The sequence below is a fragment of the Sulfuriferula nivalis genome (assembly GCF_009937995.1).
GTDB lineage: Bacteria > Pseudomonadota > Gammaproteobacteria > Burkholderiales > Sulfuriferulaceae > Sulfuriferula > Sulfuriferula nivalis.
On the sequence record NZ_AP021881.1, the window covers coordinates 2,700,434 to 2,758,104 of the forward strand.

The window sequence follows — 57,671 nt, forward strand, 5'->3', positions numbered from 1 at the left end:
TTTGTTCAATCTCAACCGAAATTAATGGGTGTTGTCCTTGCATCAACAACTTTGCACTGGGCGCATCTATCTGTATTGCTGGAATATAATTAACCAGGCCATCGGCAGCTGCCAAGCGTGCATCACGTGAGGGCGCGTCATCCAACTCTAATTGTGCAAGGGTCACAGCCTGTGCCAACTGGAAGCCACCACTAGCCAATCTTGTTAACTTTGTTAAATGCGCACCACAGCCAAGTTGGTTACCTATATCTTCAGCTAATGTACGTATATAGGTGCCTGCACTTACGGTGACAGTAATATCAACGGTAGCCTCATCCAAATCCAAACTGTTAATCTCGATTGCTTTTATACTGACTGGACGCGCAGGACGTTCTATCGTAATACCTGCTCGCGCATATTCATACAAAGGCTTGCCTTGATGTTTCAAGGCTGAATACATAGGTGGCGTTTGCATCCTGTCGCCGATAAAGCTGGCAACGGTAGCTTGTATCTGCTCAGCACTAACGTTAACAGGCAGGCTTTGCAGCACTTCACCTTCAGGATCGCCAGTTGTGGTAGTAACGCCTAATTGCAGTAGTGCACGATAACATTTATCGGCTTCGAGTTGATATTGGGAAAACTTAGTAGCTTCGCCAAAACACAATGGCAACAAACCATCCGCAAACGGATCAAGCGTGCCTGTATGCCCTGCCTTTTCAGCAGTATATAAACGTTTGGCTATTTGTAATGCGGTATTAGAGGTAATGCCGACAGGTTTGTTCAGGAGTAGTACGCCATCTATACGGCGTTTAATACGTTTAACTGGTGCGTTCAAGATTACTCATCATCAGCAGGACGTGATGAGTCTGCCGCAACCGCTTCGTCAATAATGCGTGATAATTCCGCACCACGTGCAACTGAAGTGTCATAAACAAATGTGAGTTGCGGCACGATGCGTAAACGCATACGCGGCCCCAGCTGTGAACGGATAAAACCAGCGGCGTGACCTAAAGCTTTGGCAGCTTCAAGTCCACGCGCTTCACTCTCAAACACAGTAAAGTAAATCTTGGCGTGTTCCAGATCATGTGTAACCACGACCTCAGTAATCGTAACCATCCCCACGCGCGGATCATGTATCTCTTTGCGCAGTATATCCGCCATTTCGCGCTGAATTTGCTCAGCGACACGACGTGAACGTGGGTAGTCTTTAGCCATAATTACAGTGTACGAGCTACTTGAACAATTTCGTATGCTTCAACTTTATCGCCGACTTGCATATCGTTAAAGTTTTTCACAGACAAACCACAGTCGTAGCCAAATTTAACTTCTTTAACGTCATCTTTAAAGCGTTTCAATGAATCCAGTTCGCCATCATGGATAACCTGCCCCATACGCATAACGCGTACGCGCTGACCGCGTTTGATAACACCATCCAGCACATGGCAACCCAATACCGTACCCACTTTAGAAATCACATAAACTTCACGGACTTCAACTGTACCCGTGATATTTTCTTTCAAATCTGGTGTCAACATGCCAGACAAGGCAGCTTTTACCAAATCGACAACTTCGTAAATAATTGTGTAATAACGGATATCAACGCCGAGTGTTTCCGCTAGCTTCCGTGCAGTTGCATCAGCGCGCACGTTAAAGCCGATAATCACAGCTTTAGAGGCAGCAGCCAAGTTAACGTCAGATTCAGAAATAGAACCCACAGCATTGTGCAAAATATCCACTTTCACTTCATCAGTCGAGATCTTTTGCAACGAAACGGATAAAGCTTCTGCCGAACCCTGTACGTCAGCTTTCAATATCAATGGCAGGCGTTTCGCTTCACCTTCACCCATTTGTTCCATGATACTTTCCAGTTTAGCCGCTTGACGTTTAGCCAAGTGCACGTCACGGAACTTGCCTTGACGGAATAACGCGATTTCACGCGCTTTACGCTCATCTTGCAACACCATGGCATCTTCGCCAGCTTTAGGCACATCAGATAACCCCTGGATTTCGACAGGAATAGACGGACCTGCTTCTAAAATAGTTTTACCATCTTCGTCCAACATCGCACGAACACGACCGTAAACCGCACCAGCCAGCACCACATCACCACGGCGCAACGTTCCTGATTGCACTAACAAGGTTGCTACCGGACCACGGCCTTTATCCAGACGCGCTTCAATAATTACACCACGTGCTGGCGCATCTTTAGCAGCTGTTAACTCCAGCACTTCGGCTTGTAGTAATATAGCTTCGATCAGGCCATTAATATTCGTGCCTTTCTTCGCTGACACTTCGACAAACTGGGTATCGCCACCCCAATCTTCAGGCACTACTTCTTGCGCAACCAGTTCCTGACGAATACGCTCGGAATTAGCTTCTGGCTTATCAATTTTATTAACAGCAACCACTATAGGCACACCGGCTGCTTTAGCGTGATGTATCGCCTCTATGGTTTGTGGCATAACACCATCGTCTGCTGCAACTACCAAGACGACCAAGTCCGTCACTTGCGCACCGCGGGCACGCATCGCGGTAAAGGCTTCGTGACCAGGAGTATCAAGGAATGTCACCATACCATGATCTGTTTCTACGTGATAAGCACCAATATGCTGGGTAATACCACCCGCTTCTCCGCTGGCAACACGTGCACGACGTATCGCATCCAGCAACGAAGTTTTACCGTGATCGACGTGACCCATCACCGTGACCACAGGTGCACGATGGGTCAACTCTACTTCATGCGCTTCATCATCTTCCAGGAATGATTCTGGTGTATCCAACGGTGCAGGTTTCGCCACGTGCCCCATTTCTTCAACCAATATCATGGCTGTTTCTTGGTCTAGCACCTGGTTAATCGTAACCATACTACCCATTTTCATTAACGCCTTAATTACTTCAGCGGCCTTGACAGACATCTTATGCGACAACTCAGCAACGGTAATCGTTTCTGGCACCAGCACTTCCTGAACAATAGGTTCAGTTGGCGCATTAAAGTTACTCGATGGATCCTGTTCTTTATGATGTTTACCACCACCCTTGCGATTGCGCCAAGCATCACCACCAGTATCACCACGCGATTTAATACCGCGTTTTTTCGCTTGCATATCATTCCAGGCAGTATCTGCTTTACCAGCTGGCGATTTAGCTTTTTTATCAGCTGGCTTAGGCTTATCACCTGTCTTAGGTGCTGTCTTATGTAACGTACCTTCTTTTACTACTGGCTTCGCAGCAACTTCAGGCTGAGCAACCGGAGGTGGATTTTTCGCTGCTTCAATCGCAACCTGCTGAGCTTCCATCGCCTGCTTACGCTTGGATTCACGCTCTTGTTTAATCCGTATTTCTTCTGCCTGACGCTCGTGCAAAGCAGATTTACGACGTTCTTCGTCCGCACGGCGCGCCAATTCCTGCTCGTCCAGCATAGGCTTGACGATACGTTTGCGTAATACGACAGGTTCAGCAACACTATCTGCTTCAGAAGTAGCGACTGTTTCCGCAACTTGCTCTGCTTCCGCAGGAGCAGTTTCTTCCTCAACTGCAACAATCACTTCTTCCACTACAGGCGCAACTTCTTCTACTACGGCTTCAACTACAGGTTCTGGAATCTCAACTACTGCGGGCTGAATTTCTACAACATGCTCATCAATTTCTTCGGATACCGATGCAGTATCTTCCACAGGCATATTTGCTGCAGGATTTACCACGCCAGGCTCACGTTTTACCAACACACGTTTTTTACGCACTTCTACCTGTATGGTACGCGCGCGGCCAGTACTGTCTGATTTTTTAATCTCGGTGGTTTCACGGCGTGTCAGTGTGATTTTGCTTTTAACATCGCTCGCGCCATGTTTTTTGCTTAGATAATCCAGCAATCCTGCTTTATCTTGTTCGGTAATCACATCCACAGCCGCTGATTTTTCTACGCCAGCTGCACGCAACTGCTCCAACAATTTATCTGTGGAGAGCTTTAGTTCTTGGGCAAATTGTTCTACATTCATAATCAGGGCTGTCGAAGCTTTCTCTACTAAAATTATTCAAACCATGGCGCACGTGCTGCCATGATCAGTGTAGAAGCACGTTCAGCATCCACACCTGTCATTTCCACCAATTCATCCACACCTAATTCGGCTAATGCTTCTGAATCAACGATATTATGTGTTGCCAACTTACGCAACACTTCATTATCCATACCATCCAGTGTCGCCAGATCCAGCGTCACACTTTCAACTTTTTCTTCACTGACTATGGCATCGGTTAATAATGCATCTCGAGCACGAGCGCGAAGCTCGTTTACCAGATCCTCATCAAAACCTTCAATTTCCAGCATTTCACCTATAGGCACATACGCAACTTCTTCTATGCTGTTAAAGCCTTCAGCTACCAGAATATCCGCAACCTCTTCATCCACATCCAACTTTTCAACGAATAAGGCGCGTACTGCCAATGCTTCAGTTTCATTCTTTTTGCTGGCTTCTTCAACTGTCATGATGTTCAGCTCCCAGCCTGTTAATTCCGAGGCTAGACGCACATTTTGACCGCTGCGACCAATTGCTTGCGCAAGCTGATCTTCTTCCAGCACGACATCCATACTATGTTTCTCTTCATCGACCACAATACTGCTAACTTCAGCAGGAGCCAATGCATTAATCACAAATTGCGCAGGCTCAGGCGACCACAAAATAATATCTACACGCTCACCTGCCAACTCGCCTGTCACTGCCTGTACACGTGAACCACGCATACCAACACAAGTGCCAATTGGGTCTAAACGCTGATCATTAGACTTGACTGCAATTTTAGCACGCGCACCAGGATCCCGTGCCGCACCCATAATCTCCAGCAAGCCTTCTTCAATTTCAGGCACTTCAAGTTCGAATAGTTTAGCAATGAATTCCGGTGCTGTGCGTGACAATATTAATTGCGGACCACGACCACCACGTTCTACACGTGCCAGATATGCGCGCACTCTATCGCCCACACGCAAATTCTCTTTCGGTATCATTTGATCGCGCGGCAACAAGCCCTCAACACGACCTGACTCGATAATGGCGCTACCGCGCTCCATACGTTTAACCGTACCGGTAACCAGAAACTCTTTACGATCCAGAAAATCCGTCAAAATCTGTTCGCGCTCTGCGTCACGTATTTTTTGCAAAATAACTTGCTTAGCCGCTTGAGCACCAATACGCCCAAACTCTACTGCCTGCAACGGTTCTTCTATCACCGCACCGACTTGCAAGTCCGGATGTGAAACCTGTGCATCAGTCCACGCTATTTGACGACTAGGATATTCGTGGTCGTTATCTTCAACCAGATCCCAGTGACGGTACGCATGGTACTCACCGTTATCACGATTAATCTCGACACGGATGTCAGCATCTTCGTGATAACCTTTTTTAGTAGCCGAAGCCAGTGCTTGCTCTAACGCACCAAACACGATTTCCTTGCTTACATTTTTCTCTCTGGCTAACGCGTCAACCAGCAACAAAATCTCGCGGCTCATACTCAACAACCTCCGGCCATACTTATCATTAAATATTAGGGACCAAACGCGCAATGTCTATATTGGAAACATCCAATTTAAGCATAGCACCATCCACTTCCAGTTCAATCTGTGTATCGCTTGCACCGCGCAGCACGCCGACGAAACGGCGTTGCCCTGCCAATGCAATACGCAACTTAACCTGCACCTGCTCACCCATAAAGCGCTGATAAGCCGCCAAAGTTTTCAATGGCCTATCCATACCCGGTGACGATACTTCCAACCGCTCATATTCTACGTTTTCAACCACTAGCCAATTGCTCAAATGGTTACTTACCAACGTACAATCTTCTATGCTAATGCCAGCCGGTTTATCAATAAAAACACGCAGCAAACCACTTTTAGACGACATAGACATATCGACCAATTCATAGCCTAAACCTGCCAACGTAGCTTCTATTAACGACTCTAACGACATGCGCCACCCAAAAACAAAAAAAGGGCCATAAGCCCATAAAACATCTCGCGGCTTTCGAAAACCCAAGACAAAATGTACTACAAATAAAACTGGTGCCCGGAGCCGGAATCGAACCGGCACGCCGATTTCTCAGCGAGGGATTTTAAGTCCCTTGTGTCTACCTATTCCACCACCCGGGCGGTTGGAGGCGGGGGTCGGAATCGAACCGGCGTCCACGGCTTTGCAGGCCGCTGCATAACCACTCTGCCACCCCGCCAAACAATCAGCGTACCACCTTCATTACCAAACAAATTAAAAAGGGAAAGCGCCATGCTTTCCCTTTATTAAGCGCAACTAATTAAAGATACACTTTTAATTTGGAGCGGGAAACGAGATTCGAACTCGCGACCTATACCTTGGCAAGGTATCGCTCTACCAGCTGAGCTATTCCCGCGTTAATGAGATGCGTATTATAAGGATATATTACACACTGTCAACACTTTCCTTACATCTGTTTACTTCTGGGAAATCGAAAAACGCTCAGTTAATGCGGTTAATCCGAACATAATCAACAACTCACGCAACCGTTCCGCAGCACGTTTACCTGGTAAATTTTTATAACTGGCAATAATCAATTCGTTCTTCATTGAATGCTCCCAACCTACCAATTCCGTCACTGTCACCTGATAGCCATGTGCTTCCAGTTGCAAACAGCGCAGCACATTGGTTAAATGGCTACCCAGTTCGCGAGTATGAATAGGATGCCGCCACAACTCAGCTAACGCACCTTGTGCCAGTGACTGCGCCTTGCCTTTACGCAACTCCGCAGCCACCTCTGCCTGACAACAAGGCACCAGCACCATATGTTTTGCCCGTTTCTCCAGACCAAAACGTATTGCATCATCGGTTGCCGTATCACAAGCGTGGAGCGCTGTTACTATATCCACCTGCGCTGGCAACAAAGGTGAGGTTATAGAATCAGCTACAGATAAATTCAGAAACGACATTCCCGCGAATCCCAACTGCTGCGCTAATTCACGTGAACGCAACACCAACTCTTCCCGCGTCTCTATGCCAAATACATGAGCAGCATCATCACGCTGCTTGAAAAACAAGTCATACAAAATAAATCCCAGATAAGATTTACCCGCACCGTGATCAACCAATTGTACGTTCTCCCCTACGGCTGCCAATAAGGGTTCTATGAATTGATACAGATGATAGACCTGCTTTAGTTTGCGTCGGCTGTCCTGATTCAGCTTGCCATCACGCGTCAGGATGTGTAACGCCTTGAGTAAGTCTATGGATTGATTGGGTTTGATCTCTGGAATAACTAACATGACAACTCTGCATTAGATGAATTAAAGGCTATTGTAACCGCAAAGCAAAACCGCTTTGAGTTAGAATAGGGTCTTTTACAATTAGGCATACATTCATGGATAAGCTGTTTTTACGTGATTTCAGACTGCAAATGATAATAGGCATTTACGAATGGGAACGTAAACTACCGCAAACGGTACAGCTAGACTTGGAAATAGGGCTGGCGAACAATCACGCCTATCTGACTGACAACGTTGCTGACTCCATCAATTACGCCGAAGTCGCACAACGAATCAAGGACACGGTTCTGCAAAAAGAATTTCAACTGGTTGAAACCTTGGCCGAGCATATTGCACAACTCATACTCACTGAATTCAAATCGCCCTGGACTAAAGTTTGTGTCACCAAAATTGCAGTAGTACCAGGCATACAGCAACTTGGTATTTGCATAGAACGCGGCAATCCAGCTTGAGTACTGAATATATTGCATACTCCTGCATCACCCTGCTTATCGCCTATTTTATCCGCGGCATTTCCGGGTTTGGTTCTGGCCTAATCGCCATTCCTATTTTAGCACTATGGCTGCCACTGACATTTGTGGTGCCTTTAATGCTGCTGCTGGATTTTTCTGCATCCATATTACTGAGTGGGGTCAATTTGCGCCAGGTAAACTGGCGTGAAGTACGCACCCTCATACCGCTCAGCATAATCGGCATCACGCTAGGAACACACCTGCTCACCAGCCTGCCTTTGCAACCCATGCTGATCACGCTGGCAATTTTTGTTGCCATCTTTGGCATACGCTCACTACTCAACCTGCACGGCGAAAAAATTATCTCACGGTGGTGGGCAATCCCTGCGGGACTCGGTGGCGGCACTATAGGCGCCTTATTCGGCACAGGTGGCCCACCCTACATCATTTATCTGGGACATCGTATCAGTGACAAAACGGCATTACGCGCAACTTTTTCAGGCCTGATTTTAGTAGAAGGCTCATTGCGTATCGGCAGCTTCGCTTATGCAGGCTTATTCTCGGATACGCGCTTATTCTGGTCATACTTCGCAGCCATGCCTATCGTCGCCATTGGCCTGACTCTCGGAAATCGCGCCCACATCGGGCTCACCCGTGAAAAAATGATGAAACTGATAGGCGTATTACTACTAGGCAGTAGCATAAGCCTGCTGATAAAAGCGTTTCATTAAAGCGCTACCCTCGAGGGTGGTGCTTGGCGTGCAACTGCTTCAGTCGTTCACGTGCCACATGCGTATAAATTTGCGTAGTCACAATATCCGCATGCCCTAACAGCAACTGCACCACACGCAAATCTGCACCATGATTCAGCAAATGCGTAGCAAAGGCATGACGCAACACGTGCGGTGACGGTGGCTTAGCCATACCTATCTGCCGTGCACGGCGCTTGATCAAATACCAGAACGCCTGTCTAGTCATCGCGCTGCCACGCTCAGTGACAAACAAATCATCAGTCACTCGCCCATGCAATAAAGCCTGACGTGCGGTTGTCAAATACAACGTCAGTGCATCTGCGGCCATTTCACCCAAAGGCACCAGACGCTCCTTACTACCCTTACCGACGACCTGCACCACACCCATATCCAGATTAACCTGACGCAGCGAAATACTCACCAATTCAGACACGCGTAGACCCGTGGCATAGAGCAACTCCAGCATCGCCCGGTCACGCACCGCCATCGCATCATCACCCGCAGGCGCAGCCAGCAAAGCCTCGACTTCCACCTCACTCATACTTTTAGGCAAACTATGCGGAAGTTTAGGCGTATCAATTTTTAAGGTAGGGTCTATCGCAATCCGCCCGTCACGCAACGCTAATCGATAAAAGCGCTTTAACGCTGATAACTGACGCGCTGTACTGCGTGGACTGGTACGCATCTGATAGCGCGCAGACATATAACTCTGCAAATCCGACTGCTCCACACCTAGCAAAGATTTCCCATCCAGCCAGGTCGCAAACTGTGTTAAATCACGCCGGTAACTTTGCAAGGTATTAGCCGACAAGCCGTCTTCCAGCCAGATCAAATCACAAAAATTATCAATCAGACTTTGATTATCCACGCTCATGATTCAACAACCATTGCTTGTAAGCCAGCACAAATTCATCACGACTATGCATAAAACCACCCGCGCCGGCCTTACCGACAACACGATGACATGGTATGAGTATGGGCAAAGGGTTCGCACCACAAGCCTGCCCTACAGCACGTGGACTGGATGTAATTTGCGCTGCGATTTCACCATAATAGCGTGTACACCCGACAGGAATCGCCAATAGCGCCTGCCATACTCGGGCTTGATGCGGGGTCGCTGAATATGACACCAGCACATCGGCTAACGGTTGATATTCCGCATTTTGCCAATATTTATCCAGCGCCTGCGTTAGCGCGAATATATGTGGATGACCGTTTGCCAACAGCGGCGTGGCCATGGGCAAAAAGTCGATACGCTGGATACCAGACTGATCAAACATCACCCCCAAGTGCGCGAATGGAGCAGCTATGACAGCCTGATATTGCATGGTTAAAAATCAGCCAGCGCGTCAGTTGCCAAGGCACGCTGAGCCGCAGCATCACTACCCGCCAATACTGCCTGGTATTGTTGTTTTGCATCCAGCAACAGCCCCGCCTTTTTCAGTCGCGCAGCTGCATCGAGGCGCGCCTGCCATGCCGCTTCATCGTGCGCATTCTCCGCCGCATTCAATAACCAGGTAGCGGCTTCCTTATCATTACTAGAAATTGCACCCAAACGTTGCATGGCTACCCGCTGTTGCGCCGGGTTCAGCACTGGTAACAATTTAATGAGCAAAGCGCTGCTATCTTGCGGCATCTGCAATGCCACATTCAGCATCTGCCAGCGCACACTTTCCACCGCAGTATCCGCAAGTGGTATCCATGCATACACGGCATCCGCCACCAACGGCCACAAACCCTGACGCGCAAATAATCGTGCGCGCTGTACTTGCCAATCTGCCACAGCCACCGCTTGTGGTGGTGCAGGTAAATCGCGCCATAAATTTACTGCCACAGCGGGCTGATTTTCTGCCCATGCTACCGCACCTAACTGATAACGCGTATCAGCGTTAAATACACTGGCTGGCAAATTAGGCCAGGCTGACGCAAACAAACGCAACGCTGTCCTGTCCAGTTTTGCCGCATGCAATTGCGTCAATAATTGCTGCTGTGCGGTTTGGCGTAAATTTGCATCTTTAGCACTACGCGCCAGATACGCCCACACTGCACGCGCCATCATAGGATTGGTTGTTTCTGACTCCTTGGCCAGATCAGCCCAGCCCGCATCCGAACCAAACAGCAGCAGACGCACATTACCTAATGTTTGCGTCAAACTGCGATATTCTTCCCAAATTTTATCGGCTGTAATTTGCGCTTCAGGCAAATTCAGCAGACGCTCATCTATCTGCGCCAACAAATCAGGCGCATTGTATGCACTGACTAATTTGCGCAGCAACGTTAAACGCGCCGCATCTTTCGCCGCAAGAATAGCGGCCTGCAAACGCAGCTTACTTTGATCATCAGTAAATTGCCCAGCTGAGATATCTATTAATTCAGCAACAGCATCAGTATCGTCCAGTTGGCTGCGCGCCCACTTTAATTCATCTGCCCGACCCGCTTGCAACATCGCCAGTGCATAGCTTTGCAACAAAGCTTTATCTTTACCAAAATCTTGCTGATAGCGCAGCATCACACTGGCAACCTCGTTACCCAAAGGCGGTAGCAAATAACTTCGTACCACCGCCGCACGAGCCTGTTGATATACAGTGGTATCCAGTGTTCTATCGGCTAATAACGCAGCCAAATAAGAACGCGACAACACGCCATTTCCTTGTTGCAGCGCCGCATGTGCTGCCGCCTGATTACACAAACGCGCCACATCCGGCGGTGCATTTTTCGGCAATGTCGATGCTGCTTGCAATATAGCTTCCGCATCATCCATTTGCGCCAACAACTGCCATTTCAAACGCAATTCGTCATCACTGAGATTAGCCCCTTGCAATTGCTGCAGCGCTAACTGAGGTGAATTTAACTGCGCCAGCTGCTGTGCATCCAGACCACTTTGCGCATGAGCTGTAATTGCACCCATACCCGCAAGCATTAAACCGATTAAAAGATTAGAGAGTCGCATTTTTGAGTTAAAATTAAAGTTTAGTTTTCAAGATGATGCTAGAGATGGACATTAAAACCTATATGCACCAAGTTGGGCAAGCGGCACGCACGGCTTCTCGTGCTATCGCCCGCGCCGACAGCAATGCAAAGAATAAAGCACTACTAGCCATGGCTGATGCAATAGAGCGTGACAGCGCCATTTTGCTCGCTGCAAATGAAACTGACATGACGGCTGCACGCGCAAATGGCCTGGATGCCGCGCTGCTGGATCGTCTGTCACTGAATGCAAAATCAGTTGCAGGCATGGCAGAAGGTTTACGCCAGATCGCCGCACTGCCTGACCCAGTCGGCGAAATCACCGATTTAAAATACCGCCCTTCCGGCATACAAGTCGGCAAGATGCGCGTGCCATTAGGTGTCATCGGCATAATTTATGAAGCGCGTCCAAATGTCACCGCTGACGCTGCTGGTCTGTGCCTGAAATCAGGCAATGCCGCGATACTCCGTGGCGGCTCTGAAGCACTGCACAGCAACCAAGCCATCGCCGCCTGCGTGCGTGAGGGACTGGCTGCTGCTGGCCTGCCTGAAACTGCCGTGCAAGTCATTAACACCACTGACCGCGCTGCAGTAGCTGAACTGATTACCATGCGCGAATTCGTTGATGTCATCGTGCCACGTGGTGGCAAAGGGCTGATAGAACGCCTGATGAATGACGCCCGCATTCCTGTCATCAAGCATTTGCATGGTGTTTGTCATGTGTATGTGGATGACAAAGCTGATATGGATAAAGCCATACGCATAGCAGACAACGCCAAGACCAGCCGTTACGGTACCTGCAATACCACAGAGACTTTGCTTGTTGCCAGTGCAGTAGCCGCTGAATTCCTGCCAAAAATCGCCGCAATCTACGCCAGCAAAAATGTGGAAATGCGCGGCTGTGAACGCACACGTGCTTTGCTCAAAGATATCGTCACCGCAACCGAAGAAGACTGGCATACAGAATATTTGGCGCCCATCATTTCCATCCGCGTCGTGGATGACATGGATGCCGCTATCACCCACATCAATCATTATGGCTCGCAACATACGGATGCCATCATCACCGAAGACTACACTCGCGCCCGTCGTTTCTTGCGTGAAGTCGATTCCAGCAGTGTGATGATTAATGCTTCGACACGTTTTGCCGATGGTTTTGAATATGGGCTAGGTGCGGAAATCGGCATTTCCACTGATAAAATCCACGCGCGTGGTCCTGTTGGCCTGGAAGGCCTGACATCTCAAAAGTGGATAGTTTTGGGCGACGGGCACGTGCGTGGCTGAAGCGCCCATCGGCATTTTTGGTGGCACATTTGACCCGATACATTTCGGTCATTTGCGTTTAGCGGAAGAAATGGCAGAACAGATTAATCTGGCACAAATCCGCTTCATTCCAGCAGGCACACCGCCACATCGCAGTATGCCGCGTACGGATGCTGCACATCGTTTGGCCATGGTGGAACTGGCAACCGCCAATAATGCGCGCTTTGTCGTTGACACTCGAGAAATGGTCTCGCCCAGCCTGTCGTATACAGTAGATACCTTACACTCATTACGCGTATCATTTGGCACAACTCAGCCATTATGTTTACTTTTAGGTGCAGATGCTTTTCTAGGGCTTACAAACTGGAATCGCTGGCGCGAATTGTTTGATTTAAGTCACATTGCCATCGCCCATCGCCCAGGTTACCCGCAGAGCACATGGAAAGACAACATGCCCGAAGCTTTACGCGATGAGCTGGAAAAACGTTTAGCCCACCCAGATGATGTCAAATCATGTGCAGCAGGATTGATCGTCATGCGCCCGATTACCGCATTAGACATCTCGGCAACTCATATTCGTGATACCTTACGCGGTGGACGCAATCCTCGCTATTTACTCCCTGATGCAGTTTTAGACTACATCCACACCCATCAACTTTATTTACCGGAAGCTACATGAACACAGAAATGAACACAGACCAGATCGCCGCAGCCGTGGTGACCGCTATCGAAAATATCAAAGGACAAGATATTGTTGTACTCGATGTATCCAAACAAAGCGCATTGTTCGAACGCATGATAATCGCCAGCGCAGAATCTACCCGCCAGACCAAAGCAATTGCACACAACGTTCAAGTTGAATTAAAAGCATTAGGCGTACCCGACCAAGGTATAGAAGGCTTAACTTCAGGCGAATGGGTTTTGCTTGATTTGGGTAGCATTGTTGTCCATATCATGCAGCCTGCAGTTCGCCAGTACTATGATTTGGAAGCTTTGTGGAGCGCTGCAGCAGATCAACGTAATCGCCGCACCAGCTAAATCATGAAGCTAAACATCATCGCTGTCGGTCAAAAAATGCCGGTCTGGATAGCAGCAGGCTTTGACGAATATGCCAAACGCATGCCCCGCGAAGCGATGATAAATCTGATAGAACTAAAACCAGAAAAACGTGCCACAGGTAAGACAGCCGAGCAAATTAAAACAGCAGAGCGCGATCGAATTATTGCAGCCTTACCCAAAGACAGCACAATATGGGCGTTAGACGAACATGGTGAACAACTCACCACTGTCGCACTGGCTCAGCATTTTAACGACTGGCAAAGTGCAGGTCGTGATACCTGCTTTATTATCGGTGGTGCAGATGGCTTGCACGAAGACATCAAGCAACGAGGCAATAAATTATTTGCATTATCTAAACTCACGCTACCACACGGCATGGTAAGAGTGCTCCTCGCAGAGCAACTTTACCGTGCATGGAGCATTACTCAGAATCATCCATACCATCGTGAATAATACCGCCAAGCGCATCTACCTTGCTTCACGCTCCCCCCGTCGCCGCGAACTATTGACGCAAATGGGGGTGCATTATGATGTATTGCTATTACGCGAATCAGTTGGGCGCCTGGATGTTGATGAAACGCCCATGCCGGGTGAATCTCCGGCCGAATATGTAGAACGCATTGCCATTACCAAAGCACAGGTAGGCTGGCAGCGTGTCTGCCAACGCAATTTGCCCAGGCATCCCGTATTGGGTGCAGATACCATGGTGACACTGGACGACACCATTTTTGGCAAGCCTGCTTCACCCGCTCATGCCAAAGAAATGTTGGCACAGCTGTCAGGCCGCATCCACCAAGTTATGACGACGGTTGCGCTGTGCTATCAAGACACGCTCACCCACCTTACCAGCATATCGGAAGTACGATTTAAAACACTGACCGATGCGGAAATCGCGGCTTATGTCGCCACTGGCGAACCGCTGGACAAAGCTGGGAGCTACGCCATCCAAGGCCGGGGAGCAGTTTTTATTTCCCATTTAAGCGGCAGCTATACCGGCGTAATGGGCTTACCCTTATATGAAACAGCCAATTTATTACAATCTTATCTGACAACAAAATCCCTATGAGCGAAGAGATACTGATTAACATCACGCCACAAGAAACCCGAGTTGCTGTCATGCACTTGGGCGTGGTGCAAGAGTTGCATATAGAACGCAGCAGTCAACGCGGTTTAGTCGGCAATATCTATTTTGGTAAAGTTTGCCGGGTGCTGCCTGGCATGCAATCAGCTTTTATTGACATCGGTTTAGAGCGGGCTGCTTTCCTGCACGTAGCAGACATTTGGGAAGAGAGACAAAATGGCAATGAAGATCGCCCCATAGAGCGCATACTGTTTGAAGGTCAAAGCATCATGGTGCAGGTTATCAAAGACCCGATAGGCACTAAGGGCGCACGGCTTTCCACACAAATGAGCTTTGCAGGTCGCTTTCTGGTTTACTTGCCGCAAGATTCGCATATTGGCATTTCACAGAAAATCGAAGATGAAACTGAGCGCGAGCAGCTCAAACAAAAGCTACAAAGTCTGATCCCAGCCGACGAACCAGGCGGTTTTATTATCCGCACGCTGGCTGAACAAGCGAGTGAAACAGAATTACAGGCCGACGTCGATTATCTGCGTCGTTTGTGGGCAGACATACAGACGCGCGCCCGCACTGCGGCACCCAAGACCTTGCTGTACCAAGATTTGAATCTGGCATTACGTGTGCTGCGCGATTTTTCTAACGATGAAACTTCTCGCATACTGATAGATTCACGTGAGAACTTCCAGAAGATGCAGGAATTTGCGCAGAGCTATACGCAAGAAGTGCTGCACAAACTGCATCACTATGCCGCAGACCGGCCACTGTTTGATTTATATGCGGTAGAAGCCGAAATAGAAAAAGCGCTCGCCAGACGTGTTGATTTAAAGTCGGGCGGCTATTTGATTATTGACCAAACTGAAGCGCTGACTACCATAGATGTCAATACGGGCGGTTTCGTAGGCGTACGCAATTTCGATGACACCATATTTAAAACCAATCTGGAGGCCGCTCAAACCATCGCCCGGCAACTGCGTTTACGCAACTTAGGCGGCATCATCATAGTCGACTTTATCGACATGGATAATCGCGATCATCAACAAGAAGTGTTTCTGGAATTCAAAAAAGCCCTGTCACGCGACTATACGCGCATGACCGTACATGATTTCTCGCCACTGGGTCTGGTTGAAATGACGCGTAAGCGCACGCGTGAAAGCCTGGCGCATATTCTTTGTCAGCCTTGCCCTACTTGCCAGGGACGAGGTGAGATAAAAACGGCCAAGACTATGTGTTATCAGATATTACGGGAAATAGTCCGTGAAGCACGGCAATTCAATGCCAAAGAATTCCGTATATTAGCTTCACAAACTGTCATTGATTTATTCCTGGACGAAGAGTCACAGAATCTTGCGCAACTGGGTGATTTCATTGCCAAACCGATTTCATTACAAGTAGAAACCTGCTACTCGCAAGAACAGTACGACATCATACTGATTTAACCTAGAAACGGCAGTTGGACACGTTGAAGTGTGCGTGCATCGCGGTGCAGGGCAAGGCGCGAGAAACCTGAATGGTCATTCCATTCAGGTGCGGAGCAACGCCGCCATGTGCCGTGAGGGGTGTGTAATTCAACGTGTAGCGTAGTCACCAAACAAGTGACAGGCGAACCCCCAAAATAAACGTTAAGTATGATGATGTTAACTCAAAAAATTAGCGGTCAACTGCCGTTTCTAGGTTTAAGTTAACAGGGCAGCCGAAAGCTGCGCTGTTGTACAACATGCAAGAAAAAATGCTACAAGTCCCAATCCAGCATATCGTTTGCGGCCACATCTTCTGCAATTTGTGATTCGGGCTGACTTAACACTGCCCACACTTCTTTAAGCCAGATAATGTCACGATAAACATCCAGCCTGAAGCCCTGACGCGTTCCATTCCTGTCGTCATACAACAATTCACTCAAATAATCATGACATTCATGGCTAGGCCACAAGGCTATAACTTTAGTAAGCACATGCGGCATTGTCAGCAACCCTTCACCTTCCTGTTCAGGAAGCAAAATATCATCCCAAGTAGGTGAGACCAAATTAAAACCCGCATTAAAGGCAACTAGCGCTTCATCGAATGCCTGCCTGTTGTCTTGCTGCCGGTAAATTCCTAATAACATTAGCCAGACTGAAGGTCTATTTCTAGGGTGCGCCTCAATATCATCAGTCAACACTTTAATAGCTCTATCTGGATAACCCAACTCCAGAAACACCTCTGCTTCTTCGGTAACCCGCATTAAGTTTGATACGGACAGACTGTCTGACGTCATTTTTTCCATGTTGGATTTCCCAACCGACATGGATTTTCCGGGCAAATCTTCCATTAAAAAATCATCCCGGACAGCGATGTGCATGTCTTCATCCACATCATCACCGACAGCAACAGTCGAATGCGATACAGTTGACACAACGGGCTCTGGCAGCGCTATTGCCTGATCAAAATCCGGCAATTGACGACGTCTTCTAAACATAAATACATAAACCAGCAACAGTATAACTACGCCAGCAACCAGCATCCACACCACAAACAGGGATGAAGAAGAAGCCGGTATCACTGTTGCTTGCTTCGGTGCACTAGGCGTTTTAGCCCGCTCACTTGCAACATGAGCCTGCACAATTTGGCTACGCAACTGCGCCAGTTCCTGTTTTGCCTGTGCCAGCTGCTTTTGAGTCGCAACAATATCATCCTGTAAATTATCTACTGTGCCAGTATCACCACCAGCATCTATCGACAACTTACTACGCATACGCTTGAGGTCACTTAACTGCTCAGCGGTCAATGGATGCTGACCAGGCAGCCACTGCAGATCAGAACTCAGCTTGAGTTCTGGCGTTGCAGTTGCGATCTCGGTACGCATGCTACTGACATAATGTGATGCTGGTCGAGTCCGACCCTCAGATTTTACACGGGCAGAATGTATTGGGTGCACAGGGGAGGCTATAGGAGATTTTATCGCTGCATTTGTTAACTCAACAGATTGCACTACTGGCGTATCAACAGGGCTGCCTACATCCAGCAACACCATATATTCACGCTTCACTACGCCTGTACAACGTGACTCGATCGCAAAAGCCACCACAGGATCATTAACAATGTAGTTAGTCGTCAATCGCAAAAAAGCGGTGTCATCATCGCGCCGCTGTACCATTAACTTCGCCTTCAAAATCGTAGGCAATCCACTATCATCACGCCCTGTTGCAACTAATGCAAAGCAACCACTATCCAATTCTGCAGGCGTAGCTGAAATCACCGGTATTAACAAATTTAATGGTTGCCCCAATGCCGACTTAAGCTGAGCCGCGCCCAGACCTATCGCAAATGCAGGAGTAATACTCAAGCCTAGTAATATAAATATTCCGCACAGCCTGCTGGGTATACCCGATAACTTGGCTACGACAAATTTCATCTGATCATTAATTATTGTTTTCATCTATATCGCCGATCATTCTATGATTACGCCAAGCCACACATTCAATATCCCAAACATAGCTACACCGCTGCATACAGAATCAGCCCCATGCTCACGCTGATGAGGCCGCACATACACCGATATCATTCAGTTGCTGCACGATCATGTTAATGCTTTGCTGCTGCAATGCCAATCCGGTTTGCTGCGACTTGAGTGCAATTGTCCTGGCTTGCAAATTATCCAGGTTGGCATGCACCTGTTTGATATTCTCAATCCGAGTTTCTAACAGTTTCTTATGTTCACGAATACGCATCACAACGGGATCCAGACTACGCCGTAACCAGGCATCGACCTCAGTTCTTGCCAACACGAACATCCCTTGCGCTTCTGCAACCAGACTCAAATAGAATTTTTTAACCATGAAGCGTTTTTCCAGCATCAAATTCGCTGGATCCCTGCCAAACTGCTCCACTTGATGCAACAACACACCCAATTTTTGTCTACAAATTTCCATATTTAACTGCGGTGGATTCAGTAAAGGAAAGCCATGTTCCTGATGGAAACGCAGATAGGCCGCATCCAGCAACTCAACGATTCTGATTGAGCTTGCCTCAACATCATGAAAACGCAACGCAATCTTCGCAAACAAATCCTCCATGCCTCTGACCAGGCCGGGTGTAGTCCAACGATCTTCTAGTTCCGCGCGCCCCGCCACCAGCATTTGTTCCAGCACATCTTCAGACAGCTGATTAAGCAATACTCTTCCCTGTTCCTGAATCACATTGCGCGTCACTTTGAAATTCATCGTGGTTCCATCATAAGCTGATTTTTCTTTAATCAACTTATCACGCAGACCTGTCACTATTTCACGATTTTTTCCTGAAAAACTATTCAATTGCTCAATATCCTGCTGCACACCATCCAGCTGCATGGCTACACCTTGACGTGACTGATTAGCCATCGTTTGTATCTCACCGCAAACCGATTTATACAAAATAGCCTGACGCGCAGGAATAATGTCATCAACCAGCAAACTTTCCAATGCAGCAATCCCTGAACGTGCAATCAGAGCTTTATCACCACGAATTTTTCCTACCAACGCCTTTTGCGCAGACAATGCCAGTACCTGATTTTCGCGTAAATTCAGCTCATGTGCAGTTTGCGCAATTTGCTTTTTAATTCCTGCGGCAATTTCATCTTCAGATTTTAAATCGTCCCATAACATATCAACCTTATTCAAAATTGCTACGTGATGATTAGCATGATGACGTACGCTATTTTCCCATATTTCCAGATCAGACCGCGTAACACCCGTATCCGTTGCCAACAGGAACAAGACGCCATGCGCACTCGGAATGGTGTTCATCGTTAACTCAGGTTCCGCCCCTAGCGCGTTTAATCCAGGGGTATCCAATATAGCCAGCCCACTTTTCAACAAAGGATGCGGGAAATTAATCATGGCATAACGCCAGGACGGCACCTCCACTTTACCGTCGGTCGAGCGTTGCGCATCATCGGCATTAAATAAGCCCAGTGCCTGAGCATCTTCGATAGAGATACGTTTTACGTCTGCCAACGCACTTAAAGCCTTACTCACCTGCGTTACATCAGATGGATCCAGCTTAACCGTGCTCCACTCTATTGGCTTACGTTTTAACGATGAAATCGTATCATCACGCAGACGTGTTTCTATGGGCAATAATCGCAAATAGGGGTCACTATCGGCATCAAAAAACAATTCCGTTGGGCACATCGTCGTGCGACCGACATCAGACGGTAACAATCGCTGTTTAAAATCAGAAAAGAACAGGGCATTGATTAACTCTGATTTGCCGCGAGAAAATTCTGCCACAAACGCCAACATTAATTTATCGCGTTTTAAACTTTCTGATAAATCATATAAGCGCAAATTCTGCTCTGGCGCATCATCGGTATATTTTTCCAGCCACTGACGATAAGATTCCAGCGCTGCCAGTATTCCATCACGGCGCTGTTGATATTGCGCAACCCCTATGTCTAACCTGCTATCGCTCATGCCCAACCCCAATTTTTTATTATCGCTTAGTTTGTTACATTAACTGACGAGCTAACATCGCCAACCAAGCAAGTGGAAAAGCCACTAAAAACTGCATCACTAAAAAAAAAGCCACAGGTGATAAATCCACATTGCCCACCAACGGTATCCAACGGCGGAAAATACCCAACACTGGTCGAGTCAAAGAGTCAAACACCACCATGTAAGGCGAGTAAGGATTAACCAACGACAGCACAGCCACCACCGCAACCAGACCCATCAATACGTAACACATTAAACTCAACAAGGACACCAGTGCCAGCAAACCGAATCCCAACAGCACAGACGCTCCTACCACCGCAAATGGAAAACCTGATAACCAGCCCAATGCAAAGGTTAACAACAATTGCAAAGATATCGCCAATAACAAGGTGCCCATATCCAGACCGAATAATCCTGGCACTATCCGCCGAACCGGCTTCACAGCAAAATCCGTAAATTTAACGATAAATTGAGAAAACGGATTTTTAAATGGTACTCTCACCCATTGCATATATACACGCAACAATAAGGCAATCAAAAACAAATTGATCACGTTTTGCAAAATAAAAGCAAGTGCTTGATTAATCATAGCTTACCATAGTACAGAATCTATGCCTCCCCTAGTGTTTTAGAGCGTTGGGCCGCAGCATGTACGGCCGCCACAATAGCTTCAGGAACTGCATGCGTCTGCATCGTCAAAATTGCCTGCTCAGTTGTTCCTCCCTTTGACGTCACCCGCGCACGTAACTGCGCCAGGTCCTCGCTACTATTCGCCGCCAATTTGGCCGCACCCGCAAACGTTTCCAGGGTCAGCTGCCGTGCTACATCGGCTGTCAGGCCTAACTCCATACCTGCCTGCTGCATCGCTTCCATAAACATGAACACATAAGCTGGGCCGCTACCGGACACAGCCGTTACCGCATCCATCAATGTTTCCTCAGTCAGCCAAACCACGCTGCCTGCGGCTTCCAGTATCACCCCGGCTTGCAGACGTTGATGGGCATTAACCGCAGATGCTGCAAATAATGCCGTCACACCCGCACCCACCATCGCCGGCGTATTCGGCATAGCGCGAACAATAATAGGATAATTACCCAGCAATGCAGATAAATTCGCAATGCGTATTCCGGCTGCAATCGACACTACGACTTGCGAGGTCAGCATAGGCGCCAATGCAGCTGCAACCTCAGGTAATTGCTGTGGCTTCACGGCCAACACTATCACATCAACAGCCAGCATAGCAGACTCCAGTTGCGCTACCACGCGCACACCAAACTCACTACGCAGGCGCTGCTGTGCCTGCTCGTTATGTTCAACAACCTGGATGTGACCTGCTGTCACCCCTTCCCGCAGCAAACCCGAAATCAACGCCGTGGCCATATTGCCACCACCTATAAATACCACCTGCATGACTATCCTTCTCTTTTCCCAAACAACGCCGTCCCCACACGCACGATAGTCGCACCTTCAGCGATCGCCGCTTCCAAGTCAGCTGACATACCCATCGACAGCGTATCCAATTGCAAACCCATATTATTTAATTCTTCAAAACGTGTTCGCACCAGCGCAAATTGCGCTCGTTGCTTATTTTCATCCACTTCTGCACGTGGTATTGCCATTAAACCGCGCAAATGCAAGTTAGGCAAATTTTGTACAGCCCTTGCCAGCGCTGGCACTTCCGCCATGCTAACACCGCTCTTGGATACCTCACCACTTACATTCACCTGCAAGCAAATATTCAGTGGTGCAGCATGGTTCGCACGCTCGTTAGACAGACGTTGCGCAATAAGCAACCTGTCCACGCTATGCACCCAGCTAAAATGCGCAGCAATTTGCGCTGTTTTATTACGCTGAATAGGGCCTATAAAATGCCAATCTAATGCCAAATCGCGTAAAGCCTGAATTTTAGCCACACTCTCTTGCACATAACTCTCGCCAAAGGCATGCTGACCCTGCTCTGCCAATGCGCGAACTGACGCTACAGGCTGCAATTTACTCACTGCCAACAAGGTAATTTCATTCACATCTCGCTCAGCATTCTGTGCCGCCTGCGCAATTCTTTCCTGAACTGCTTGCAATGTGCTTTTTACTATGTCCATAATACCTAAAATTCAAAATAACGAAGAGGAATATACATTAAATGGAAATATCTGAATTACTCGCATTTGCTGTTAAAAACAAAGCATCCGACTTACATTTATCCGCAGGTTTACCGCCTATGATACGCGTCCACGGCGATATTAGACGCATTAATCTGCCTGACATGAACCATCAGACCGTACACGACATGGTGTACGACATCATGAACGATGGTCAGCGTAAAATCTACGAAGAAACTTTAGAAGTCGATTTTTCATTCGAAGTCCCGACACTAGCGCGTTTTCGTGTCAACGCTTTTAACCAGAACCGTGGTGCAGGCGCAGTATTCCGTACCATTCCAAGCAAAGTCCTGACACTGGAGGATCTCAACGCCCCCAAGATTTTCAAAGACATTGCTGATACCCCTCGCGGTATCGTATTGGTCACCGGCCCAACGGGTTCTGGTAAATCGACCACGCTGGCGGCGATGGTCGATTATGTTAACGAAAATGAATATGGCCATATCCTGACCGTTGAAGACCCTATCGAATTTGTCCATCAAAGTAAAAAATGCGTAATCAACCAGCGCGAAGTCGGTCCTCACACACTGTCATTCTCAAATGCATTGCGTTCCGCATTGCGTGAAGATCCGGACGTTATTCTCGTCGGCGAGATGCGCGATCTGGAAACCATACGACTCGCGCTCACCGCTGCTGAAACAGGCCACCTAGTATTTGGTACGCTACACACCAGCTCGGCTGCCAAAACCATAGACCGTATTGTAGACGTATTTCCAGCGGCAGAAAAAGAGATGGTACGTTCCATGCTATCGGAATCTATCCGCGCCGTTATTTCCCAGACCCTGCTCAAAACCAAAGATGGCACAGGTCGAGTTGCCGCTCATGAAATTATGATAGGTACACCTGCCATACGTAACTTGATACGTGAAAACAAAGTGGCACAAATGTACTCGTCTATCCAGACCGGTCAGAATGTTGGTATGCAAACGCTGGATCAATGCCTGCAAGATTTGGTCAAGCGCAATATTATTTCCATCGGCGAAGCACGCTCACGTGCCGCTAATAAAGATATGTTCTTAGGATAATCCATGGAAGCACTCAAAACTGTACACGACCTGCTCAGACTCATGTTGAGCAAACGCGCATCTGATTTGTTCATCACGGCTGGTTTTCCCCCTGCCATCAAGGTCGATGGCAAAATCGCGCCTGTATCCAATCAGACACTCACTCCTTCACATACCCGTGAGCTGGCGCGCAGTATCATGAATGACAGGCAGTGGCATGATTTTGAACATACGCACGAAGCCAATTTTGCTATATCACCTGAGGGGATAGGTCGCTTCCGTGTGAACGCATTTGTCCAGCAAGGTCGTATAGGTTTAGTCCTGCGTACCATCACCACACTCATTCCCAAACTTGAACAACTTAATCTGCCCCCCGTACTCAAGGACGTGGCTATGGTAAAACGCGGTTTGGTTATTTTTGTCGGTGGTACAGGCTCTGGTAAATCAACATCATTGGCAGCCATGGTTGGGCACCGTAACGAAAATGCCCAGGATCACATCATCACCATCGAAGATCCTGTTGAATATGTACACGAACACAAAAAATCCATTATCACTCAGCGTGAAGTCGGCATAGATACCGACAACTGGTTCTCAGCCCTCAAAAACACCCTGCGCCAGGCACCTGACGTCATCCTTATCGGTGAGGTACGTGACCGCGAGACCATGGAATACGCCATCGCCTTTGCCGAAACAGGTCACCTGTGCTTCACCACGCTACACGCGAACTCGGCCAACCAGGCACTGGATCGTATTATCAACTTCTTCCCTGATGAGCGCCGTCAGCAATTGCTCATGGATTTATCACTGAATCTGAAAGCTTTTGTCTCCCAGCGCCTGATCGCCCGTAAAGGCACAACCGGACGAATTGCCGCTGTTGAAGTATTGCTAAACTCGCCGCTCATTTCCGAACTGATATTCAAAGGTGAAGTCCATGAAATCAAGGCGATTATGGCAAAGTCACGGGAAATGGGTATGCAGACTTTCGATCAATCACTATTTGATTTGTATGAAGCTGGACTGATTACTTATGAAGATGCGCTACGCAATGCCGACTCACTCAACGACCTCAGACTGAAAATAAAACTGGAAGGCCATGAAGCCAAAGGGCGTGATGTGATGGATGGAATACAGAGTCTGAATATTGTCTAAATAGCCCTGCGATAAAAAATCCCGCTAAACTTCTTAGCGGGATTTTTTTATTTACGTGCAGAACCTGCCACTATCTTGTATTCAAACAATCGACACTCTAGCGCGCCATTGAACAACGGCGTACGTTTGGTTGCATTCAGCCGTATCAGCTTCGGCAAATTCATATCAGCCGACAGAATATATGCATTCCAGCCCGTGCATTTCTGCTTTAACCAGTTGCCTAACTGCGGATAAAATTCCGCCAACTCAGACTGTTCTCCAATGCGTATCCCATAAGGCGGATTGGTCACAATCACGCCATGGTCAGCAGGTGCAGGAACTTCAATCACATTACCCTGCTTGAGCTGAATTACACCTGCCAAACCTGCCGCTTCCAGGTTTACCTGCGCATCACGCAAGGAGTCGCCAAACATATCGCGCCCAAAAATAGGTTGTAAAGTTGCAGGTAATTGGGCGTCTATCGCTGCCTGCTTAATTGGCAGCCAGACTTTAGGATCAAATCTTGTCAGCTTTTCAAAACCAAAATCCCTGTGGCTACCAGGCGCAATATTCAATGCTACCTGCGCCGCTTCCATCAATATGGTCGCACTTCCGCACATAGGATCGAAAAACGGCGTACCAGGCTGCCAGCCAGACAATTTCACCATGCCGGCTGCCAGATTCTCATTTAACGGTGCAGCACCTGCCTGTTTACGCAGACCACGTTTAAACAGTGACTGTCCCGAAGTATCCAGATACAAGGTACACTCTGTTGCGGTCAAAAATACATGAATACGCACATCGGGTTCACGTATATCGACATTCGGACGCTCTCCTGTAGCTTCGCGAAAGCGGTCACAAATCGCATCCTTGATACGCAACGTTGTAAATTCGAGACTTTTCAGTGGTGCTTTTTGCGCCGTCATTTTCACGACTATAGTTTTATCCACGCTAAACATAGTCGGCCAGTCAAACGATAGTGCACCATGATAAATATCTTCCTCATCACGATACTCGCCACCACCTACCCGCAGCAAAACCCGACTAGCCAGACGTGAATGCAGGTTGGCGCGATAGCACAGCTCATACTCACCCGAAAACGCCACACCACCATAAGTTGGGGCAATAGCTTGCGCACCCAATTCCCGCAGTTCTTCACCTAATAAGGCTTCCAGTCCACGTGGACAGGTTGCGAAAAATTGTTCTAGCTTTTTGCTCATGCAAACTCCGGTTTCAATACCACTAAAAATACCACCACAAATAAAATCAACACAGGCAATTCATTAAACCAGCGATAAAACACATGGCTGCGTTTATTCTCATCACGCGCAAACACTTGAACCAGATGCCCACAATATAAATGGTAGGCGATTAACACACCGACCAATGCCAATTTAATATCCAGCCAAGCGCCTGAATAACCATAGCGCAGCCACAACCAGGTACCAAATATCAGTGCCAACACCCCCAGCGGAGTCATGAATTTATATAGCTTACGCTCCATCAACTTAAATTGCGCAATCGTTGCCGCATCGTTTACCATGGCATGATTAACGAACAAACGCGGCAAATAGAACAAGCCCGCAAACCAGCTCGCTACAAAAATGATATGTAATGCTTTAATCCACAACAATTTAACACTCCTATGCTGAAAAACTTAACCACGCACCCCTGGGTAAAAAAATTAACACCCAGCCCATTCACGGCCGTGTTACTCATGCTCATCGTTTATTTCTGGTTCAGACCACCCGCCTGGGTCAGCGAAGAGCATCGTCCTGTTGATAATTTCAGCGTCACGACGACTGATAACCGGGTTATTGCATTATCTGATTTACGTGGCAAAGTCGTCATCGTCAGTTTCTGGGCAACCTGGTGTCCCTATTGCCGTCATGAGATGCCAGAGATACAATCATTTTACCGCGACTGGCATAACAAAGGCGTGGAAATATTAGCCCTCTCGATTGAAGACGATCCTGCACTGGTCGCCCAGTTTATGCGTCAGGAAGCTTACAGTTTCACCGCTGCAATTGCTGATGCAACAACACAGCAGGCATTTGGCAAAATTGACAAGGTGCCGATGTCATTCATTATTGATAAAAAAGGCGTTATACGTCATAAAATTGATGGCCAGGTTTATTACGGCCGGCTTGAAGATTTAGTGCAGCCCTTGCTCAAGGAATAGCAGCCAGCTGACGCCTGTAAGCGATTATTTCACGCTTGTAATATAAATAATCCATTTCCAGTGCACGATAACCCAAACGCGTCAGCACCGCTGATATTTGCCCACGGTGATGCACCTGATGATCCATCATATGTGAAAGCACATCACGTACCCACATAATTTCATGCTCACCCTTACTGGTCAGATAAGCCAGCTCGCTTTCAAAAAACGTATCGTCACACTCCTCCAACCAGAGTTGCAATTCACGTAAATTAGCTTGTGTCGTTTCTATCAACTGATCCCAGTCAGGATAAGTAATCTGACTAAAGTCGACGTGCCCTGACTGACCACGCAGCCGTGCAAACCACAGCTTGTTGACCAGCAACAAATGATCAACGGTATGATGAATACTATGAAAAAACAGGCCTTGTTCCTGCAGACGCACAACAGGATCCAGACAACCTAGCGCAGCGAACATCCTGTCATTCGCCCATAACTGGTAATCCACTTGTACAACAAAATAGCTACGCCAGGCATATTGTTCATTCATGTTTTCACCCCATCCAAACGCTGCCGCAATTTTGCAAAATCCAAGTCGCCGATAGTTTGTTCTGCGATATGACCATCAGCATCAATCAGAAAGGAGGTTGGCGTTAACTTTACCTCACCAAATGCGTGTGCAATATCGCCTTGCGTATCCATCACCACAGGAAATGGCAAATGCTGCTCAGCAGCAAATTGCCGGACATTCTCGGCAGGATCATAATTCATCGCCACGGCCACAACTTCCAGACCTTTACTATGATAACGCTGATATACATCGACCAGTTGCGGCATTTCCTTGACGCAACCGGGGCAACTTGTCGCCCAAAAATTCACCACCACCGTTTTACCACGGTATTGCGCCAAGTCTAATGTCTGACCAGATAAAGTGGTCATCGTTAACGCAGGCGCACTGGCTTTTTGCGTCAAGCCCATATAAACCAATACCGCCAACACCCCACCCAGCACAGCATAAATAATGAACTTATGATATTGTTTACTACCCATTTAGCAACCTTTCAGGAATACAAGCATGTCTAAAATTATCGGATTTCTCCTGACTACTTTCTTCAGCACCTCACTGCTAGCTGCAAATTTAGACAGCATCACCGATACACAAGCGAATAGTGGCTTAAAACAAGCATTAGAACAAGGTGCAGTCAAAGCCGTTAGTCAACTCGGGCGTACAGATGGTTTCATGAACAACCCACAAATTAAGATACCACTCCCGCCCGCCATGCAACAAGTCGAAACCATCATGCGCACTTTAGGGCAGGGACGTGCCTTTGACGAACTTGATCTCACTATCAACCGTGCTGCCGAAGCCTCAGTGCCTGCTGCGAAAAACCTGCTCGTCAGTGCAGTCAAAAAAATGACACTCACCGATGCCAAAAACATCCTCATGGGTGGTGATACTGCAGGCACAGAATACTTCCGCAAAAATTCGCAGACTCAGTTACAGCAGACTTTTCTTCCCATTGTGACTCGCTACACACAAAAACTGGGCTTGGCACAACAATACAACCAACTCGCAGGACAAGCGGCACAATTTGGTCTGGTTAAACAGGAAGATGCCAGCATAGAACGCTATGTCACGCAAAAAACGCTGGATGGTTTATACCTCACTATAGGTAATGAAGAAAAGGCGTTGCGTGCCAACCCTGTTCAATATACTGCAGGCATGGCCAGCAAATATGGCAGCAGCATCCTCAAGACGGTATTTGGGGCGCTGCAATAATGGCACACGTCTTATTCATCCTCACCGCCGCCGAACAATTACCCTTGCTTGACGGCAGCAACATGCCCACAGGATTCTGGGCGCAAGAATTTGTGCCCGCACATCATTTGTTTCTCGAACATGGCCATCAAGTCAGCATCGCCACCCCCAAGGGCAAACCGGCTGCGCTCGATGAAAACTGCTTCGCACCCGAATTTCACCAGCATGATTCAGGTCGCATTGCCAACCTGCGCGAGCAGCTCGACGAAATTGATGGCTGGCGTACCCCATTGTCATTGGAACGCCTGGCTCTGACTGGTATTAAGTACGATGCAGTATTTTTCCCAGGCGGTCACGGCCCTATGGTAGATTTAATCGACTCAGCAGCAACGGGCACACTCGTCAAGCGCACTCTGGCCAACAATGGACTCATAGGCGCTATCTGCCATGGCCCAGCGGGTTTAGTACCCGCACAGCACGAAGACAATTGGTTATTAGCAGGTTACCAACTCACCTGCTTTAGTCCAGAAGAAGAACAACTTGCTGGACTCGCCACGCAACTCCCTGACTTACTCGCTAACCGTATTACTCATTTAGGTGGATTATTAAGCTTTGCACAACCCGGACAAGAGCATGTTGTAATTGACCGTCAACTCTACACCGGACAAAATCCTGCATCAGTCGATAAACTAGCCTATCACATGGCGCGCAAACTCAAAAAAATGGGTACGCTGGATAAAGATGCCTGTGTTACACCGTGTGATTAATCCAAATATTACAAATCTGAACGATAAATTAATACGCATGTCTTAATTTGGTGCGATGATGTACAGATACGCACCAAATAGTCGCAAAATTGCAGTATCAATTAACAATGCGAAATTAAATCTATATTAAACATATAGATAAATAACTCCATAATTGGCACGCTCTTTGCGATTATCCAATCACAGACAAAAGCAAAGAGTACGATCATGGATGAAATTACGCCTGCAGCACCAGTAACATTAATATATGATGAAATGTACACCAGTGAAGGCGCCGCACGACATCATTATCAAAATATTGCCCGTCAGTTATTCAGCTTGCCACTTGATGCTCTGGCGCAAAAGCAACGTGAAGCTGAAATGTTATTCCGACGTCTGGGCATCACCTTTGCTGTCTATGGCGAAGCTGCTGGTGCAGAACGTCTCATTCCTTTCGATATTGTACCCAGAGTCTTTGGCTCCAAAGAATGGGCACGTCTAGAGCAGGGTTTAAAACAACGCGTTACTGCTTTAAATGCCTTTCTTCACGATATTTATCACGAACAGAATATTATCAAAGCAGGGGTTATTCCTGCTCATCAAATACTGGATAACAAACTTTATTGCAAAGAAATGCAAGGCGTAGATTTACCTAATCAAATATACGCTCACATCGCCGGTATCGATTTAGTACGAGTCACCGAAAACGATTTCTATGTATTGGAAGATAATCTACGCACACCTTCTGGCGTGTCATATATGCTAGAAAATCGCCGTACCATGATGCGTTTATTTCCTGATTTGTTTGCAGGTCATTCGGTCGCACCGGTCGAGCATTATCCACAAATGTTGTATGACACGTTGCGCGAATCTGCATCGCCCTACATCAGCGACCCTGTAATTGTAGTCATGACCCCAGGTGCATATAACAGCGCCTATTTCGAACACGCGTTTCTAGCCAGCCAGATGGGCGTGGAACTGGTCGAAGGCAAGGATTTGTTCGTACACGACGATAAAGTGTATATGCACACCACCGAAGGTCCGCAGCAAGTGCATGTTATTTACCGCCGAGTTGACGATGATTTTCTGGATCCCACGGTATTTAATCCCAACTCTGCACTAGGTGTACCTGGCCTGATGAAAGCCTATCGCGCAGGTAATGTCACCCTCGCCAATGCTGTAGGCACTGGCGTTGCTGATGACAAGTCAACTTATCTGTACGTACCAGCAATGATAGAGTTTTACTTGGGTGAAAAACCCATCCTTTCCAATGTGCCAACATGGCGGTTGGAACTGAAAGACGATTTAAGTTATGTCCTGGCACATTTGCCTGAATTAGTGGTGAAAGAAGTTCAAGGCTCTGGTGGCTATGGCATGTTGGTAGGTCCAACCAGTACACCAAAAGAAATTGCCGACTATCGTGATCGGATTTTGGCAGATCCTTCCAACTTTATCGCACAGCCAACGCTGGCCTTATCCACTTGCCCTACATTAGTAGAGGCGGGCATTGCGCCACGCCATGTTGATTTGCGCCCATTTGTACTATCAGGTAAAGAAATACGACTGGCACCTGGCGGCCTGACTCGTGTTGCATTGGCTGAAGGCTCATTAATCGTCAACTCGTCACAGGGTGGCGGTACTAAAGATACTTGGGTATTGGAGGATTAACATGTTATCACGCACAGCAGATCACTTATTCTGGATGGCGCGCTACATTGAGCGCGCTGAAAATACCGCCCGGGTATTAGACATCACCCATAAAACATCACTACTTCCCGACGACAGCGAAGGCGCAGAAACGCACCTGTGGTATGCACCGCTCAACATTGCTGGCTGTGCTGAAGGCTATTTAGCCAAGCATGAACTGGTTGAAGCGGAAGCTGTCAACCGCTACATTGCCTTAGATCCTGACAATCCATCAAGCATCTATAGCTGCTTAATGTCAGCACGTGAAAATGCCCGCTCGGTACGCGGAGCCATTAACGCGGAAATGTGGGAAAGTATCAATGCTTCCTGGCTAGAAATTAATCGCATGATACCCACGTTAGGAAAAGACTGCCCTACTTGCTTCTTCGAATGGGTCAAGGAACGCTCACACCTATTCCGTGGCGTCACATTAGGCACCATGCTCAAAGATGATGCCCTGAATTTTATTCGTCTTGGCACCTTCCTGGAGCGCGCCGATAACACTGCACGCATACTGGATGTGAAATATCATATCCTGTTGCCTAGCGTTCACGATGTCGGCGGTGCCGCAGACTACTACCAATGGGGTGCATTATTAAAATCTGTCAGCGCCTTTGACGCTTATCGCAAAGTTTATCGTGATGTGATTACGCCACAAAAGGTAGCGGAATTACTCATTTTGCGTGCAGATATGCCGCGCTCACTGCACGCCTGTTTAAATGAAGTTGAAACCACACTGGAAATCATCAATGGTTTTAGCGGCAGAGAAGCACGCCGTCGCGCCGGAGAACTCCATGCGGCGCTGCACTTTGGTCGTATTGAAGACATTACGCAGCAAGGTTTACATGAATATTTGACTGAGTTTTTAGAAAAAGTTGACTTGTTAGGTCAGGAAATTCACACCAGCTATTTAGCCCGACGTGAAGAATTTGCACCATCACCGATGCAAAAAATGCTGATGCAAGTACAATAATCATGTATTTAACCCCTTTATGAAACCCAAGATGACATATTGCGTAGCCCTTAAACTCAATGCTGGCCTGGTATTTGCCTCCGATTCACGCACTAATGCTGGTGTTGACCAAATTGCCAGTTTCAAAAAAATGCGTACATTTGTAAAAGAAGGTGATCGCTCCCTCGTCATTTTGAGCTCAGGCAATTTGTCCATCACCCAAAGTGCAGTGAACTTAATGGAGCAACGTGGGCGTCATCCTGAACTGGAAAACATCTGGAATGCGGAATCCATGTTTGATGTTGCTACCCTGCTCGGGGAATGTATGCGCGAAGTACGTGAGCGCGATGGCACGTTTCTCATACAAAGCAATGTTGATATCGGGGCTAATTTTATTTTGGGTGGCCAGATCCTTGGTGAGCCACCACGTCTGTTTCTGATCTATGCCGAGGGCAATTTCATCGAAGCAACTGAAGCAACTCCATTTTTCCAGATAGGCGAAACCAAATACGGCAAGCCTATTATTGACCGCGTGATTCATGCTGAAACCTCGCTCATGGAAGCCATTAAATGCGTGCTGGTATCATTTGACTCCACTATGCGCAGCAATATCTCTGTTGGCATGCCCATAGATTTGGCTTGCTATACCGCTGATAGTTTGTGCCTCGATCGTCAATACAACATTACCCAAGGCGATGCTTATTTTGCCAATATCAGTCAACGCTGGAGCGAAGGCTTGCGTGGTGTATTTGCCTCACTGCCTGATCCAGAATGGGGTTGTCCAATCTCCAAACCACTATTCCCATCATGACTATACGCGCCGCACTACATCACCAGACTCATTACAAGTTCGATCGCCCTGTCGTATTATCTCCCCATGAAATACGACTGAGGCCTGCTGCACATAGTCGCACACCCATTACCGCATATTCGCTGAATATCGAACCTGCGGATCATTTTATCCATTGGCAACAAGACGCCTATGGTAATTTTGTCGCGCGCGTCAGCTTCCCAGAACCAACTCGTGAATTAAAAGTAACGGTCGATTTAGTCGCGGACCTTACCATTATTAACCCATTCGATTTTTTTACCGAACCATGGGCTGAGCATTTTCCATTTACCTACACCGATATACTTAATACAGAATTAACGCCGTTCTTATTAAAGGAAACCTGTGGTAAACAGTTTGATACCTGGCTGGAGAAATTTCGTGCTGGTTTACCAGACGATATCAATACCAACAATTTTTTAGTAGCGGTCAATCAGGCTGTGCAACACAGCGTGTCCTACCTGATCCGCATGGAACCAGGCGTACAAAGCCCCGAAGAAACACTTACCTTGGGCTCAGGCTCCTGTCGTGACAGCGCCTGGCTACTAGTGCAAGCCTTACGTCATTTGGGCATTGCTGCGCGCTTTGTTTCTGGCTATCTGATTCAATTAACTGCCGATGAAGTGCCACTCGAAGGTCCTGCAGGAACATCGGTCGATTTCACCGATTTGCACGCATGGTGCGAGGCATATATTCCCGGTGCAGGCTGGGTAGGTTTAGACGCCACGTCCGGACTGTTAACTGGCGAAGGGCACATCCCGCTTGCTGCAACCGCCATGCCCAGCTCCGCCGCTCCTGTGAGCGGCATGACCAGCATATGCGAATCCGAGCTGGATGTCGTCATGACAGTAACGCGCGTATTCGAAGACCCACGCGTTACTAAACCCTATACTGAAAAACAATGGGATACCATACAGGCATTAGGACGACAAATTGATACCGATTTGCAAATCCATGATGTACGCCTGACTCAAGGTGGCGAGCCAACCTTTGTGTCGATAGATGACATGGAAAGTCCTCAATGGAATATTGCTGCACTCGGAGAGCATAAACTCGACCTTGCCCATGGTCTTATGAAACGGCTGCATAAACGTTTCGCAGATGGTGGTGCGCAACACTTTGGCCAGGGCAAATGGTATCCAGGAGAGCCTTTACCGCGTTGGGCGTTGACAACATTCTGGCGTACCGATGGTGTGCCGGTCTGGCAGGATGACACGCTCGTCGCGCATGAAGCGCGGAAAATCACCGCATTACAGCTATTCGCTTTTTCCAAGCAATTGTGTCAGCAATTAGGCCTGAGTCATAAATATCTTATTCCTGCTTACGAAGACCCATGGCTTGCTCTGGATGCAGAAAGTCGTCTGCCCCCGAATGTTGATCCGCACACGGCGGACTTGAGCAAACCCGATGAACGCAGCCGTCTGGCGCAACAGCTGCGCGCAGGTATCAGCACTATCATTGGCTATGTATTGCCAATTAAAGCGAAAGAAACTGCCAAATCCGGCTGGAAATCCAGTCGCTGGCCGTTACGCCACATGCGGCTGCATCTGCTGCCTGGTGATTCACCTATGGGTTATCGCTTACCGCTCGGCAGCCTGCCTTGGGTATCTCCCAAACAGCGTGAGATTACACCAGACGTAGACCCGTTTGCACCGCGTACGCCACTGGACAAGACCACACCAACAGCAAAGTTGGTGATTACACCTGCGCCTGAAATACAGCAGCAGATCCTGACCGAGGTCATCCATACCGCATTAACCATACAAATACGTGAAGGCATCCTGTATGTATTCATGCCCCCGTTGACCAAGCTGGAAGATTATTTGACGCTAGTCACTGCCGTGGAACAGAGCGCGAAAAAACGCAACTTGCCGATCCGTCTTGAAGGCTACTTACCGCCACGTGACCCACGCTTGCAATCGTTGTCTGTCACGCCTGATCCTGGTGTAATTGAAGTCAATATCCATCCATCTACCAACTGGGATAGTCTGGTCGCCAACACGCAAGCACTCTATGAAGATGCGCGACAAACTCGCCTGGGTACAGAAAAATTCATGCTCGACGGGCGCCACACGGGTACTGGTGGCGGTAATCACATCACCTTGGGTGGCGCTTCAGCCGCTGATAGCCCATTCCTGCGCCGCCCTGACGTATTGCAAAGCCTGATCACCTATTGGCAGCATCACCCTGCACTGTCCTACCTGTTTTCTGGTCAGTTTCTTGGCCCTACCAGTCAGGCACCGCGTGTAGATGAGGCCAGAGATGACAATCTATATGAGCTGGAAATTGCTTTTGAACAGCTACGCCAAAATTTGCCAGCCGGGGTAGAGAGTCAGCAACCCTGGTTGGTCGACAGGCTGTTACGTAACTTGTTAGTGGATTTAACGGGTAATACGCACCGCTCTGAATTCTGTATCGATAAACTTTATTCACCAGACTCTGCAACTGGCCGGCTAGGTATTGTCGAATTACGCGCATTTGAAATGCCACCACATTACCGTATGAGTCTGGTTCAATCATTATTAATCCGCGCCTTGGTCGCCAAGTTCTGGCGTACTCCGTATCAAGGCAAGCTGGTCTACTGGGACACCAGTTTGCATGACAAATTCATGCTGCCGCATTTTATTGCTCATGACATGGCTGAAGTGTGTCGCGACTTGCGTGATGCTGGTTATGGTTTCGATGATGCGTGGTTAGCCCCATTCCTGGAGTTCCGTTTCCCCCGCTATGGCGAGCTGCAAGTTGCTAATTTGCATCTGGAGCTACGATTAGCCATTGAACCCTGGCATGTATTAGGCGAGGAAATGGGCGGCGGCGGAACTGCTCGTTATGTCGACTCATCAGTAGAACGCGTACAGATCAAAGTCAGCGGCATGACTGATCAACGCCACCAAATCACATGTAATGGTCGTTTAGTTCCACTGCATGCGACAGGCGTTCCTGGTGAGTTTGTAGCTGCGGTTCGTTACAAGGCATGGGCACCACACTCAGCATTACACCCGACTATTGGCACTCATGTGCCGCTGATATTCGATGTCGTAGATAGCTGGAACCAACGCTCGATTGGTGGCTGCACCTATCACATCAGCCATCCAGGTGGACGCAGTTATGACGTTTTCCCAGTCAATGCCAATGAGGCAGAAGCTCGCCGTCGTAGCCGCTTCTGGGATCATGGTCACACCCCAGGCAAGGTTGATGTGCGTGCTGAATCCATTAATCCCCGTTTCCCTATGACGCTAGATTTGCGTCGCCAACCTCAATAACTGGACGTAACATGTTAAACGCAAGCTATTACCCACGCTATGGTGATAAAAAGAACTCTGATTTTTTCGAAGAGTATTTACAACGAGTACTTGATGAGCGTAAACGCTGCGGCCTAACCGACATGATAGGCGGTATTGAAGCCTTGATTATTACCGTTGAACCAGGCAATTCAATTGAATACATCACTGAATTATCATTGATGACGCCGTACCACTACCTAGTCACCCTGGACAGCCCCAAACATTTCACCCATGTATTGCGCATAGACATGAACTCGCCCGACATACTGTTGCGCGAAGTCAAAGACCCTGACTACAGCGATATATTCCGTAACCTTAATGACATCTATCCTATAGGTGCACGCCGCCATCATAGTCGTTATGTCGGCGAGATATTGCTAGCCCATAATCGACATGAAGTTGTCGCCGAACAGCAAGCCAGAGAATTCCGTTTCTTCCCAATAGGCCAACTTGCCGAACTGGATTTACCTGTCAATGTCAGCATATCCAAACCTTCACCTTACACGCAAAACGTAGTGGGTTATATGGAGCGGCCTGCCGACGGCATACGTGTGTACCAGCATGGTGAGTGTGTCATATTGAGTAATGTTCAGGCTGCCTATGAACGTGGCAAGGAAATGCAAGAACGTCTGGGCATAGATGATCTGATTTTACCGATTGATCACCTTGCAACTCGCGTTTATAGTCAGAACCGCGAATCAGCAATATTGGAATACCTTGCTCTGTCCAGTTATTTCTATTGGGGCAGCTATGACATTAAGGATCAGAACTCCTCGACCAATGTCACCAAAAACTCTAAGTCACTGCCTGAATCCGCTAGCCCAGCTAAAGTATTCACAGCGAATAACCTGCCTTACTGCGTTAACCATCTGGACAAACTACCCAGCCCAACTGAAAACTTTGTACGCAACTATGGTCCACGTTTGCATCATATCGCTCTCACGGTTAAAGACGGACAACGCAATGGTAAGGAGCATATAGACTATGTTGTAGATGCCATTGCAGCACAAGGCAAAGGCTTCCTGCTTAACACTGTGGGTTCGCGTGAAGAAGGTTTGAAACAGATATTCTCGTCTGCCTCGGAATTCTCTTCACTCATCATTGAATATGTACAACGATTTGGTGACTTCCAGGGATTTTTTGCGAAAGATAACGTGGCACAACTGACCTTTGCAGCAGGATTGGAAGAAGGCGTGCAAACGCAGACTTAACCAGTCCTTTGAAGTGGTTATAAATCCTGCCAGTTGCTGTTAAAATAGCGGTTTGGTAATTACCACTTGCGCTCATGAATAGCTCACGTTTACGCGAAATTCCTTATAACTATACGTCGTTTTCTGACCGCGAAATTGTTATTCGCTTGTTAGGCAGTGAGGCCTGGGATATCCTCAACCAACTCCGTGACGAGCGCCGTACTGGGCGCTCTGCACGTATGTTGTTTGAAGTCTTGGGCGATATCTGGGTGGTGTCGCGCAACCCGTATCTGCAAGATGACCTGCTTGCCAATCCAAAACGCCTGCTCGCATTAACCGAAGCATTAAATCACCGGCTGAATGAAATTGAATCTCGCAAACAGGACAATGCGCTGGTTGAACCAGTCATTGCCGCTGCACGCCAAGCAATTGTCGATTTTGAAGCCGAGTTTGTTTACACCAAACAATTACGTCTGGATGTAATCAAAAAGCTCGCACGTCATACCCGACGTGACAATATACAATTTGATGGTTTAGCCCGTGTATCTCACGTGACGGATGCGACGGACTGGCGCGTAGAATATCCCTTCGTTGTCCTCAATCCGGACACGGAAGCTGAAATTGCCCACCTGGTTAAAGGCTGTATTGAGCTTGGCCTCACCATCATCCCACGAGGGGGTGGTACAGGCTACACTGGAGGTGCAATTCCTCTGGTGAAAAACACAGCCATTATCAATACTGAAAAGCTGGAAAGCATTTCCACCATAGAGACACTGCGCTTGCCTGAAGCTGATAGAGATTACGCAACCATACACTGCGGTGCAGGCGTTGTAACTCGCCGGGTGATGGAAGCCGCAGATGCTGCAGGCTTAGTCTTTGCTGTAGACCCAACCTCTGCCGATGCATCGTGCATAGGTGGCAACGTAGCAATGAATGCGGGCGGTAAGAAGGCCGTACTCTGGGGTACAGCACTTGATAATCTGGTTTCCTGGCGCATGGTTACCCCCGATGCAGAGTGGTTGGAAATCACACGCATTGGTCATAACTTTGGCAAAATACATGATGCAGCTTTAGCGCGATTTGAACTACGCCGCTATGAAATAGATGGTATCACCCCTGTAGGTGAGCCCGAAATATTGGCCATTCCTGGCCAACATTTCCGCAAAGTCGGCCTGGGAAAAGACGTTACTGACAAATTTTTGGCCGGCCTACCCGGTATACAAAAAGAAGGCTGTGACGGCATCATTACCTCGGCACGCTTTATTTTGCACAGACTCCCTGCGCATACTCGGACTGTGTGTCTGGAATTCTTTGGACAAGTACGTGATGCCGTGCCTGCCATTGTTGAAATCAAGGATTATCTAGATGCGCATCCAGACGCCATCCTCGCGGGTCTGGAGCACTTGGATGCGCGCTATCTTAAAGCCGTAGGTTACGCCACCAAAGCGAATCGTACGCATCGACCTAATATGGTGCTGATAGCTGACGTAGTATCCGATAACGAAACAGCATGCGGCGCAGCGGCGGCACACATCGTACAGTTAGCTAATGCGCGTGGCGGTGAAGGATTTATCGCGATCAGCGCTGAAGCGCGCAAGAAATTCTGGCTGGACCGAGCGCGGACAGCTGCGATAGCTGCACATACCAATGCTTTCAAAATCAACGAGGATGTGGTCATACCACTCCCCCGTCTGGCTGATTATTCAGACGGTATCGAACGTATCAACATTGAACTCTCAACGCATAATAAATTGGCACTGGTCGACAGTCTCATAGAGTTCTTCCAGGGAGACTTACCTCTATTTGGTGATGACGATACGGTTGCTGATCCTGAAATGACTGAACAACGTCGCCAGCGTGCCTTGTCATTACTTAACAAAACCCGAGCACGCTGGGACTGGATGCTCAACAATCTGGATGTAGCCCCATCCAGTGCTGAATTAGGTATGGCAACCACCGAAATGATTGCCGCCAACAAACACATCAGCCTGTTTGATGCGTTACAGGATCACACTATACGCATTAGCTGGAAACGTGAAATCAGGCGTGAACTACAACAAATATTTGTTGGTCGCGAATATCAGCTCATCCTCGAAAAATGCGACGAAATTCATCAGGATATCCGCAAAAGTCGCGTATTTGTCGCACTTCATATGCACGCGGGAGATGGGAACGTTCATACCAATTTACCCGTCAATTCAGACAATTACGCCATGCTCCAGACAGCGAATACAGCCGTATCTCGCATTATGAAACTGGCACAAGATTTAGGTGGTGTCATTTCAGGTGAGCACGGCATCGGCCTCACCAAGATGGAATATTTGGAGCCTGCCGCAATACAAAGCTTTGTTGATTATAAAAACAAAGTCGATCCAGAAGGCCGGTTCAACAAGGGCAAGCTAATGCCGGGCGCGGATTTGCGTAATGCATACACGCCTAGCTTTTCATTGCTCGAAACCGAATCGCTGATTATGGAAAAATCCGAAATCGGCGAAATTGCTGATTCGATTAAAGACTGTCTGCGTTGCGGCAAGTGCAAACCTGTCTGCAGCACACACATTCCGCGTGCTAATTTACTGTATTCACCGCGAAACAAAATACTGGCCACTTCATTGTTGATCGAAGCTTTCCTGTATGAAGAACAAACTCGGCGAGGTGTATCCATCAAGCATTTTGACGAGTTCAGTGATGTAGCCGACCATTGCACGGTATGTCACAAATGTGCCAACCCATGCCCTGTTGATATAGATTATGGTGATGTTTCCATAGCTATGCGTAATTTCCTGCGTAAACAGGGTAAGAAGAAACTCAATCTGGGTACAGCTGCTAGCATGTTCTTCCTCAATGCAACTGACCCTGCAACCATTAAAATGACCCGCAAGGTAATGATAGAGTGGGGCTACAAAGCACAGCGTTTAGGCTACCAGATAGGTAAAAAAATCGGCCTTATCAAAGCGCAAACTGCACACCCACCGAGTACGCTGGGAACGGCACCGATTAAGGCACAAATCATACACTTCATCAACAAACCGATGCCTGGCGGACTGCCGAAGAAAACCAGCCGAGCATTATTAGGGCTGGAAGATGCAAAAATAGTCCCCGTCATTCGTAATCCGGCTAAAGTCACCGAAGACAGTGATGCGGTATTCTATTTCCCTGGCTGCGGCTCAGAGCGTTTATTTTCTCAAGTTGGTCTGGCAACCCAGGCCATGCTCTATGAACTCGGTACACAAACTGTATTACCACCTGGCTATTTATGTTGCGGCTATCCACAAACGTCTAGTGGTCAGGCAGACAAGGGCGATGCGATTACCACTGAGAACCGGGTGTTATTTCATCGAGTAGCAAATACCTTAAATTATCTTGATATCAAAACTGTCATTGTGTCCTGCGGCACATGTATGGACCAATTGCTTAAATATCAGTTTGAAAAGATATTTCCTGGCTGTCGTTTACTCGATATCCATGAGTATTTAATGGAAAAAGGGATAAAGCTTGACGGTATTTCAGGCACGCAATACATGTATCACGACCCTTGCCATACACCTATGAAAACGCACCAACCAATGAAGGTAGTTAATCAGTTAATGGGAACAGCTGTTGCGTTATCTGACCGTTGCTGTGGTGAATCGGGCACATTGGCAGTAACACGTCCTGACATATCAACACAGATACGCTTCCGCAAAGAGGAAGAAATCCGCAGAGTCAGCGCTCAACTTCGTACCGAATCGGAACCAACTGCACAGGTTAAAATACTTACGTCATGTCCCTCATGTTTACAAGGACTATCTCGCTATGACAACGATGCCGATACTAGCGCAGATTACATAGTGGTAGAGATGGCGAGGAAAATCCTGGGGGAGAACTGGATGGAAGACTATATCGAGAAAGCCAGTCACGGCGGTATAGAACGAGTGTTACTCTAAACTAAGGTCACTAGAGCGCATATAACCATAAGCGCTCTAGTTAACTACTAAATATAGCCCTCTTGTTCCAGTTTCAGAATAACCAACTGCATCGCTTGTATTACATTGGTCATACTTGTATCTATAAGCAACTCAGCTTGCTCTGGCACTTCATAAACTTCCGCAACTTGCGCAGATCTATTTTTTTTGATCAAACGCGCGGCACATACACTAGTTGGTGCAGTAAGCGCTATTTCAAAATAACCACCTTCATTCTGCACTGCATTTCGAATACTCCGCCTTAGCGCAATTGTAGGTACATCAATTGCACAAATAGCTATACCATGATGTTTAACTATTTCATGTGCCAGCATAGCGATTACATCAACATTATCTGCAACGCCAGGGTGATGATTTATAAAATCATTATCCAGCAAGCTTACCTTGCGTGCACCAATAGCACCTAAAGCCTGACTTAAAGCACTCGCCAAGGTCGACTTACCAACTCCGGAAACACCGGTCAATAGTATTGTAAAACCTGCGGACTGCCATGGTGGATAGGCCAATCGCATTTCTTTTAACACCTCAGGAAAAGTATACCAATCTGGAATAGTAAGATTCGCAAGTAAACGTCGCTTCACCTCTTCGGAGGTCAATACCAGTTTATATGCATCCTTAGGTGCTTCTTCCAGGGGTAAATATTGCGCACGATCTTCCACATATACCATACGAGGATAAGGAATCAGCTTTACACCAATATCGCCTATATGCTGTTCTACATGATGAAAGGCATCGCCTTCAAGTAAATCTCGTCCACGACGATTAACTCCTTGCGCAGCTGCTTCACCACCTACGATCAGGTGTGAGCACCCGTAATTCCGACTAATAATTGCTCTATGTAATATTTCACGCACCCCACCTCGGCGTACATAGTTTGCTGAAAGACTCATCACCGCTGTGAATTTACATAACCTGTGCATGAGCGCTTGGTAACTACGTACAGTGGGGAAATAAGTGGAATGTAAATGCTGTTCACCACCAGTTAATGACTGTATTAGCAACCCAGCCTGATTTTGAACTGCAGCACGCTGCATAAAATCTAATGTAGCCCGATGTAGAGGTTGTACGCTTTGATAAGCAACCACATTACACCAACCATGCTCGCTAAAATATTGCCGTAATTGCAATGGAGTATGATAGTCACCGATAAAATCATAACGATTAATAATTTTTACGCCAACCACACTTCCGCTCACATACCAGACTGATTCTCTGCTGAAATCTAAATCAGTCCCTAACATTTGCGCTTCTAGAGCTAGATTAGCTTTAAATATTTCCGAGACAGTCAAGACTGCCAGCAACTCGTCATATTCATCTCTAAGCGCAATCGACATACCTGATTGAATTGTCTGCGCAAGCCTCAATGGTATCGCCAAAGTTAAAGGGTACATCCAAGTTAAGCCCCCAGGAAGCCGCATATGCGATAACACACTAAGGTAACTCAGCTCATCCATATACCCGATCAAAGGTGTATATGCACCAGAGATTAATAACATTAAATCACTTTGCTGGTAAGCATCTAAAGCTATGCTGGGTAACCGAGGTGCCAGCTTCTGTAATTCATATACATCATCCGTAGCTAGCAAATTCGTCAGTTTTTCTGCACCATAAGGACTTATTAAGTCAGGCATGCTCACCTCAATCTTTGCTGGATGATACAGATTTTGCATTAAGGTACTGCACTAATTGCTGCACGAGGATATTCACATTCTGACGACCCGTATCTATGATGATATCAGCGACTTCTCTATATAAAGGATCACGTTGTGCATGCAATTCTCGCAACCTCACTTTTGGGTCTTCAGTTTGTAGCAGAGGTCGATTTCTATCATGCCGTGTACGCTGAAACAGTTCGTCTACAGTGCCACGCAGATAAATGACAGTTCCACGCTGTTTAAGCAAAATACGCGTGTTAGAACTTAACACAGCGCCACCACCCGTTGCCAAAATAATGTCATTTAACTGAGTCAGATCAGCAATAACCTGCTCTTCACGCTTACGAAACCCAGCCTCACCTTCAACCTCGAAAATCATGGGTATCGTGACGCCCGTACGCTTCACAATCTCGTGGTCTGCATCATAGAACTGCTTACGCAAATGCTTCGACAACAATTTGCCAACGGTGGTTTTACCCGACCCCATTAGTCCCACCAAATAGATATTGTTAGTATTCATACTGTAATTGTAACGTAAGGCTAGCACTAGGCAATAAAAAAGGCGGGGATTAACCCGCCTTTTTTACATACACTAGTTCCTTATTTAAAACTTAAATCCTCTTTAACAATACGCGGTGTTAAGAACACAAGCAACTCCGTCTTTGTAATATTCTTAGCCTGATTCTTAAACAAATGACCGAATAAAGGCAAATCACCAAAGAACGGTACCTTATTCACAGAACTATTTGTATTATCTTCATAGATACCACCTATGACAGCTGTTTCACCATTATTAATCCGAATTTGCGTTTTTACGCGTTTGGTTTCAATAGGGTATGCTTGATAACCCTGTCCTAAGTCGAATGGTGTTCCAGGCGCATCCTTTTGTACTTCTACCGTTAAAATAATGGAATCATTATTCAATATTTGCGGATTAACTAATAAACAAAGAAACGCATCTTTAAACGTCACTGTTGCAGGTGAGTTCGCCGTTGGTGGTGTGACACTTGGAATTTGCACACCCTGCAAAATAACAGCTGGTTTTTGATTAGCTGTAATAATACGTGGACTAGATATTATCTTTCCCAAACCATCTGACTCTAACGCTTGCAATTCCAAACTTAGCAATGCACCACCACCTAAATTAAAAAGCGACAGCCCTAATGACCCCGCAGTCAAACCCGAGTTTACAACCGCAGGTAAATTAACATTGGTACTACCAGGTATACCTACGTTATTTGATGTAGTAGTTGCAGTCGACGCAGAAGTAGAGGTTGCTGAATTTGGATACGCATTTCCACCATAGCCAATACGATTTCCAGCCAATGCACCCTGTTGCACACCAAATTTAGCGCCTAACGACTTACTAAATGTATCACTTGCAACCACAACCCGCGCTTCTATCATTACTTGACGCGCGGGCACATCTATCATTTTCAACATCTCAGCAACTTCAGCTTGCTTACTAGCTATGTCGTTAACTAGCAGCGTGTTCGTCTGAAGCTCAAAATTCGCATTACCACGTGGGGATAAAATACGATTAGGATTATTCAAGAGTGCTGTACCTGCTTGCTGCTGCTGTTGAACTGGTACCACTTTGTCCGCCTTAACCCCTTGTGCTTGAGCAGAACAATTAACATCTTCACCAACATCACCAGTAGTAACAAGGGCACCTGTCAATATACGAGCGGCTTGATCAGCCTTTTTATAATTTAATTGATATTGACGACTCACTAAGGGCTCTAATGTTTCCATGCTTTGGCGTGCCTCTAACTCTGCCTTTTCTTTTGCCAACAATTCATCTTTAGGCGCAACCCAGATCACATTTCCATTTTCGCGCTTATCCAACCCCTTACTCTGCAAGATTATATCTAGCGCTTGATCCCAAGGCACGTCCTTAAGACGCAAGGTCAAATTACCTGTCACAGTGTCACTAGTAATAATGTTTTTGCCAGTAAAATCCGCAATAACTTGTAAAACTGAACGAACTTCCACATTCTGGAAATTAAGTGATAATTTCTCTCCGCTATATTTAGGTTTACCACCTGTTGCCTTGGCAGCATCTTCAGTTTTAGCACGAACTTCAATAATCAGTTGATTATCGGCTTGATATGCAGAATATTCGTAATCAGCCTTAGGCTCTATGGTCATTTTAACATTACTACCACGAGCCTCAGTTGCTACAAATAAAACTGGCGTACCAAAATCAGTCACATCTAAACGACGCTGCAATGCACGCGCCACATCGGTGTTCATAAAATCAATCGCTAATACTTTTCCTTGTTTACGTATATCTATACCTGTTGAACTATCGGACAAGGTTGTAATAATCCGCCCCTCCCCCCCAGCACCACGGCGGAAATCAATATCCTTTATATTATGCTTACTCAAACTTGCGCTCGGCTCAGCAAAATGTGGGGTAACATTGCTACTCGATTGACTATCCGATTCCTGCACAGTAATAAATAAAGCATTACCGTCAATACGAGTTTCATATTGTGCTGGCTTAGTTAAATTCAACACTAACCGTGTACGTTCTCCAGCTTGCACTACATTTACCGTACGCACCACGCCTTGGTTAACATTAACTGTATTTTTACCCAACCCATTAGCCGTTCCTGCCAAATCCAGTGCAATCCTAGGTGGGTTATTAATCGCAAATCCAGCAGGTGAATTTTGCAGGTTTTGTTTCAAACCAATTTTAAGCAAAATTTTTCCGCCATCAATTGATGAATAATCCAAACTTTCTATACTATTAGTGTCTGCCTGTGCATGTAATGCACTAAACATCATGAAACACATCATGATGATACTCATCAAAAAATGCTGGCTAAAATGTGTAATGGTATTTTTCATTTATTTTTGACTCCTCATTGTTCTTGCTGCAATATCAACGAACTATCACGCTCAGACCAGTCACCCGCACTGTCTTGCACAGTTTCTTTCAATTTGACTTCAGTATCACTTACCACTAATACCTTACCAAAATTTTGCCCCAAGTAATTCCCAACTCTAACACGATATATCGTGTTTTCAGGTGTCTTAATCACAGCATATATTTCATTTTTCTGTTTCAGCATCCCAACCATCTTCAAACTTTCTAACGAAAAAGCTTCCAACGGTTCTTTAGGTCGAGTCATATCTGGCTCAAACGCGCCACCACTAGCACTAGGTTTCAACTTACGAGGTTTAAATGGATCTGATAAATCAAAAGCATTATAAACAAAAGCCTTATATGGCGCCATTTCAGGCAACGCTTCAACTTTACCGCGCAAATTTTTACCCGAATCAAGCACAAACTGTTTTAAATCATCATTCTCACCAGCGCTACAACCAGCAAGGGTAAGTACTATCAATACGGTTGCAATTTTTTTCATTTCTTATTGCTCCCATTCTTACTCTTGCTTTGCGCAGCCAATTCATCCTCGTCCAGATAACGATAAGTTTTAATGACGGCATTCATGGATAAATTACCATCCTTATCACCAGAAATATCCAAATCATGCAAAGTGACTATACGAGATAACTGGGATACATCACTTGCGAATGCGCCAAAGTCATGATAAGCACCTGATACCCTGATACTTATAGGCAACTCAGCATAAAACTCTTTCGGTGTCTCAACACCTGGTTTAAATAATTCAAATTGCAAGCCCCTGCCTAAACCTGCTTGATTAATATCGCTCAATAAGGCATCCATCTGCGATTTATTTGGCAACTGTTTTAACAGCGCACCAAAAGAATGATCAATATCTGAAAGCTGTTGCTTATAAATATCCAAATTCACTGCCTGACGCTTTTTATTCATAAAGCTATCACGCAAACTCATTTCTTCTTGCTTACCTGTATCGATTTGGGCTAATTCATCACTCCAAACGAACCAATAACCAACAAACAAAAGTACAACAAACGCAGTTGCTAACACAGCCAATTTCACTGACATGGTAGCATTAGCCAAGTCTTTCATACTGAGGTTATTTAAATCATTGAAATTCATGATTTACCTCCCTTATCATTTTTCGCCGACTCTGTTGCATCAGGCTGAACCAGATTAACGTTCAACGTAAATTCATTTGCTCGCAAACCCTGCACAGTTGCAGATTTAATTTCAACTAATTGCGAACCATCTAGCCACGGTGACGCATCCAAATTACGCATCAAAGTAGAAACTCTGGCGCTGGACTGCGCATACCCTGTCAAATTAACCAAATTATCTGTTTGCTTAATTGATTTCAAATAAACGCCATCCGGCAAATCACGCACCAACTCATCTAACAAATGTACTGTGCTAGCTCGATTCGTCTGCAATTCCTCAACAACTTGCTTCCGCGCAAGCAGCGCTTTAGTCTGTTCTTTTAACTCTTTAATTGCCGCAATATCTTTATCTAACTTACTAATTTCAGTTTTAAGATAGTCGTTACGTTCACGCTGATTATTAATGCGGGCATCCAGCACCATATACACCAAAATAATTGTAACAACAGCAATTGATGCAACCGCACCTAGCAACATACTAAAATGCCGCAAACGTGCCGCACGCTGCATTTCACGATAAGGAAGTAAATTAATACGTATCATGCTGGATCGAACCTCCGCAGTGCTAAGCCACATGCAACCATTAATGCGGGCGCATCTACCGCTAATTTAGCTGATAGAACGCGAGACGATAAGATCATTCCAACGAAAGGGTTTGCAATTAATGTACTGGCCTCAGTCCGATTTGCCACAGCCTCATCCAGACCAGGTATCACCGCTCCACCACCAGCAAGCACAATATGATCCATCTTGGAATAGGAAGTCGATGAATAAAATAGCTGCAATGCTCGGCTAATTTCTAAAGCCATCGTTTCGGTAAATGGCTGCAATACTTCTAGCGCATAATTTTCTGGTAGACCACCTTTACACTTTGCTTTTTCAGCTTCTTCAAACGACATACCAAAGCGTCTTTGTATTTCCTGTGTCAGTTGCATACCACCAAAATTCTGTTCACGTGCATATACCATCACATTATTCACGAAGACTAAAATATGCATAGTCGTAGCACCGATATCCACCAACGCAACAGTCTGCCCCTTACCCGCGTCAGGCAAAACCTGAAGCATACCCTCGTAAGCGGTTTGACTTGCGTTAAATTCGGCATCCATTACCAATACCTTCAAACCAGAAGCTTGTGCGACCGCCACGCGATCTTCGACTTTTTCTTTGCGACTCGCAACGATCAGCACATCAACATCTTCTACAGAATTCGCAGCAGCACCGAGTACTTGAAAATCAAGATTGACCTCATCTAAAGCAAAAGGGATCGCTTGATTCGCCTCCGCTTCAACTTGAATTTCCATGTCCATTTCGGACAACCCCTTAGGCAAGGAGATTTTTTTGGTTATCACTGAAGATGCTGGTAGCGCTAATGCCACATGCTTGGTGCGCGTACCCATGGCTGACCAAGCACGTTTCATGGCTTCAACCACTTCATCCACTTTAGCGATATTTCCCTCTACTACCGCATCTCTGGATATAGGCTCAATGACATAACGATCTATGGTATATCTACCATGACCTGCATCACTCAACTCCACTAGCTTTACCGCTGACGAACTAATGTCAGCGCCAATGAGTGGTGGCGATTTAATTTTTAGGAAGTCGAACTGCAAAATAAATCCCTTTTTTATTTAGTGGTTAGGAAACAAATCAACAATTCACGTTAAAGACTATCAGCAACATCATAAAGTGTAAACTATTTTTTAATCACACTTACGATTCTCACCCGAACCTACGATGATTTTATTCATCGCGACTATTTCGCATCTATAATGCAAATTGGATGTCTTCACTACTGGATTAAGTTATGTTCAAATCTTATTGGCGTTATGTTTTAGCTATTATTATTAGTTTTGTTGTACTCACTGGCGCATTAGTAGCACTAGCAATGTTGTTAATTTACCCCAAATTACCAAGTTTAGATAGTCTCACAAACTACCAACCGAAAATCCCCATGCGTGTCTATACAGCTGATGGCGCACTAATTGCGGAGTTTGGTGCTGAACACCGTGCAGTAGTATCCCTAAACAAAACACCTAAAGTACTACAGCACGCCATACTCGCAGCAGAAGATGACCGTTTTTATCAACATGGTGGCGTAGATACCATGGGCGTACTCCGTGCAGCCATAAGCAATCTTACATCCGGTGGAGCTAAAGAGGGCGCTTCCACAATTACCATGCAAGTCGCCCGCAATTTTTTCCTTTCCAGTGAAAAAACATTTACGCGTAAACTAAATGAAGCTTTACTTGCCATCAAAATCGAACATTCTCTCAGCAAAGATGAAATTCTAACGCTATACATCAATCAAATTTATTTGGGTCAGCGCGCTTATGGTTTTGGTGCTGCGGCCAAAACTTACTTTGGCAAACCGATAGAACAGATATCTCTTGCTGAAGCGGCCATGTTGGCAGGCTTACCTAAGGCACCTTCACGCTACAATCCAGTTGTAAACTTCCCTCGAGCACAAGCACGACAACATTATGTTTTGCGACGCATGCTGGATTTACACTACATCACTAATGAAGAATATACAGCTGCAATAAATCAACCATTGGTCATTCGCAATGTTAGAGATATTGCTGGTGCAGAAGTTAGCGCTGATTATGTCGCTGAGATGATCCGATTAGCTATGTACGACCGCTATCAGGATGACATCTACACGAATGGTCTAAAAGTTTATACCACACTACGTAAAGCAGATCAGGATGCTGCCAATATAGCGCTATGGAAAGGCGTAGAAGAATATGACACTCGCCATGGCTACCGAGGTATAGAAGGGGAAGTCACCTTGCCCGGCGATCAACAAAACTTAACTAGCGATCTGGATAACGCGATGCAGGACATGAATGCTGTACATGACCTCATCCCTGCCGTAGTTCTTAGCAGCAATGCCAAACTGGTTCGTGCCTACATTAAAGATATAGGGATAACTGAAATTACGGGAACAGGTTTAAAATTTGCTCAACGACTATTAACGGGCACAAACAAACTCGCCCTGCATCCGGGTGCCGTTATAAGAGTTGAAAAAATTGAGGACAATCATGCCTGGCGCATTACTCAACTCCCCCAAGTTGAAGCCGCTTTCGTCTCGCTGGATCCACATACAGGTGCAATTCGTGCACTTGTTGGTGGTGTAGATTACGATCGCAACAAATTCAACCATGTCACTCAGGCTTGGCGTCAACCTGGCTCTACAATTAAACCGTTTATCTACTCAGCAGCATTAGAAAAGGGATTTACTGCGGCAACACTGGTTGAAGATGCGCCCATCACCATCAGCCCTGATGAAACTGGTGGCGTATTATGGGAACCCAAAAACTACGAAGGAGACTATTCAGGCATAGTCAGCGTCCGGCAAGCATTAACCAAATCCTTGAATTTACCCACAATACGCATTTTGCAAACGATCACACCGCATTACGCACAAGATTACCTGACACGCTTCGGTTTTGATGCTGCTCGCCAACCACCCTACCTCACTTTGGCATTAGGTGCTGGTTCAGTTACACCATTACAGCTAGCATCTGGTTATGCAATATTTGCCAATGCGGGACAGGCAGTTAAACCCTACATTATTGACCATATCACTGATACCAATGGCAAACTTATCATGCAAAGTAAACCTGAAGCAGCCAAAGCCGTCATTGATCCACGTAATGCCTTTATCATTACCAGCCTTATGCAAGATGTCGTAAAACGCGGTACAGCAGCACGTGCGATGCAGTTGGGACGTAATGATTTGGCAGGAAAAACAGGTACAACTAACGACCAGGTTGACGCCTGGTTTGCAGGCTTCCAACCTAATTTAGTCGCGGTAGCATGGATAGGGTTTGATCAGCCACGCACATTAGGACATGGAGAAACTGGAGCGCAAGCTGCACTGCCTATCTGGATGAAATACATGAGCACAGCACTTAAAAATGTACCGCAAGTTCAAGTCTCCCCACCCGATGGCGTGGTTACTGTTCAAATCAACCCATTAACAGGATTGCCTACAGGAGAAGGTGAAACGGGTGTACCTGAGTACTTTTATCGAGAAGCCGTACCTATAGCCAAAACCCAGGCAGACCCAAATATTGAGTATCCACAAACGACAGATACACCACAAAATAACAACACGACGACTACATCACCACTACTATAAAAATGCAGATTGACTCCATCAGAAACCAGGTTGCGCAGTTAGCTGCGCAACTTATCCATGAGCATGGCATACAGGATTATGCGTTGGCAAAGCGCAAGGCAGCAAAACAGCTTGGCATTGCCGATGCACACCATCTGCCGAGCAATCCGGAAATAACGCAAGCCTTACAAGCCTATCAAGCGTTATTTCATGCCGACTATCACCCTACACTATTGGCAGAGTTTACTGCACTGGCCATAGAGACGATGCAAATGCTACGCGCATTTAACCCATATATCACTGGTGCCATACTAAATGGCACCGCAACTAAACACAGCGATATACAAATAGAGTTATTCACTGACAATGAAAAGGAAGTCGAACTTTATCTGCTCAACAACCACATTCAATTCAAGCAGGATCAGCGTCAAATTAAATATAAAGGTGCCAATAAGCAGATACCCTGTTTTGTCATAGCGGCTGACGCATGCGACATTTATGTCAGCGTACATTCGCCCAGTCAAATCCGCAATACACCACGCGACATACCAAAAGAAGCTCTGAAACGCGCCTCACTCAACCACTTTATTAATCTTCAGGATTGCAGCCAGACAGCCACATCGAGTGCAAAATAAGTCAAAATCCCATCAGCACCTGCACGCTTGAACGCAACTAGCGATTCCAGCACACATTTTTTCTCGTCCAGCCAACCATTCTGAGCAGCGGCTTTGAGCATGGCATATTCACCGCTCACCTGATAAACAAAAGTAGGGACACCAAAACTATCCTTCACACGACGCACGATATCCAGATAGGGCATACCTGGTTTTATCATCACCATATCTGCCCCCTCTTGCAAATCCATTGCAACCTCACGCAAAGCTTCATCACTATTGGGCGGATCCATTTGATAAGTTTCTTTGCTACTTACTCCTAAATTTCCGGCAGACCCTACTGCATCTCGGAACGGCCCATAAAAACTGGACGCATATTTAGCCGAATACGCTAATATCCGCGTATGTATAAAACCTTGTTCATCTAGGCCTTGCCGTATCGCAGCCACCCTGCCATCCATCATATCCGACGGCGCAACGATATCGACACCTGCTGCAGCATGAACTTGCGCTTGCCTCACCAATACCGCAACAGTCTCATCATTCATCACATAACCGCATCCATCTATCAAGCCATCCTGACCATGACTAGTATATGGATCCAGAGCTATGTCAGTAACAATACCCAGTTGCGGGAAAGCTTGTTTTAATGCACGAACGACGCGCGGAACCAAGCCGTTTGGATTATAAGCTTCAGCGGCATCCAATGATTTCTGACCCGCATCTATAACAGGAAAGATTGCCAAGGCTGGAATACCTAATGCCACACATTGAGCAGCGATTGGCATTAAATTATCCAAACTAACGCGCGTAACACCCGGCATAGAAGCCACAGACTCGGTACGCGCTTCGCCATCCAAAACAAACACGGGATAAATCAAATCATTCACCGTCAGCACATGCTCACGCATCATACGCCGTGAAAAATCATCTTTGCGCATACGCCGCATACGTGTTTGAGGAAATGCATAATTTTTCATTTAAAAACACTCACAATTGAACTATTAATTAAACGACCACTCTTACTTAGCAGATGGCGGAATTGCCGTCTCCCGCTTCTCCTCCCTGAGCGGGTATCCCAGCGCTAGTTGGGATATTTTTAACCTCGGTTATACTCCCCTTTAACCGAGGTTTTTTTCTAACCACCCACAGTCAATTTTTTCTCTGCATCTTCAAACCAACGTGCAGCAACTTTTTCAACCTCTTCTGTACCCGTCTTTTTCAAACTCGAAAATAACTGCACAGTGTAATTAGGTGCCATTTGTGCTAACGCTTGGGTCACTTGTCGCAGCACTGCAATTGAATCACTACGATTTAATTTATCAGCCTTGGTCAGCAAGCAATGCACCGGCTTACCTGTGGGCAAAAACCATTGCAGCATATTCAAATCCAGCTCGGTAAGCGGGTGACGTGAGTCCATAATTAATATCAAACCACAAAGCTGAGCACGTTCCGCAAGATACTCACCCAACAACTCACGCCAGTGATCTTTTACTGCACCTGGTACCTTAGCATAGCCATAACCAGGCAAATCCACCAAATAACGCTGACCACCCAAAGAAAAATAGTTAATATGCTGCGTTCTACCTGGCGTTTTACTCACGAAAGCCAGACGCGTTCTGTTAGCTAATGTATTGATCGCACTAGATTTTCCGGCATTTGAGCGGCCAGCAAAGGCGATCTCGGCAGCACTCTCGATAGGCAGATCACGCAAGTGATTCACGGTAGTATAAAACACCGCAGGTTGAAAAAAGTTCATAAATTTGTACCAAAAAACGCACCCAATTCATTTTCGGGCTAGCGTGAAAAATAAAACAAGGATAAAATAAATATTTTACTATCTTACCAGTATGAGGGCTTCACGATGAAAAATACTATGGCGTTCGCAGCATTTGCTGCTTTAACAGCATTTTCAACTGCTCACGCGGAAGATACTGCAGTAAAGGGCGACCCTGCAAAAGCGCAACAGTTAGTCACTACAGTATGTGCAGCATGTCATGGTGCAGATGGTAACAGCACCTCACCAACCTATCCAAAATTGGCTGGTCAGCACGCTGAATATATCACCAAACAATTAATGAATTTCAAATCAGGTGATCGTAAGAACCCTATCATGTTCGGCATAGTCACCAGCAACAACCTGACACCTGAAAACATGAAAGACTTAGGTGCATACTTTGCTAGCCAAACTGAAAAACCAGGCATGGCAAAAGATAAAGAATTAGTTGAAGCAGGCGAAAAAATATACAAAGGCGGTAATGCAGCCAGTGGCGTTCCAGCTTGTGCAGCTTGTCATGGCCCAACAGGTGCAGGCATACCAGTCCAGTTCCCACGTTTGGCTAGCCAACACAAAGAATACATTTACACCCAGTTGAACAATTTCCGCTTAGGCGATCGTGCTAATGATGGTGGTAAAATGATGCGCACCATTGCAGCAAAATTGACTGATCAAGAAATGAAAGCTGTTGCCGAATACATCTCCGGCTTACATTAATTAACTCGCACGTCGGAACCTGACGGCGTTTATGCAGTCTTTAGAGGGGTGGCTTTAGTCACCCCTTTATTTTTCAGGCCACCTATCCTGTATTACCTATGAACAAACAATCTGCCACTTTCTCTCGTTCAGTTTATGAGCTGCTAAGCTCTATGCGTTTCGCTATTAGCCTGCTCACAATACTCGCAATCGCATCTATCATTGGCACAGTATTAAAACAAAATGAGCCCTACGCCAATTACATTATCGAGTTTGGCCAATATTGGTTCACCGCATTTAAGTGGTTAGGGCTATACGACGTATATCGTACCCACTGGTTTGTAACTATCCTAGCTATACTGGTGCTATCAACCAGCACCTGTATTTATCGCAACCTGCCGATGATGATACGTGAGATGCGCAGTTATCGCGAAAACGCGACCGAACAATCATTACGTCATTTTCAACATGTCGCAGAGTTCCCAGCTAACAATATATCTGCCGATCAACTTACTACCTACCTTGATAACCAAGGTTATCACTACAAACAAAAACAAGATGGCGACCATCTACTCATTGCCGCAAAACGTGGTAGCGCTAATCGTCTAGGCTACATATTCACTCACAGCGCCATCGTTCTGATTTGTATAGGCGGATTAATCGATAGCAATATCCCACTCAAAATTGAACAAACTTTTGGCTGGAAAAAAATAGAGACACGCGACCTGGCCGAAAGCCAAGTCCCAGCGATTAGCCGTTTATCAGCCAACAACTTATCATTCCGTGGCAATGTCACCATACCCGAAGGATCCAGCGCAGACGTAGTATTCCTGAATATCGCAGACGGCTATATGGTGCAAGAATTACCGTTCAAAATCGGCCTGAATAAATTCCACATTGAGCATTACACCACTGGGCAGCCAAAAATGTTTGCCAGTGACATTACTATCATCGACAAAAAAACAAATCGCCCAATATTGACCCACACCGTCACCGTCAATCATCCACTGATCTACGATGGAATTGCCATATTCCAGGCCAGCTTTGGAGATGGCGGCACGCATTTAAACTTGAATGGCTGGAATTTGTTTGATCACAGTGGTGAGTCATTCCCGGTTACCGGATCCATACATGACACCTCTAAATTGGCGACAGATGACACCCAATACACTATAGAATTTTCCGATTTCCGCCCATTCAATATTGAAAATTTTGGTGATGACCAAAAAACCATGCATGACACCCGCGCAGTCTTCGGTGGTAACGCTGTGGCAGATAAGAAAAATCTGCATAACGTCGGCCCGAGCTTCCAATACAAATTACGTAGCGCGGATGGACAGGCAAAAGAATATAGCAATTACATGCTACCCATGCTGCTCGATAAGCGCTGGTATTTATTATCAGGCATGCGTGATGCGCCCAATCAACCATTCCAATACATTCGCTTCCCGCTGGATCCAGAACGCACATTATCTGGATTTATGCGCTTACGCGGAGCTATGCTGAACAAATCGCTACATCCTGAAATTGCACAACACTTTGTAGCCAGCGCTATTCCTGATGCACCTGCTGATGTCAGAAGTAAATTAGTTGATAGCGCAACCAAAGTACTGGATATTTTTTCCCAAGGTGGTTATAAAGCCTTATCTGAATTTATTGAAGCCAAGGTTCCAGTAGCTGAACGTGATAATGCAGCTCAAACCTATCTCAAGATACTCGAACTTTCGACTTACCAGGCCTACGTGATCACTCAGGCACAGGCTCACCAGCCTGCGCCAAAAATGAATGATGAAACTGGCTGGTTCATTCGTGACAGTTTAAATAGTATTAGTGATATTTTCTTTTATGGCGCACCAGTTTATTTGCAACTTGCAACCTATGATGAAGTCCAAGCTACGGGTTTGCAGTTAACGCGCTCACCTGGTAAAAACATTGTATTTGGTGGTTCAGGATTATTAGTCTTAGGCGTATTTTCCATGTTTTATATACGCGAACGCAGACTATGGCTGTTAATCAAACACAATAGCGTATTATTCGCCATGTCCAGCAATCGCAAGACACTGGATTTTAATAATGAATTCGCAAGACATCAGCAAGACATTGCCGACATTGTAAAAGGAACGTAAATGCAACTTACCCAGACCATGCCTCGCCCATCACTGCTAAAACAGCTTAATCCTTTCGACTGGCTATTTGCGCTCGCATTATGGACGGGCGCTGCATACGCATTCAGTCTTTATGGCAACAACATGGACGTTTACGAAAAGGGCTTCCTGTTTGGTGCAGCCACCGTATTTTCGGTATTAGGCTGGCTATGGAAACCTATACGTACATTACTCATAATCATTGCAGTACTAAGTATATTTGGCATCTATGACTACCATGGCGATCTTGCACGTGCCAATCAGGCATTCTTTCTAAAATATATACTCGCCAGCCAATCTGCCATTATGTGGATGAGCGTGCTGTTTGTATTGGCAACATTAACCTATTGGATCAGCCTGATATCCCGCTCTGATTTTATCGCAAAAGTAGGAACCGCACTGACATGGAGTGCGTTGACTATGGGCTTAGTCGGATTGCTAGTGCGCTGGTATGAATCTTATTTAATCAGCCCTGATGTCGGACACATCCCTATCTCAAATCTGTATGAAGTGTTCATCCTGTTCTCTATCATAACGGCTTTGCTGTATTTGCATTATGAAAATCGTTATCAAAATCGACAAATGGGTGCGTTTGTTTTACCTGTCATTAGTGCAGCAGTTGGCTTTTTGTTGTGGTACACCTTTGACCGTCAGGCGCAAAACATACAACCGTTAGTGCCTGCATTACAATCCTACTGGATGAAAATACATGTACCGGCCAATTTCATCGGTTATGGCTCATTCTCCCTGGCAGCCATGATAGGCGTTGCGTACTTATTGGCATCCAAGGGCATTTTGGCAAGTCGCTTACCTAAATTGGAAGTGCTCGACGATGTCATGTATAAATCCATCGCCGTTGGTTTTGGATTCTTTACCATCGCCACCATACTCGGCGCGCTTTGGGCTGCTGAAGCTTGGGGTGGTTACTGGTCATGGGATCCAAAAGAAACTTGGGCACTCATCGTCTGGTTGAATTATGCGGCCTGGTTACATATACGCCTGGTAAAAGGCTTGCGCGGCCCTATGCTGGCATGGTGGGCTGTCATCGGACTATTTGTTACCGTGTTTGCTTTCCTTGGTGTCAACATGTTCTTATCAGGTTTGCATTCTTACGGCACACTGTAAAGCAGTTAATAAAATCAATAAAAAAGACCGCCTAGGCGGTCTTTTTTATTGATTTGTTTCAACATACGAGCGTCACCAGTTAGCGAATACTTGCTCTGCTTTCTCAAGTGTCGCCGCTATTTCAGCATCACCATGTGCTGCCGAAACAAAACCAGCTTCAAATGCTGACGGCGCAAAATACACCCCCGCGTCCAGCATGCCATGAAAGAATCGATTAAACGCCGCAACATCGCACTCCATCACCTGTGCATAATTTTGCGGCACCTGGTTACGGAAATACAAACCGAACATTCCACCTACATGCTGCGCAGAAAACGCTACGCCATGTTTAGCTGCAACATCAGTAAGTCCATG

Annotated in this window: 52 protein-coding genes and 3 tRNA genes (2 of these 55 running past the window's edge); 24 read left to right on the forward strand and 31 right to left on the reverse strand. The window is 46.6% G+C overall.

What is annotated here, in order from left to right:
* The 9 genes from truB to SFSGTM_RS13310 all read right to left on the reverse strand — a co-directional run.
* Positions 1–814 carry the 5' portion of a tRNA pseudouridine(55) synthase TruB gene (gene truB, locus SFSGTM_RS13270; RefSeq protein WP_162085576.1) on the reverse strand. Its footprint begins 119 nt before the window's first position, so only the first 814 of its 933 coding nucleotides appear in the window; the start codon lies at positions 812–814; the stop codon falls past the left edge of the window.
* A 2-nt stretch (positions 815–816) separates the two neighbouring features.
* Positions 817–1,194 carry a 30S ribosome-binding factor RbfA gene (gene rbfA, locus SFSGTM_RS13275; RefSeq protein WP_162085577.1) on the reverse strand — a complete coding sequence of 126 codons (378 nt, stop codon included), beginning with the start codon at positions 1,192–1,194 and terminating at the stop codon, positions 817–819.
* A 2-nt stretch (positions 1,195–1,196) separates the two neighbouring features.
* Entirely contained in the window at positions 1,197–3,974 is a 2,778-nt protein-coding gene (gene infB / locus SFSGTM_RS13280) for a translation initiation factor IF-2 (protein WP_162085578.1), read from the reverse strand.
* Positions 3,975–4,006: 32 nt separating this feature from the next.
* Positions 4,007–5,479, reverse strand: a complete 1,473-nt coding sequence (gene nusA / locus SFSGTM_RS13285) for a transcription termination factor NusA (RefSeq protein WP_162085579.1) — start codon at positions 5,477–5,479, stop codon at positions 4,007–4,009.
* Positions 5,480–5,507: 28 nt separating this feature from the next.
* Entirely contained in the window at positions 5,508–5,936 is a 429-nt protein-coding gene (rimP, locus tag SFSGTM_RS13290) for a ribosome maturation factor RimP (protein ID WP_162085580.1), read from the reverse strand.
* Positions 5,937–6,026: 90 nt separating this feature from the next.
* Positions 6,027–6,115, reverse strand: a tRNA-Leu gene (locus SFSGTM_RS13295).
* Positions 6,116–6,118: 3 nt separating this feature from the next.
* Positions 6,119–6,192 (reverse strand) — tRNA-Cys (locus SFSGTM_RS13300).
* Positions 6,193–6,293: 101 nt separating this feature from the next.
* Positions 6,294–6,369 (reverse strand) — tRNA-Gly (locus SFSGTM_RS13305).
* Positions 6,370–6,430: 61 nt separating this feature from the next.
* On the reverse strand, positions 6,431–7,255 hold the full coding sequence (locus tag SFSGTM_RS13310; protein ID WP_162085581.1) for a class I SAM-dependent methyltransferase: 825 nt from the start codon (positions 7,253–7,255) through the stop codon (positions 6,431–6,433).
* A gap of 95 nt (positions 7,256–7,350) precedes the next feature.
* Between SFSGTM_RS13310 and folB the strand changes: the two genes are divergently transcribed.
* Both folB and SFSGTM_RS13320 read left to right on the forward strand, forming a co-directional pair.
* Positions 7,351–7,707: a dihydroneopterin aldolase gene (gene folB / locus SFSGTM_RS13315; RefSeq protein WP_162085582.1), complete on the forward strand. Its 357-nt coding sequence runs from the start codon at positions 7,351–7,353 to the stop codon at positions 7,705–7,707.
* Positions 7,704–8,438 carry a sulfite exporter TauE/SafE family protein gene (locus SFSGTM_RS13320; RefSeq protein WP_162085583.1) on the forward strand — a complete coding sequence of 245 codons (735 nt, stop codon included), beginning with the start codon at positions 7,704–7,706 and terminating at the stop codon, positions 8,436–8,438. Before folB ends, SFSGTM_RS13320 begins: the two co-directional genes overlap by 4 nt.
* Before the next feature lie 4 nt (positions 8,439–8,442).
* Here the strand turns inward: SFSGTM_RS13320 and xerD are convergent, their stop codons facing one another.
* Genes xerD through SFSGTM_RS13335 form a run of 3 tightly spaced genes read right to left on the reverse strand, consistent with a single transcriptional unit; the run spans position 8,443 to position 11,367 of the window.
* The gene (gene xerD, locus SFSGTM_RS13325; RefSeq protein ID WP_162085584.1) at positions 8,443–9,333 is read right to left on the reverse strand and encodes a site-specific tyrosine recombinase XerD; all 891 of its coding nucleotides are present in this window, start codon (positions 9,331–9,333) and stop codon (positions 8,443–8,445) included.
* Positions 9,320–9,787, reverse strand: a complete 468-nt coding sequence (locus SFSGTM_RS13330) for a methylated-DNA--[protein]-cysteine S-methyltransferase (protein ID WP_162085585.1) — start codon at positions 9,785–9,787, stop codon at positions 9,320–9,322. The genes xerD and SFSGTM_RS13330 overlap by 14 nt, the downstream gene beginning before the upstream one ends.
* Before the next feature lie 2 nt (positions 9,788–9,789).
* Positions 9,790–11,367 (reverse strand): hypothetical protein, encoded by a 1,578-nt coding sequence (locus SFSGTM_RS13335; protein ID WP_162085586.1) that lies wholly within the window; start codon positions 11,365–11,367, stop codon positions 9,790–9,792.
* A gap of 86 nt (positions 11,368–11,453) precedes the next feature.
* On the opposite strand from SFSGTM_RS13335, the gene SFSGTM_RS13340 reads away from it, so the two are divergent.
* The 6 genes from SFSGTM_RS13340 to rng are packed head-to-tail and all read left to right on the forward strand — an operon-like array spanning position 11,454 to position 16,265.
* Positions 11,454–12,710: a glutamate-5-semialdehyde dehydrogenase gene (locus SFSGTM_RS13340; RefSeq protein WP_174237419.1), complete on the forward strand. Its 1,257-nt coding sequence runs from the start codon at positions 11,454–11,456 to the stop codon at positions 12,708–12,710.
* Positions 12,703–13,368 carry a nicotinate-nucleotide adenylyltransferase gene (gene nadD, locus SFSGTM_RS13345; protein WP_162085587.1) on the forward strand — a complete coding sequence of 222 codons (666 nt, stop codon included), beginning with the start codon at positions 12,703–12,705 and terminating at the stop codon, positions 13,366–13,368. The genes SFSGTM_RS13340 and nadD overlap by 8 nt, the downstream gene beginning before the upstream one ends.
* Entirely contained in the window at positions 13,365–13,727 is a 363-nt protein-coding gene (gene rsfS / locus SFSGTM_RS13350; protein ID WP_232525979.1) for a ribosome silencing factor, read from the forward strand. Before nadD ends, rsfS begins: the two co-directional genes overlap by 4 nt.
* A 3-nt stretch (positions 13,728–13,730) precedes the next feature.
* A complete protein-coding gene (rlmH, locus tag SFSGTM_RS13355) occupies positions 13,731–14,201 on the forward strand; it encodes a 23S rRNA (pseudouridine(1915)-N(3))-methyltransferase RlmH (RefSeq protein ID WP_162085588.1) in 471 nt (156 codons plus the stop codon).
* Positions 14,194–14,814: a Maf family protein gene (locus tag SFSGTM_RS13360; protein ID WP_162085589.1), complete on the forward strand. Its 621-nt coding sequence runs from the start codon at positions 14,194–14,196 to the stop codon at positions 14,812–14,814. The genes rlmH and SFSGTM_RS13360 overlap by 8 nt, the downstream gene beginning before the upstream one ends.
* Positions 14,811–16,265, forward strand: a complete 1,455-nt coding sequence (gene rng / locus SFSGTM_RS13365) for a ribonuclease G (protein ID WP_162085590.1) — start codon at positions 14,811–14,813, stop codon at positions 16,263–16,265. The genes SFSGTM_RS13360 and rng overlap by 4 nt, the downstream gene beginning before the upstream one ends.
* A 293-nt stretch (positions 16,266–16,558) precedes the next feature.
* Here rng and SFSGTM_RS13370 read toward each other — a convergent pair whose 3' ends face one another.
* The 5 genes from SFSGTM_RS13370 to SFSGTM_RS13390 all read right to left on the reverse strand — a co-directional run bounded on the left by SFSGTM_RS13370 (position 16,559) and on the right by SFSGTM_RS13390 (position 22,375).
* Complete coding sequence (locus tag SFSGTM_RS13370) at positions 16,559–18,241, reverse strand: type IV pilus assembly protein FimV (protein ID WP_162085591.1); 1,683 nt, start codon at positions 18,239–18,241, stop codon at positions 16,559–16,561.
* 91 nt (positions 18,242–18,332) lie between these two features.
* A complete protein-coding gene (locus tag SFSGTM_RS13375; protein ID WP_162085592.1) occupies positions 18,333–20,255 on the reverse strand; it encodes a dynamin family protein in 1,923 nt (640 codons plus the stop codon).
* Between the two features lie 34 nt (positions 20,256–20,289).
* A complete protein-coding gene (locus SFSGTM_RS13380) occupies positions 20,290–20,865 on the reverse strand; it encodes a YggT family protein (RefSeq protein WP_162085593.1) in 576 nt (191 codons plus the stop codon).
* A 20-nt stretch (positions 20,866–20,885) separates the two neighbouring features.
* Positions 20,886–21,686: a pyrroline-5-carboxylate reductase gene (proC, locus tag SFSGTM_RS13385; RefSeq protein WP_162085594.1), complete on the reverse strand. Its 801-nt coding sequence runs from the start codon at positions 21,684–21,686 to the stop codon at positions 20,886–20,888.
* A gap of 2 nt (positions 21,687–21,688) precedes the next feature.
* Positions 21,689–22,375: a YggS family pyridoxal phosphate-dependent enzyme gene (locus SFSGTM_RS13390; protein WP_162085595.1), complete on the reverse strand. Its 687-nt coding sequence runs from the start codon at positions 22,373–22,375 to the stop codon at positions 21,689–21,691.
* A 41-nt stretch (positions 22,376–22,416) separates the two neighbouring features.
* Here SFSGTM_RS13390 and SFSGTM_RS13395 point away from each other — a divergent pair, with 41 nt between their 5' ends.
* Together SFSGTM_RS13395 and SFSGTM_RS13400 are read left to right on the forward strand one after the other, a co-directional pair.
* Positions 22,417–23,460 carry a type IV pilus twitching motility protein PilT gene (locus SFSGTM_RS13395; protein ID WP_162085596.1) on the forward strand — a complete coding sequence of 348 codons (1,044 nt, stop codon included), beginning with the start codon at positions 22,417–22,419 and terminating at the stop codon, positions 23,458–23,460.
* 3 nt (positions 23,461–23,463) lie between these two features.
* Positions 23,464–24,591: a PilT/PilU family type 4a pilus ATPase gene (locus SFSGTM_RS13400; RefSeq protein WP_162085597.1), complete on the forward strand. Its 1,128-nt coding sequence runs from the start codon at positions 23,464–23,466 to the stop codon at positions 24,589–24,591.
* Between the two features lie 47 nt (positions 24,592–24,638).
* Here SFSGTM_RS13400 and SFSGTM_RS13405 read toward each other — a convergent pair whose 3' ends face one another.
* A complete protein-coding gene (locus SFSGTM_RS13405; protein ID WP_162085598.1) occupies positions 24,639–25,790 on the reverse strand; it encodes a THUMP domain-containing class I SAM-dependent RNA methyltransferase in 1,152 nt (383 codons plus the stop codon).
* Positions 25,787–26,203: a CopD family protein gene (locus SFSGTM_RS13410; RefSeq protein WP_162085599.1), complete on the reverse strand. Its 417-nt coding sequence runs from the start codon at positions 26,201–26,203 to the stop codon at positions 25,787–25,789. Before SFSGTM_RS13410 ends, SFSGTM_RS13405 begins: the two co-directional genes overlap by 4 nt.
* A 12-nt stretch (positions 26,204–26,215) precedes the next feature.
* On the opposite strand from SFSGTM_RS13410, the gene SFSGTM_RS13415 reads away from it, so the two are divergent.
* Complete coding sequence (locus tag SFSGTM_RS13415; protein ID WP_162085600.1) at positions 26,216–26,752, forward strand: peroxiredoxin family protein; 537 nt, start codon at positions 26,216–26,218, stop codon at positions 26,750–26,752.
* On the opposite strand, the gene SFSGTM_RS13420 is transcribed toward SFSGTM_RS13415, so the two are convergent.
* Both SFSGTM_RS13420 and SFSGTM_RS13425 read right to left on the reverse strand, forming a co-directional pair.
* Positions 26,742–27,281, reverse strand: a complete 540-nt coding sequence (locus SFSGTM_RS13420; RefSeq protein ID WP_162085601.1) for a DinB family protein — start codon at positions 27,279–27,281, stop codon at positions 26,742–26,744. The genes SFSGTM_RS13415 and SFSGTM_RS13420 overlap by 11 nt on opposite strands.
* Positions 27,278–27,781: a peroxiredoxin family protein gene (locus SFSGTM_RS13425; RefSeq protein WP_162085602.1), complete on the reverse strand. Its 504-nt coding sequence runs from the start codon at positions 27,779–27,781 to the stop codon at positions 27,278–27,280. The genes SFSGTM_RS13420 and SFSGTM_RS13425 overlap by 4 nt, the downstream gene beginning before the upstream one ends.
* A gap of 25 nt (positions 27,782–27,806) precedes the next feature.
* Between SFSGTM_RS13425 and SFSGTM_RS13430 the strand changes: the two genes are divergently transcribed.
* The 8 genes from SFSGTM_RS13430 to SFSGTM_RS13465 all read left to right on the forward strand — a co-directional run bounded on the left by SFSGTM_RS13430 (position 27,807) and on the right by SFSGTM_RS13465 (position 41,103).
* Positions 27,807–28,511, forward strand: coding sequence for a DUF4197 domain-containing protein (locus SFSGTM_RS13430; RefSeq protein WP_162085603.1), 705 nt, complete (start codon positions 27,807–27,809; stop codon positions 28,509–28,511).
* On the forward strand, positions 28,511–29,257 hold the full coding sequence (locus SFSGTM_RS13435) for a type 1 glutamine amidotransferase domain-containing protein (RefSeq protein WP_162085604.1): 747 nt from the start codon (positions 28,511–28,513) through the stop codon (positions 29,255–29,257). Before SFSGTM_RS13430 ends, SFSGTM_RS13435 begins: the two co-directional genes overlap by 1 nt.
* Positions 29,258–29,464: 207 nt before the next feature.
* Complete coding sequence (locus SFSGTM_RS13440) at positions 29,465–30,904, forward strand: circularly permuted type 2 ATP-grasp protein (RefSeq protein WP_174237420.1); 1,440 nt, start codon at positions 29,465–29,467, stop codon at positions 30,902–30,904.
* 1 nt (position 30,905) lies between these two features.
* Positions 30,906–31,895, forward strand: coding sequence for an alpha-E domain-containing protein (locus tag SFSGTM_RS13445; protein WP_162085605.1), 990 nt, complete (start codon positions 30,906–30,908; stop codon positions 31,893–31,895).
* A gap of 31 nt (positions 31,896–31,926) precedes the next feature.
* Positions 31,927–32,685 carry a proteasome-type protease gene (locus SFSGTM_RS13450; protein WP_162085606.1) on the forward strand — a complete coding sequence of 253 codons (759 nt, stop codon included), beginning with the start codon at positions 31,927–31,929 and terminating at the stop codon, positions 32,683–32,685.
* Entirely contained in the window at positions 32,682–35,966 is a 3,285-nt protein-coding gene (locus SFSGTM_RS13455) for a transglutaminase family protein (protein ID WP_162085607.1), read from the forward strand. The genes SFSGTM_RS13450 and SFSGTM_RS13455 overlap by 4 nt, the downstream gene beginning before the upstream one ends.
* Before the next feature lie 11 nt (positions 35,967–35,977).
* Positions 35,978–37,198, forward strand: coding sequence for a hypothetical protein (locus tag SFSGTM_RS13460; RefSeq protein ID WP_162085608.1), 1,221 nt, complete (start codon positions 35,978–35,980; stop codon positions 37,196–37,198).
* 74 nt (positions 37,199–37,272) lie between these two features.
* Positions 37,273–41,103: a DUF3683 domain-containing protein gene (locus SFSGTM_RS13465; protein WP_162085609.1), complete on the forward strand. Its 3,831-nt coding sequence runs from the start codon at positions 37,273–37,275 to the stop codon at positions 41,101–41,103.
* Between the two features lie 47 nt (positions 41,104–41,150).
* Here the strand turns inward: SFSGTM_RS13465 and SFSGTM_RS13470 are convergent, their stop codons facing one another.
* From SFSGTM_RS13470 to SFSGTM_RS13500, 7 genes are all read right to left on the reverse strand, one after another.
* Positions 41,151–42,773, reverse strand: a complete 1,623-nt coding sequence (locus SFSGTM_RS13470; protein WP_162085610.1) for an adenylyl-sulfate kinase — start codon at positions 42,771–42,773, stop codon at positions 41,151–41,153.
* 7 nt (positions 42,774–42,780) lie between these two features.
* Positions 42,781–43,317: a shikimate kinase AroK gene (aroK, locus tag SFSGTM_RS13475; RefSeq protein WP_162085611.1), complete on the reverse strand. Its 537-nt coding sequence runs from the start codon at positions 43,315–43,317 to the stop codon at positions 42,781–42,783.
* 80 nt (positions 43,318–43,397) lie between these two features.
* A complete protein-coding gene (locus SFSGTM_RS13480; RefSeq protein WP_162085612.1) occupies positions 43,398–45,653 on the reverse strand; it encodes a type IV pilus secretin PilQ in 2,256 nt (751 codons plus the stop codon).
* 14 nt (positions 45,654–45,667) lie between these two features.
* Positions 45,668–46,174 carry a pilus assembly protein PilP gene (locus tag SFSGTM_RS13485; protein WP_162085613.1) on the reverse strand — a complete coding sequence of 169 codons (507 nt, stop codon included), beginning with the start codon at positions 46,172–46,174 and terminating at the stop codon, positions 45,668–45,670.
* Complete coding sequence (locus SFSGTM_RS13490) at positions 46,171–46,794, reverse strand: type IV pilus inner membrane component PilO (RefSeq protein WP_162085614.1); 624 nt, start codon at positions 46,792–46,794, stop codon at positions 46,171–46,173. Before SFSGTM_RS13490 ends, SFSGTM_RS13485 begins: the two co-directional genes overlap by 4 nt.
* Positions 46,791–47,375 carry a PilN domain-containing protein gene (locus tag SFSGTM_RS13495; protein ID WP_162085615.1) on the reverse strand — a complete coding sequence of 195 codons (585 nt, stop codon included), beginning with the start codon at positions 47,373–47,375 and terminating at the stop codon, positions 46,791–46,793. Before SFSGTM_RS13495 ends, SFSGTM_RS13490 begins: the two co-directional genes overlap by 4 nt.
* Positions 47,372–48,448 (reverse strand): pilus assembly protein PilM, encoded by a 1,077-nt coding sequence (locus tag SFSGTM_RS13500; RefSeq protein WP_162085616.1) that lies wholly within the window; start codon positions 48,446–48,448, stop codon positions 47,372–47,374. Before SFSGTM_RS13500 ends, SFSGTM_RS13495 begins: the two co-directional genes overlap by 4 nt.
* 194 nt (positions 48,449–48,642) lie before the next feature.
* Here SFSGTM_RS13500 and SFSGTM_RS13505 point away from each other — a divergent pair, with 194 nt between their 5' ends.
* Both SFSGTM_RS13505 and SFSGTM_RS13510 read left to right on the forward strand, forming a co-directional pair.
* Positions 48,643–50,982 carry a penicillin-binding protein 1A gene (locus SFSGTM_RS13505; RefSeq protein ID WP_162085617.1) on the forward strand — a complete coding sequence of 780 codons (2,340 nt, stop codon included), beginning with the start codon at positions 48,643–48,645 and terminating at the stop codon, positions 50,980–50,982.
* A 2-nt stretch (positions 50,983–50,984) separates the two neighbouring features.
* Positions 50,985–51,596, forward strand: coding sequence for a hypothetical protein (locus SFSGTM_RS13510; protein WP_162085618.1), 612 nt, complete (start codon positions 50,985–50,987; stop codon positions 51,594–51,596).
* Here the strand turns inward: SFSGTM_RS13510 and hemB are convergent.
* Both hemB and yihA read right to left on the reverse strand, forming a co-directional pair.
* Complete coding sequence (hemB, locus tag SFSGTM_RS13515) at positions 51,557–52,555, reverse strand: porphobilinogen synthase (RefSeq protein WP_162085619.1); 999 nt, start codon at positions 52,553–52,555, stop codon at positions 51,557–51,559. The genes SFSGTM_RS13510 and hemB overlap by 40 nt on opposite strands.
* A gap of 158 nt (positions 52,556–52,713) precedes the next feature.
* Positions 52,714–53,334, reverse strand: coding sequence for a ribosome biogenesis GTP-binding protein YihA/YsxC (gene yihA / locus SFSGTM_RS13520; RefSeq protein ID WP_162085620.1), 621 nt, complete (start codon positions 53,332–53,334; stop codon positions 52,714–52,716).
* Between the two features lie 105 nt (positions 53,335–53,439).
* On the opposite strand from yihA, the gene SFSGTM_RS13525 reads away from it, so the two are divergent.
* The 3 genes from SFSGTM_RS13525 to ccsB all read left to right on the forward strand — a co-directional run bounded on the left by SFSGTM_RS13525 (position 53,440) and on the right by ccsB (position 57,317).
* Positions 53,440–54,069: a c-type cytochrome gene (locus SFSGTM_RS13525; RefSeq protein WP_162085621.1), complete on the forward strand. Its 630-nt coding sequence runs from the start codon at positions 53,440–53,442 to the stop codon at positions 54,067–54,069.
* Positions 54,070–54,221: 152 nt separating this feature from the next.
* Positions 54,222–56,174: a cytochrome c biogenesis protein ResB gene (locus tag SFSGTM_RS13530; RefSeq protein WP_162085622.1), complete on the forward strand. Its 1,953-nt coding sequence runs from the start codon at positions 54,222–54,224 to the stop codon at positions 56,172–56,174.
* Positions 56,175–57,317: a c-type cytochrome biogenesis protein CcsB gene (ccsB, locus tag SFSGTM_RS13535; protein WP_162085623.1), complete on the forward strand. Its 1,143-nt coding sequence runs from the start codon at positions 56,175–56,177 to the stop codon at positions 57,315–57,317.
* Positions 57,318–57,389: 72 nt separating this feature from the next.
* Here the strand turns inward: ccsB and hemL are convergent, their stop codons facing one another.
* On the reverse strand, positions 57,390–57,671 hold the end of the coding sequence (gene hemL, locus SFSGTM_RS13540; RefSeq protein WP_162085624.1) for a glutamate-1-semialdehyde 2,1-aminomutase. The gene runs 999 nt beyond the window's last position; 282 of the gene's 1,281 nt are visible here — the last part of the coding sequence; its start codon lies beyond the right edge, outside the window; its stop codon occupies positions 57,390–57,392.

Bases quoted from the DNA above. Each gene is read 5' to 3' on its own strand.
- rbfA (WP_162085577.1), bottom strand. From the start codon at position 1,194: ATGGCTAAAGACTACCCACGTTCACGTCGTGTCGCTGAGCAAATTCAG.
- infB (WP_162085578.1), bottom strand. From the start codon at position 3,974: ATGAATGTAGAACAATTTGCCCAAGAACTAAAGCTCTCCACAGATAAA.
- nusA (WP_162085579.1), bottom strand. From the start codon at position 5,479: ATGAGCCGCGAGATTTTGTTGCTGGTTGACGCGTTAGCCAGAGAGAAA.
- rimP (WP_162085580.1), bottom strand. From the start codon at position 5,936: ATGTCGTTAGAGTCGTTAATAGAAGCTACGTTGGCAGGTTTAGGCTAT.
- SFSGTM_RS13310 (WP_162085581.1), bottom strand. From the start codon at position 7,255: ATGTTAGTTATTCCAGAGATCAAACCCAATCAATCCATAGACTTACTC.
- folB (WP_162085582.1), top strand. From the start codon at position 7,351: ATGGATAAGCTGTTTTTACGTGATTTCAGACTGCAAATGATAATAGGC.
- xerD (WP_162085584.1), bottom strand. From the start codon at position 9,333: ATGAGCGTGGATAATCAAAGTCTGATTGATAATTTTTGTGATTTGATC.
- SFSGTM_RS13330 (WP_162085585.1), bottom strand. From the start codon at position 9,787: ATGCAATATCAGGCTGTCATAGCTGCTCCATTCGCGCACTTGGGGGTG.
- SFSGTM_RS13335 (WP_162085586.1), bottom strand. From the start codon at position 11,367: ATGGGTGCAATTACAGCTCATGCGCAAAGTGGTCTGGATGCACAGCAG.
- SFSGTM_RS13340 (WP_174237419.1), top strand. From the start codon at position 11,454: ATGGACATTAAAACCTATATGCACCAAGTTGGGCAAGCGGCACGCACG.
- rsfS (WP_232525979.1), top strand. From the start codon at position 13,365: ATGAACACAGAAATGAACACAGACCAGATCGCCGCAGCCGTGGTGACC.
- rlmH (WP_162085588.1), top strand. From the start codon at position 13,731: ATGAAGCTAAACATCATCGCTGTCGGTCAAAAAATGCCGGTCTGGATA.
- rng (WP_162085590.1), top strand. From the start codon at position 14,811: ATGAGCGAAGAGATACTGATTAACATCACGCCACAAGAAACCCGAGTT.
- SFSGTM_RS13370 (WP_162085591.1), bottom strand. From the start codon at position 18,241: ATGAAAACAATAATTAATGATCAGATGAAATTTGTCGTAGCCAAGTTA.
- SFSGTM_RS13375 (WP_162085592.1), bottom strand. From the start codon at position 20,255: ATGAGCGATAGCAGGTTAGACATAGGGGTTGCGCAATATCAACAGCGC.
- SFSGTM_RS13380 (WP_162085593.1), bottom strand. From the start codon at position 20,865: ATGATTAATCAAGCACTTGCTTTTATTTTGCAAAACGTGATCAATTTG.
- proC (WP_162085594.1), bottom strand. From the start codon at position 21,686: ATGCAGGTGGTATTTATAGGTGGTGGCAATATGGCCACGGCGTTGATT.
- SFSGTM_RS13390 (WP_162085595.1), bottom strand. From the start codon at position 22,375: ATGGACATAGTAAAAAGCACATTGCAAGCAGTTCAGGAAAGAATTGCG.
- SFSGTM_RS13395 (WP_162085596.1), top strand. From the start codon at position 22,417: ATGGAAATATCTGAATTACTCGCATTTGCTGTTAAAAACAAAGCATCC.
- SFSGTM_RS13400 (WP_162085597.1), top strand. From the start codon at position 23,464: ATGGAAGCACTCAAAACTGTACACGACCTGCTCAGACTCATGTTGAGC.
- SFSGTM_RS13405 (WP_162085598.1), bottom strand. From the start codon at position 25,790: ATGAGCAAAAAGCTAGAACAATTTTTCGCAACCTGTCCACGTGGACTG.
- SFSGTM_RS13415 (WP_162085600.1), top strand. From the start codon at position 26,216: ATGCTGAAAAACTTAACCACGCACCCCTGGGTAAAAAAATTAACACCC.
- SFSGTM_RS13420 (WP_162085601.1), bottom strand. From the start codon at position 27,281: ATGAATGAACAATATGCCTGGCGTAGCTATTTTGTTGTACAAGTGGAT.
- SFSGTM_RS13425 (WP_162085602.1), bottom strand. From the start codon at position 27,781: ATGGGTAGTAAACAATATCATAAGTTCATTATTTATGCTGTGCTGGGT.
- SFSGTM_RS13430 (WP_162085603.1), top strand. From the start codon at position 27,807: ATGTCTAAAATTATCGGATTTCTCCTGACTACTTTCTTCAGCACCTCA.
- SFSGTM_RS13435 (WP_162085604.1), top strand. From the start codon at position 28,511: ATGGCACACGTCTTATTCATCCTCACCGCCGCCGAACAATTACCCTTG.
- SFSGTM_RS13440 (WP_174237420.1), top strand. From the start codon at position 29,465: ATGGATGAAATTACGCCTGCAGCACCAGTAACATTAATATATGATGAA.
- SFSGTM_RS13445 (WP_162085605.1), top strand. From the start codon at position 30,906: ATGTTATCACGCACAGCAGATCACTTATTCTGGATGGCGCGCTACATT.
- SFSGTM_RS13450 (WP_162085606.1), top strand. From the start codon at position 31,927: ATGACATATTGCGTAGCCCTTAAACTCAATGCTGGCCTGGTATTTGCC.
- SFSGTM_RS13455 (WP_162085607.1), top strand. From the start codon at position 32,682: ATGACTATACGCGCCGCACTACATCACCAGACTCATTACAAGTTCGAT.
- SFSGTM_RS13460 (WP_162085608.1), top strand. From the start codon at position 35,978: ATGTTAAACGCAAGCTATTACCCACGCTATGGTGATAAAAAGAACTCT.
- SFSGTM_RS13465 (WP_162085609.1), top strand. From the start codon at position 37,273: ATGAATAGCTCACGTTTACGCGAAATTCCTTATAACTATACGTCGTTT.
- SFSGTM_RS13470 (WP_162085610.1), bottom strand. From the start codon at position 42,773: ATGCCTGACTTAATAAGTCCTTATGGTGCAGAAAAACTGACGAATTTG.
- aroK (WP_162085611.1), bottom strand. From the start codon at position 43,317: ATGAATACTAACAATATCTATTTGGTGGGACTAATGGGGTCGGGTAAA.
- SFSGTM_RS13480 (WP_162085612.1), bottom strand. From the start codon at position 45,653: ATGAAAAATACCATTACACATTTTAGCCAGCATTTTTTGATGAGTATC.
- SFSGTM_RS13485 (WP_162085613.1), bottom strand. From the start codon at position 46,174: ATGAAAAAAATTGCAACCGTATTGATAGTACTTACCCTTGCTGGTTGT.
- SFSGTM_RS13490 (WP_162085614.1), bottom strand. From the start codon at position 46,794: ATGAATTTCAATGATTTAAATAACCTCAGTATGAAAGACTTGGCTAAT.
- SFSGTM_RS13495 (WP_162085615.1), bottom strand. From the start codon at position 47,375: ATGATACGTATTAATTTACTTCCTTATCGTGAAATGCAGCGTGCGGCA.
- SFSGTM_RS13505 (WP_162085617.1), top strand. From the start codon at position 48,643: ATGTTCAAATCTTATTGGCGTTATGTTTTAGCTATTATTATTAGTTTT.
- SFSGTM_RS13510 (WP_162085618.1), top strand. From the start codon at position 50,985: ATGCAGATTGACTCCATCAGAAACCAGGTTGCGCAGTTAGCTGCGCAA.
- hemB (WP_162085619.1), bottom strand. From the start codon at position 52,555: ATGAAAAATTATGCATTTCCTCAAACACGTATGCGGCGTATGCGCAAA.
- yihA (WP_162085620.1), bottom strand. From the start codon at position 53,334: ATGAACTTTTTTCAACCTGCGGTGTTTTATACTACCGTGAATCACTTG.
- SFSGTM_RS13525 (WP_162085621.1), top strand. From the start codon at position 53,440: ATGAAAAATACTATGGCGTTCGCAGCATTTGCTGCTTTAACAGCATTT.
- SFSGTM_RS13530 (WP_162085622.1), top strand. From the start codon at position 54,222: ATGCGTTTCGCTATTAGCCTGCTCACAATACTCGCAATCGCATCTATC.
- ccsB (WP_162085623.1), top strand. From the start codon at position 56,175: ATGCAACTTACCCAGACCATGCCTCGCCCATCACTGCTAAAACAGCTT.